The following is a 46,729-nucleotide window of genomic DNA, read 5'->3' as shown; positions in this document are numbered from 1 at the left end:
ATAAAGCAGGTCATATCAAGCCGCAACACAGCTCCATTCTAAACAGTCTTGGTCTTAATGCAGAGCAGTGGTTAACCCTAACGACCGAGTTTGAACAACACTTTTACACCGCCGTAGGTAGTGAACAGATGCTTCAACAATTCAAACAACACACAAAGCATCAACGCATACGAGGGATGGCAAAGGCCAGAGCCTTATTGCAACACGCCTAGAAACAATCCACTCCAAAATAAACACCCATCAACTCAATGTTGCTAAATCCGGCTGCTTGCTATTTGAGAAATAAGCCGATTTACAGCATACACCTCAACCAAAATACAAAAGCAGCCAATTTAATCGCGTTTTGAGACTAAAAAAAGTCACGAATTTTTATGAACCGGGCTAAGAGCTAAAATTTTTTAATAATGAGTGTCTCTATTTGTTATCTCTATTTGTTCGTTTTTTAACATGGGTGTCTTTATTGTGTTTTTTCTGTAACTATGGCATTGATATCCATACTAAAAAAACAATAAGAAGAGAAGTCATGAGCAAAAACATTGATGATATTGCGTTAGAAAGAAGACACCTGATGAAATCTGGTGGTGTCGCCCTTGGTTTAATTGGGATGGCAACGGCAGCTACTGTTAATGCAAGTACTGCATCACCGTCTACATCTACCCAAAGTACACTATTTAACGTTTTGGATTTTGGTGCTGAGCCAGTCGAAGATCCGTCAAATATGTCAGCAGGATTCGATTCAACCGACGCATTTAAAGCGGCTATTGCTGCTGCATCTAATGCCATTACAAGCCCTTTATGGAACTCTCATAATGGCGGTGTTGTTTACATCCCAAGAGGTACATATAAAATTTCCGAAACCTTGTTAATCCAAACCAGCAATATACAAATCGTTGGTGAAGGGAAAGCCGTTTCTACCTTATATGGTTATGGAGTTGATGGCGCTATTGTCGCTTTCAATTCATCGTATGAAGATCCGCAGCTTCAAAACTGCAGTATCCAAGGCGTGGCCTTTTACGGCTCTTCCGTTCCGGTTGCTGCCGACTACTGCGTAGTGATGAAAAATGTCACCAAATCAACAGTAAGAGATGTCACTTTTGCATCTAAAGTTAACGTCGCAGCTTTATTAGTTGAAAATTCTTGGGTGAATAACTTCTTTGACCTTCATTTTATAGGTCATAGCCCTACCGCGCATTTATACATAAACCGTCCGCTTGGTTGCGCGTCCTCAAATGCGCTGAACTTTTATGGCTGTAATTTCACGGCTGGCCAAACCGAAGTCGGTGTGCTTATCGAATCGAATTCACCAGGGTCTACCGTAGGAGAGGGGCTTAATTTTAATGGCGCTACTTTCCAAGGCTTTAATAAAGCGTTCTTTGCCCGTCATGGTGAGTGCATCAACATAACCAGTTACTACGGCGAAGATAATGAAACGGATATTCAGTTGGGCGACAATACCAGCGGTGCAGCGTTCGTAAGAAATATTTCTATTACAAGTTGGCGTTGTTTAAGAGGCAAAAACGGCTTGGTGTTAGAGCAATGTCGCGAAGTCAACGTAGGCAGTGGTTATGCCAAGTATGTCGATAATCCAATCGTTATTGGCGAAGGAACTGGCGTTAGCATTATGTCCGGCAGAAACATGACTGACTATGTTAAATATGCGCCAAACGCCAGAAAGAGAACGGGTGTGATGGTGTTTGATGGAGACCGTCATGATTCACCAGACTGGCCTGCGGTTCCTACACCAATGGGAATTGTGATGAAGACCGATTCAAGCACTAAAGGTAAACACTTCAAAATTACCGTGGATGACCAAGGAAATTTAAAAACGACTGAAGTCAGTTTCGAGAATCAATCGTAACTCAAATAAGCAAACATGCTTATGTAGGTAATGTAGTTCAGTTAAGCTCGTACCTTTCGCTGGTCACTCTTGCTATGCAGGAGTGACCGTCTTAGAAGCTAATCGATACTGTCTAGCTTTACTATTTACCAAACGAAAAAACGCCTTCCGTTAAAACTTCATCGCTAAAAACATCATCCCCAAAAAACGATTACGCTAACGCAGTCGTTTAATTAACGTTATTCAACAGATACGACTTTCTCAAATCTAGTTTGTTTATTTTTTTTTAAAAATCGGGAATAAAATCATTTCTGCTTCGTTATCCAAGTGTCATTTAACTAAAACATGAGGAAATGAAGATGACTAAGCTAAATAAAATTGTAAACCTAATGGTAATCGCTGGTATTACTTCTATTAGTTCGGCCGCGTTGGCAGTCGATGCAAAAGTAAGTCAAAACATTCAGTTCTCCAATCAAACATCTGCGTCACAACAGGTGGATAGCGAACAGGGTTCTGCGGATGCATCGGTTGAGTCAAATTCTTCGGCGCAAAGCAATACCAATGTAAAGGCCGACAGCGAAGCTGCAGAAACAACTGAAACAACTGAAACAACTGAAACAGCAGAGACAACGGAACAGGCCGAAACCGGAGCTGAAGAAAGTGCTGAATTCGCTGCCACCAACTTAACTGAGGTTGGTAGTACTGTAGTGACAGATGTTTCAGGCGGACTAAGCAACACCTTGCAAAACTCAACCTCTGTAGTGGCGACTAACACCTTGGCAGCGCTGACAACCATTGGTTCTACTGACGCTCCTGCGGCAGAAACGAGTGAGCCAACAGATGAAGTGCCAACTATGCCTGAGTCTTTGCCAGTAGAGCTGACATCGGCGGGTGAATTAGACAATGCGCTGGCGCTTACAAACGCCACTGAGTTAACGAATAATGTGTCTGCTGATTTGATCGACACCGCGGCACTAAATATGACATCAGAAGCCAGCCAGCTTGTTCAGCAATCAGTGACGGCTTCAGTTACAGACACTGTATCGAGCACGGTCAGCAATAATGCTCAAACCGCGGTATCACAATCAGTTAATAATCAGATCAATTCGATTGTCGCTGATCAAATCAACTCTGAAGTTGCCAGTGCCACCGCCCTTGAAGTGGCTAACACCATCTCAAATGATTTAGACCTAGGTCTTTAATCCAGTTCGAGAACGTCAATCACGCCGGCAATTTGCCGGCGTTCTTAATGCTTTTGGAGGTCGTCATGAAATCATTACTTCACAAAATTTCTTATTTACTACTTTGCTCAACAACAAGCGTTGCAGCCGAAACTTCATCACCACTCACCTTCAGCGGGGAAGTGGCCGCTAAGTTTATTCACAATAGTGCGCTAAGTGTTGAAGAGCTCGACAATGTCTCATCGCAAAGTGACAGTGGCCATCAGCTAAATGCCTCTTTGGGTGGAAAGTGGCAAGTCAGCGAGGCCGCAAAATTAGCCGCAAACTATTCGTATCAACAACAAACTTATAATGAAGCTTCACAATATGATTTGGCTTTGCACCAATTCAATGTAGACGGCAGCTATCAATTCAATGATTACCAACTTGGCGCTCGAATCGATGCGGCCAATGCTCGACTAGCAGGCGATACTTTTTTGGATTTTCAGCAAGTCAGCGTCTATCTAGGGCATTTTATATTGCCACAAACCTTTGTGCGCCCTAGCGTCAAGGTGAAAAACAAATCGTTTGCACAACTGACGGATCGCGATGCGACTGGATTTGGAGCCTCAGTTGATATTTTTCACTTTATGAATGATGCTCGCACCATGCTAATGCTGGGCTTAAATGCCGATAAAGAAGATGCACAAGACCCACAATATGATCATAGGGCAATTGGGTTTACTACTAAGGTCACGCATAAGTTCGACCTGTTTGGCCTGGATTCAAATCTAGGGCTGGTTTGGCGCTATCAAAAAGAAGATTATCAAACAGTCACATCGGCATCGTTAACAGAATCCACTGAGCTTGAAAGAGATGAAACTAAACGCGTTGTTCAAGCCAATTTAGGGGTGTTAATTATGGATAATTTGACCCTGGAAACTAAATTTGAACACGGTGATTATCGCTCTGCGCTTGAAGGTCAAACTTACCAACAAAACATTGCCAGTGTAGGCTTGAGCTATGCATTCTAGGGTAACAGGATGCGTTCTATCGCGCCTACGCCATATATTGGATCTTTCCCTTTTGGACCCAAATCAATAGCTTGGTCTGAAAGGGAAGACAAAACAGTCTCAATCTCCTTTTTATTAGCTTCTGTTAAATTCGCCATTAAACAAGCAACCGCAGCAGTCACCACAGGCGCAGCCATAGACGTGCCTGATTCTTTGCCTAATCGGTGTTGCGATTGAGCCGTCACCACGTTCACGCCAAGCGCAGAAAAGTCTATATAATCCCCTCGATTTGACCAGCGATAGGGTTGTTGTTGATAGTCAATGGCGCTAACCGCCACCACCTGCTCATAGCCTGCAGGAAACACCGCAGGCGCCGCCGGACCTTCATTACCCGCAGCGGCTACAATAATAACGCCCTTGGTGTGCGCCGCATGGATAACTTGCTCTAAGATTTGATTGGCCGGTCCTGCCAAGCTCATATTTACCACTTTAATGTGCTGTTCAGTTAACCAATTCAACGCACTGATGATGGCACTCAATGTCGCGCCTTGGGAATAGTCGGATTGCCGATAAAATACCTCTGCTGAATACAGATGCGCATTTGGCGTGAGCGGCGACAATCCAGAAGTATTTCCGACTAAAATACTGGCCACGGCAGTACCGTGCAAATTAGGAGACGTCAGATCACCGATTAAGAAAGACTTAGCATGGATATTTGTCGAGCTAAAAGCCCGGTGCTGCTGATCGATGGCGCTGTCTATGATGCCTATCTTTACCTTATCGGAGCACATATGCGCAGCCTGATCTTGGCTTTTTCGCATCTCATTATTTGCGGTTGTCGACTGAGCTGAGGCTTGTGCTTGGTAGATATGGTTTCGCCCCAGCGTTTGCATCGCACTTTGGGGGAGGTGTTTAGCTAACGCATTTTTTGAATCTAATGATGCAGGAACAGTAAATTGCAGCAGAGATAATCCCAACCCTGAATACGTGGTTTGGGATTGAATATTTGCGCCAAGTTTCAGCAAGGTTTGACGACTGTTAGCATCGGCTAATATTAACCATTGATATTGAACGGCGCGCCAACCATCTTCTACTTCCACATCGATAATTACGGGATTGTTAATGTCTGCGCCAATCGACAGTGATTGGGGCAAAGACGTCAATGGCTCAGTGACGACGTTTTCAATCGGTGGCAACGAACTAAGCGAAAAAGGTTTATCGACAGTCGGTTGCTTAATACGCGCCTCTGCGTGTTCAGAAATACGTTTCAAATCCTGAACTTGCTTAGTGACATTGTTTGGATTGATTATCTGGGCTGAAAGGCTTTGGCTAACAAGCAATAAACCGCATAAAGAGAGTATACTAGTCGTCATGTTTTCCTCGAACGAATAAAGTGAACCTTGAAAACTAAACGTTTCAGCTAAATATAAATTTCAATTATTTTGGAATAAAGTTGTAACTCATTCGTCTTCTATGTAATTGAGTCCAAAACCAGAGAAAAAGTTATGAGTGATTCCTTTGAAGATATCATACCCATGTTAAGGCGTTTTGCCTATTCACTGACCGGCAGCCAAGCTGACGCCGATGATTTAGTGCAAACCACCTTCGAAAAAATTTTAAGCAAAGGCGTACCTGATGGTGTGGAAACGGTGAAGTGGGCATTCAAAGTATGCCGAAATGTTTGGATAGATGAATATCGTTCTCGCAAAGTACGCCAAAATGCAACTCAATCGCCTGAGTTGCAGGAGCAAGTTGAACCGGATCAGCATCATCAACACGAATCTCAGGAGTTACTTGGACAGGTGAATGCGGCAATGGACACACTACCCAATGAGCAGCGTTCAATTTTGTCACTGGTCGCCTTGCAAGGAATGTCCTACAAAGATGTGGCGGCAACGATGGATATTCCGGTTGGGACTGTGATGAGTAAACTTTCACGTGCCAGAAGTGCCTTGCTCAACATGGTCAAACCAAGATTAATAGAGGAAAGCCGATGAAAATCACCGATGAACAATTGAGCGGGTTTTTAGATGCTGAACTCTCTGCACAAGATATGGAGTTAGTGCGCACTGCGTTGGAAACCGATGATGAACTGGTGATGCGCATGGCGGAGCTATCGCAAGTCGATCAGTGGGTGGTGAAACATGCACAGCAAATTGACCAAACTCCGGTGCCGCAGAGTCTACTCGCGCTGGCGAGAAAGATTGATAACGCACAACAGCCGTCTGAACGAGCCGATAATAATGTGGTTCAACTTTCGGCTCGAAGAAAAGCGAATCAGACTTTCACAAAACCCTTATCTATCGCAGCAGGTATTGCATTGGTCGTAATGGTGGGTGTCCTCACAACAACGCAACAAAGGCAAGCGGGTATAGGGGCAGATATTGCCGCGGTGCTCAATACTTCGGTGAGTGGCGAAACCCGCAATACTCCCTCTGGGGTAGCGGTAAAAGCGCAATTGAGTTTTGCTAATCAAGCGGGGCAATTGTGTCGTCAATATCAAGTGAGTACTGGCAATGATCGTGCGACCAATATCGCATGTAAGGGAGTCAGTGGTTGGCAACTAGAAGCCAGCTCAAATGATCAAAGTGTGGGTGAGCAGGGTGGCTACCAAACAGCGTCAAAACACAGTGAGTTGGATAACATCATCGACACTATGATCAGCGGTGCACCGCTTGATAAAGAGCAAGAGCTACGCGCGATAGATCAAAATTGGCAAGTTAAAATTCAATAAAATGAGGTGAATTATGAAGTATATAATGGTGTTTTTATCGATTGTTCTGTTGATTTCAGGTTGTGCATCTGCCCCGGACTATCGTCCAGCCAAAAATGGATCTGAAGGTTATAGTGAGCAAAAAGTATCCAGCGATCGTTACAGAGTGCAGTTTAAGCTTTATTCAAAAAGTGTTGCTGATGCGTTTGATTATGCGCTTCTCAGATCTGCTGAGCTCACGCAGCAACAGGGATATGATTGGTTTGTGGTAACTAGCAAAGAAACCTTTGTGGAATCTCAAAAAGTGCAGCCAGCATCTTCAATCGGTGTTTCGCAACAACGGCAGGTAGAGCGTCACTGTGGACTTCTTACTTGTGATACCCGCACTCGTCCTTCTACCGAAGTCGGCGTGAGCATTAACTCAAGCGCAGGCAATGAACGTAAAGAAGTTCACACTATTTTAGAAATTCGCATGGGCAAGGGTACTAAAACGAATGATGATGCTTACGGTGCTCAGGACGTTTTAGATAGCTTGAGCAGCAAGCTAGACAAGCAATAAAGCGAGTAAATGTAGATTGAGAAGAAATCGCATATTGGCTGCGAACACCAAGTCGCGGCCAATATGCCAGATAAAGTAAATAGATCTTGCCTTAGATGTCCGCTTTATATACAATTCGCGCCCTTAAATCAGCCATCACCCTTTAGTTCCTTGTCTCTACACAGTGCTCGGCTGAGCTGTAAGAGGCTACAACCGTAAGGAGCAACAATGCGTCATTACGAAATCGTGTTTATGGTCCACCCTGACCAAAGTGAACAAGTTCCTGGTATGATCGAACGTTATACTGGAATCATCACAAACGACGGCGGAACAATCCACCGTTTAGAAGACTGGGGCCGTCGTCAATTGGCTTACCCAATCGAAAAATTGCATAAAGCACACTATGTACTAATCAATGCTGAAGCATCTGCAGAAGCAATTGAAGAGCTAGAAACTGCTTTCCGTTTCAATGATATCGTACTTCGTAATCTTGTCATGCGTACTAAAGGTGCAGAGACTGAACAGTCTCCAATGGCTAAAGAAGAGCGTCGCGACGAGCGCCCTCAGCGTTCTGAAAGACGTGAAGAAGCAACAGAAGCACCAGCAGCTGCTGAAGAAACAACCGCTTCTGAATCTGAAGATAAAGAATAAGGAGACAGACAATGGCTCGTTTTTTTAGACGTCGTAAATTCTGCCGTTTCTCAGCCGAAGGTGTTGTACAGATAGACTATAAAGATATCGCTTTGCTGAAAAACTATATCACTGAAAGTGGTAAAATCGTACCAAGCCGTATCACTGGAACTAGCGCTAAATATCAGCGTCAGTTGTCAACTGCTATTAAGCGTGCGCGCTTCCTAGCGTTGCTTCCATATACTGATTCTCACAAGTAATCGTTGGCGTAAAATAAGAGGTAGCAAAGATGGAAATCATTCTACTAGACAAGATCGCCAACCTGGGCGGCTTGGGTGACACTGTCACTGTAAAATCAGGGTATGCACGTAACTTCCTTTTTCCACAGAAAAAAGCAGTTCCTGCAACTAAAGCAAACGTAGAAAAATTTGAAGCACAACGTGCTGAGCTAGAAGCTAATATTGCTAAGCAATTGGCTGCTGCTGAAGAACGTGCTGCTAAAGTTCAAGCGTTGGGCGAAGTAACTATCGCGGCACCTGCTGGTGACGAAGGTAAGTTGTTCGGTTCTGTTGGTACACGTGATATCGCTGATGCAATTACTGCAGCTGGCGTTGAAGTGGCTAAATCAGAAGTGAAATTGCCTACAGGTACATTGCGTGAAACTGGTCAGTTCGATATCGACCTACAGTTGCATTCTGACGTAACAACCGTTGTTAAATTGGTTATTATTCAAGAAGCGTAAGCGTTACTTTTGTAAGATCTTAAAAACCCTGCTTATGCAGGGTTTTTTGTTTTGTGGGATACCCGAGGTCTCCACAGTTGTCATCCCCGATATCTCCACAGTTGTCATCCCCGCGGTCTCCACAGTTGTCATCCCCGATATCTCCACAAATGTCATCCCCGAAATGCTCTTGATCGGGGATCTCCGTAAAAGTCTTATTTGGTTACACTGCAATCAGGCGTCGAGAAGGTCCCGGTCCAAGAGCCCCACCGGGATGACGGAAATGTTAGAGCCCCACCGGGATGACGCTCTTGTGTCATCCCCGATATCTCCACAAATGTCATCCCCGAAATGCTCTTGATCGGGGATCTCCGTAAAAGTCTTATTTGGTTACACTGCAAACAGGCGTCGAGAAGGTCCCGGTTCAAGAGCCCCACCGGGATGACGGAAATGTTAGAGCCCCACCGGGATGACGGAAATGTTAGAGCCCCACTGGGATGACAGGAATTGTCACTGCGCTTGCTGGTACGCCGTTTTTATCCAAGCTAATACCTGCTCGTCAACATCTGCGATTTCGTTAAGCTGTACGCGGTGAGTACACATAGTGCCAAAGGGCCCAGAGGTTTCGAGTTTGCCTTCGTGTGGGACATCATTTAACTTTAACCCCAAATCGATGCGCGTTTTGGTTGAAGGCTGAACCAGTGCAAATTGACGTTTCACTTTATAGCTCACAGCTGCTTTTTTAGGCGCTACGTCGACATCATCACCTAAACTACGTAAGTACTTGTCTAAGTAATCATATATGGGCTTGAGCGATTCCTTGCCTTGATATTGCTCAGTGACCAACTGTTGCGGATCGGCTGAGCCAGCATCGGCTTCGCGAAATTTTAATGTGATAAAGTTAGCAAAACCGTGGGTGAGTCCACATTCCCCCTTGAGGTATGCCATGTATTCCCCATGCTTTTTAAATGGCTGTTTAGCGAGTATTGCTTTCCATTGCGATAAGGTTTTCCCGGTTTTATCGACTAGATTCTGTTCCATTACGTTCTCACACTATGACGCTTTTATTGATCTAGTTTAGTTAGGGATATCTGGCTTAACAATCAGTAAATCACAAGGCATGGCTTTAACGAGTTCAACGGCGGTATCGCCAAATATCCTATCGATATAATTCGTATCTTCATTGTTGCCAATAACCGCCACTTCAGCACTTAGGTCGGCGGCTTTATCAGGTAATGCATGATCAGGCATGCCTTCGACAAAATGCAATACATCATCAGAGAGTGAATATTCGTTAATAAAAAGCTTCAGCCTCTCGACATGGGTTTCTTTGATCGTTGCTTCACGCTTGAAGCCCCGTTTACTATTAAAATCGATGCGCATAGTACCTATTTCACCATAAAAGCAATCAACCACGTGCATTTCTGCATCTAAGGCGCCGGCTAGCTTATCGCTTACAGCAAGGATTTTTCGGTTAAGTAAATGATTGTCATGGGCATCGTCGCCCATATCGACACAAGATAACACTTCAAAATTATCATCCCATAAGCGCTTTTTCACCAGCCATAAGGGTAGTGGACAGTCACTGACAAAATATTTATCCAGCCCACTGCGGAACAGATGTTTAAATTCGCTTTGCTGATAGGGGGCTTTTAGCACCAAATCAAAATCACTGTTTTTAATGAATTTGGCGATAGCGACAGAGGGTTTGCTTTGCCACGACATACTCACACCTGCCAGATAGTCAGATGCTTGCCATTTTTGTAATTGCTCGTCGATATCGTTTTTTTTGTGTTCAACGATGGTGACTAAGTCATCAGCTAGATTTTGCGGTGACTTAGCCGTGAAAGCTTGATAATAGGATATAAATAGGGTCATTTTTGCGCCTAAGGCACGACATAGGCGAGTGGCTCTGGCTAATGGTACCGTGTGATCCTCGCTTGACTCTAGCACCACAAGAATATGTTGAAAGTTCGCGATTTCCGTCTTCATTAGGTTACCTTATTTTTCCTTTTTCCTTTGCAGACTAAAATTGTAGTTGACTATTATGCGAATGGTTAAAATATATTCGACGTTGATTTTTTGAGCGAACTGAGTCACCATAAAATGTATAAAAAACAAACACTCACTTTCCTGTTCAGCAACTTTTCAGAAAGTTAATATTGGGGTGGGATAACAGGGTTTACTACTCTTGTTAAATCCAGCTAATTAATTGGGAACCCTATGTTAAAGACCTTCGTGTCTGAATTACGTCGCCGCAATGTATTGCCCACTATTGTGCCGTACATAGGGTTAATTTGGCTGCTGTTACAGGTCGTCTCTGTGATCCAGCCGATGCTCAATTGGTCACCTTTGGTCAGCACCTTTACCGCCATTACCTTGTTCGCAGGCTTTCCTGTTGTGCTGTACCTGTCTTGGTATTTCAATTTTACCCTGCAAGGCTTAGAGCCCATTGGCGATGCAGATAGTGGCGCCATCAGCGAGTTTGGCGCGTTCAAGTGGTTAATTTTACTGGTTATTACCTTTGGGTCAGGCAGCTTAGGTTATCTTTATTTTGGTGAAGTAAAACAACAAATCGTGAAACGGGAGGAGGGCATTTCCCAAGTGATCTCTGCCAATTCCATAGCAGTTTTGCCGTTTAGAGATCAAAGTCCCGACCAAGACCAAGCGTATATTACCGAAGGATTGACCGAGGAGCTAACTGCATTATTGGGAAAAAGCAGTAGCATGAAAGTCGCTGCGGCTAGCTCGACCTTTGCTTTGGTTGAACAAAACCTGACACCTATGGATATAGGCCGAAGGCTAAATGTAGATACATTAGTAACGGGCAGCTTAAGAGTTACCGGCAATAAATTAAAAATTCGTACTGAGTTGATTGAGAGTGCGAGCGGCATGACCCTGTGGACGCAGACGTTTTCTCGTGAATTTGAAGACATCTTTGCGGTAGAAGAGGAGATTAGTCGCTCGATCGTTAACTTACTGGAAGACAGATACATCGAAGTTGGACAGGTAACTAATGACGCCAAAACAGCTAGTACAGATGCCTATGTGATGTACTTGAAAGGGCGCGAACAATACCGTAAGCAAACCACTGAATCGATCAAACAGGCGCGCAAATATTTTGAGCAGGCTATTGCCCTTGATCCGGAATATGTGACTGCTTTTGTAGCGCTTGCAGATACTATTTTGTTGTTAGAGAAAGGCCAAAGTCGGTTTGGCATCTTAGATACTGATATCGCTATTTCACTTGCTGATCAGCAATTAAGTAAAGCGTTAATAAGAGAGCAAAATGATGCGCGAGCCTATGCTATTCAGGGAAAGTTATTTGAGTTGAGACAGGATTTTGATGCCGCAATATCTAGCTTAGATAAAGCGATTTCCATTAACCCTAGCTTAGCCGTAGCCTACATGTGGAAGTTTCTTATTCAAAAGAAAGTAAATCAACATAGTGCGGCACTCGCTAGCATCAGTAAAGCCTACGAACTCGATCCGGCCTCTATCAGTACGATTTACAATTATGGCATGGAACTCACTTTTAGAGGTCGCTTCGACGAAGCAAAGCAGGTTTTTGATAACCTGTTGACTAGCTACCCTCAATCTCCCTATGGCCATGCTGGGCTTGCTACCTACTCGTTTATGCGTGGCGAGCTGGCGGACACTTTAATACATTGGCAGCATGCTATGCATTTATCCCCACAAAACTCAGCCTACGAGTCTCACTATTTAAATACCTTAGTTACCTTGAGAATGGCTGAGCAACTTGACCAAGATACTGATGACCCCTTCTATGATGCCTCTATCTTAATTATCGAAAATAACATTGAACAACTCTTCGCTGATCTGGAATTTCAAATCAAAGCCTACCCAGACGATCCTTGGATTAAATTTGAATTGGCGTGGTATAAATTGTTGTTTGCGCAACCTCAACGTGGAATAGAGCTGTTGTTGCAAGCTAGTAATGGATTTTCTGAACAAGATAGGTTTCAAATGCCGATGTGTAGCCCTGCCATAGAAATTGCGTGGGCACTTAAGCAAACGGATAAAGAGGAAGAGTCCAACGCCATAATTGCTAAGTGCAAAGAGTTATCACGCCTTGCTAGTGAAAATGGTTTGATAGACAGCTTTAATGATCATTTAGCAGCGAGAATCGCGGCCCTAGAGGGCGACATTGATGCAGTAGCTTTACATTTAAATCGGGCCATCGAACATGGCTGGCGGGAATGGTGGACGCAACGCGACCCAATACTGCAAGGGTTGCCTCAAACGCCTGAGATTCAAGCGTTATTTGAGACTATTGAAAGTGACATAACCAAACAACGGGCTAAGGCCAAGGCGTTACTTAGTCGTGCTGCGACGCAAAAGCAACAAACCAAGGCCCAATAATCCCCACATGGCTGGCTCATTTATAGGGGCTGAGCCCGGTAGCACCACTAATCGTTCACTAAAGGCACTGTCAAATCGCAGGGTGTCAGAGGGGGAAAATTCCCTCATATAACACTGCACATCGCCTGGTGCTACTTCATCACAACCAACATCATCTGTACTATCACCGGATGCCCTGAAAAATTCCATGTTCGGGCCAGAAAAGAATTCTACGGTGAGATCAACCAAGTATTCACCGGCGAACAACTCGGTTGGCATTGGGCCGATATAACTAACATTTTCACCGGATATATCAGATGCAGCGCCTGCCAATACGATTGGAGTCTCTCCAGCGCGACTCAGTGTCCAGGTTATTTCAACATTGCTTGCAAGTTGAAACAGGCCTCGACCAAAACCAAGAAAGTCAATAGTGGGATCATTCTCATAGACTTGGTAATAACAGGGCTCTTCGACAAATCCACCAAAGTTAATTGCATCCTGCAAGTCTTGAAAATCAAAAAATTCAATATCGCAAAAAGAAGGTGTGGCTAACAGCGCATCTAAACCTGAATTAAAGCCATTTACTTCAACCGCGGTATAGCCTTCCCTTAATCCCAGATCGTTTATTTGATCATTAGCAACTAATACAAAATCCGTATTGCTAGAATCGGAATAGGTCCCTCGGCCGCCCCCTCGGACTAAACCAGCCTCTGCTAAAGCATGAAAAAGAAACAGCACAAGCGCGAAAGAATATATAAAAAAGCTGCGAGTCGTGAGTGTAAACATAGTGGTTTCTTAGTATAAAAATGTGTTTAAAAAATAGACGCATAAATCGTGCCCCAGTTACAAATAGCTTAAAAAACAAACAGTAAGCAATTGCAGGATTTTGCTTAAATTGAAAAGTGTAAAAATATCAGACAGTTGTATTTATCAAATGATAATAATTAAATATATTTTTGGTGCTTTAAACCTTTCTGTTCTACCCTGCGACTAATCATTCAAGACAAAAACAATAACGAAGAACACTTTGAATACAAACGGAAATGTTGTTGCTGCCCAAGATGCCTTCGCTGAGAAATCGGAGCGGGACTTGATAAATGCAGTGCAACAGGGCGACAGAAAAGCGTATCAAACGCTCTATCAAACCTACATTGGACAGGTGTATGCGCTGTGCTATCGACTGACCAGTGATAGATCGCTGGCAGAAGATGCCGCGCAAGAAGTGTTTATTCAGTTGTGGCGAAAAATAGGTAATTTTAAAGGTGACAGTAAGTTTTCCACTTGGTTACATACGGTTACCTCAAATATCACCATTTCGTATATTCGCAAGCAGCGTGGCTGGTGGCAACGAATGTTCAATATTGAAGATTCAGAGGCAATGCATCACAGCGCTGAGCAAAGTACCGATTTGAGTGAACTGGAGGGCTATATTGCTCGCTTACCAGAACGCGCTCGTATTGTTTTTGTGTTACATGCGATAGAAGGCTATCGCCATGAAGATATTGCCAACATGATGGACATGGCAGTGGGCTCCAGTAAGGCACAGTTTCACCGTGCCAAGCAGTTATTAAAGGAGTGGATGGGTTATGAATAAAGCAAATTTTGAAGCGGATTTACGCGCCAAGCTAGCGCAGCTTGAAAAAGACAAGCAGCCTGAACGAGATCTATGGGCGGGCATTGAGATTGCCTTGGCCGACGAAGATACTCCTAATCAAATACGGGCACAGAGACAACCTAAACAGCGTCCTAAAATGGTCGCTATTGCAGCATCAGTGGCCTTGGTTGGAGTATTAACTTGGTACGGTATGCAATCACCGGTGAATGAAGTAAGCGGGCAAGATTTAGTCGCAGCGCTAAGTAGTCAGCATGAACAACAGAAAAACGCGTTGCTGGTGAAATTTGAAGGACAACCGGCGTTGACCCAAAACTGGGAAACTCAGTTGGCTGAGCTTGATGAAGCAACTATCGCTATCAAGGCCGCGTTAAAGCACGATCCGAATAATATGGCGCTATTAAAAATGTTGCAAAGTGTGCATCAGCAGCAAATAAATTTGATTGAGCGAGTGCATTCACCCAAGTGGAGGCAATTATGAACACCGCGTTTGTGATCTCTAAAAACGGTAGAGATTGGTTTACAAATCCAACCTGCACCGCAGCAAGTAATTTAAAAAAAGGTAATCTAATGAAACACCTATGGCTCAGTATCGCTTTATGTTTGTTTTCTGCAATTGCGATGGCAGGCGAAAAAGTTGATCAAACCATTAAGGCGGATAAAAACGGCTATGTGCAAATTGAGCACATGAATGGCCATGCCAGCATAAAAGGCTGGGCTAATAATGAAGTTCGTGTGGTGGGTAAACTAGGCGATAGAACGGATAAGTTTATTTTTGAGCGCGACGGCAATGAAGTGCTGATCAAAGTTAAAGTGAAAGGTAATCGCGGTAGCTGGTCATGGGATTCAGATGATGGCGATGAACTGGAAATATTTGTGCCCTACGACAGTAAAATAAACTACAGCTCTACCAATGCTAATGTTGAGGTAACGGATATTCGCGGTAGCTCAGATATCGACACTGTCAACGGTAACATTGAGGTGGTTGATTTATCGGGGCGACTACGGATTGAAGCCGTCAACGGTGACATCAGTGCACGGGGATTGGTTGGTGATATTAAAATTGAAACCGTCAATGGCGATATTCGTGATCGAGACTCTAAAGCCACAGAAGCGGTGTATGAGTCAGTTAATGGTGATATTAATGTCAACGTGGGTAGCGTTGAAGTTAAAGCCGAAACAGTGAACGGCGATATTGAACTCGATCTTGGTAAAATAGAGCAATTATCGCTAAGTACCGTAAATGGTTCGATTGAAGCCAAACTAGAGCTTGCCAAGCAAGGCGAAGTGCGAGCCAGTAGCGTAGGCGGTGATGTTACCTTGTCATTTCAATCCGACGTATCGGCACGCTTTGATCTGCAAGGTCATGCTGGTGGCAGGATCGTCAACAAGCTCACCAAGGATAAAGAGCAAAAGGCCAAATATGGTCCCAGCCGTTGGTTAGAGTTTTCTCACAATGGTGGTAATGGTCGGGTTAAGGTCTCTACGGTTAGCGGTAGGATCAAAATCGACAAAAAATAAATTACGCCTAGTTGAATTCCAAAGACGAGCTTAGCTCGTCTTTTTTGTTTTGGGGTTAACTCAAGTTCGTCCGGTTTGTTGTTATCAAATCCAAACTGATAATTGAAAACCTGCAATTAAACCGATAGTAATTCAAAAAACGGTGTTAACACCATGCGACTTTGTTAAGTGGTAAGTGTTTGGGTACTAGTAATCACACCAGCTCAAAGTTGGCTAAAAATTAATCGCCAGACTACACTAATGGCATATCGCCTAGGGATAGCGAAATGCCTAAAAAACACGCACTTATTATCGGGATTAATTATTACCGGCACCAAGACCAAAAGTATCAATTAAAAGGGTGCGTTAATGATGCTTATTTGCTCGAAAATTTATTAATCAACAAGTTCAACTTCGTTCCAGAAGACATTACCTTTCTATGTGATGAAGCGGCCACGCGCGATGCCATTATCAGCAACATGGATGCCCTAGCTGATAGAGTTGAGCAAGACGATATTGTGGTTTTTCACTTTAGTGGACACGGCCACAGTTGCAAAGTGAAAACGGAATTTACTGACGAAGGCAGCGGTAAAATTAATAGCATTATTCCTCATGATGATTGTGAGCCTGCGCCTGTTGATCCTGTTATCGCACCAGAAGGAAAAATTTGGCGAGAGATCCGCGAGCACACCATCAATGAATGGTTGCAGCGGCTGGCTAAAAAGACCCCGTATACCACCCTTATTTTTGATGCTTGTCATTCTGGCACTATGACGCGAAGTGCAGAGCCAGTCAGTGTTCGCAGTCTTCCACAAGAAGTGCGAGGACAAGTGATTATTGCTGATACGCAGCGCTCAAATACTAACGTTGTACGTAATAACAATGCTTCGACACAACCTAAAAAGGGCAGTTGGCTCACCCTTAGCAATAATTTTGTAGTGATATCAGGCTGTCGAGACACTCAGTTATCTAAAGAGCGATATTTTGCTGAGGGCACACAAAAGTATAAACATGGCGTGCTTACCTACAGTTTGTGCAAAGCACTGCAAAATGTGACACCTGACACCACCTACAGAGATCTGTTCGAGAAAGTCACCACCAACGTGGTGTCGTTGGTGGAAGAGCAGAACCCACAAATAGAAGGCAAGATCGATAGAGTGGTATTTGGTGTCAAAGACATTGAGCCTTTAGCTTTTATCCCGGTTAAAGCCGTTGAACAAGACAAAATAGTACTGGCTGGTGGTGCTGCGCAAGGTGTGCGGGTTGGATCAAAATGGGCAGTTTATGCGCCCTTTACTAAACAGCCGAGTGCGCAAAATCGGATGGCTACTTTAGTCGTGACTGAGGTTGGCGCTGTGTCTTCTATTGCTGAGCTAATCGACAGTCACCAAGGGCTCATCGCCGGTGCTAGGTGTGTGGTTGAAAATTACGCTTACCGAGCAGATAAATTGCGCATTGATTTGTCTCAGATCGACCCGTCATTTAGTACTGCACTGATACGAGCGATACAAGCCTCATCGCTATTGAGCTTGGTCGATGAACAAGACATTCAAACTGCCGACGTGTATGCACGGATCATCAACAAGGTTAATGAGTTACCAGAAAGTCTGCCGTTATCGCAGCGACAAATGACATTGCTGCCAGCGTGGGCATTTTATTCAGAGCATGAATCATTATGTATGCCGGTGCATTCCATACAAGAAACAGGCGTAACTCAGGTGCTGGTTGACAATTTAAATCAGATCGCGCGTTTTCGAAATATCATGCAATTGGATAATCCCAACACGGGCTTAAATGTTGAATTTAATCTGTACAAGCGTTTAGCCGACGATAAGCTTGAGCTGGCAAATGGCGGCACTTCAGAGTTTATCGATGGTAAAACCGCCATGGTGTTTGAAATTAAAAATAACGAGGTCCAGCGGACTGTGTTTTTTAGTCTGCTATGGATAAGTGCGATGCACGAGGTTACTTCCCTTTACCCCTTTAATAAATCTAGCGAGGAACTCAGTCCGGGTAAAACCGTTAGGCTGGGATTGGGCAACAGACAGTTAACCGCTTCTTTGCACCAACGCTTCTTTGCCGATATTGGCACTGAATGCTGTAAAGCGATTTTTTCTACGACCGAATCTGACTTTAGTTGGCTTAATCAAGATGGTTTGCGCTCAAATGATGCAAATAGCGCCAACCTAGCGGCATTTGATAGCGCATTTTCGGGGCAAGATGATATCCAACAAAATCCACAAGCCATCGTGCAATCAACATCAGAATGGGATGCTATTAACCGCAGTTTTACCCTTGTCAGGAGGCCTAGATGAATATGGTCGCCGAACTGCCAGTCGTTTTTCTGGCATTTGCCAATGATCAGGACCGTCATCTAGCAACACTTAAAGAGGAGAGCCGAGCCATTTTTCAGGCCCTGCAACCCCTTGAGCAAATCAACGCATTGGCCATTCATCGTGAAGAAAGCGCGGAATTTGATGAGCTTTACGCAGACTTACTCAGTTACCGTGATCGGATCGTAATCTTTCATTATGCCGGCCATGCTGATGGTAGCACCTTACAACTCGAAGGGGGGACTGGCGGAGCCGGTGGTATAGCGGGCCTGCTTGGTCAGCAAAGTAGTTTGAAATTAGTTTTTCTTAACGGTTGCGCGACCAAAAACCAAGTTAAATTGTTGCACGATGCGGGTGTGCCAGCGGTAATCGCTACCGCGGTAAAAATCAGTGATAGTAAAGCCACCAAGTTATCAACGGCTTTCTACGCAGCGTTAGCTGAAGGGCACAGTATTTATGAGGCGTTTGAGTCTGCTCGTAATTACATTGAAGGCAAATTCGCCACCGACAACGAAGTTTCCATTTCGGTTAATCGCCATCCCAATTTTGATTTTAGTGACCAAGATGAACCTGCCAGTGTTGAATTTGCTTGGACACTTTATACCCGTGCTGATGCCATCGACGATCTTGAACAGTGGCGCTTGCCTAGCGCCCGTGAAGCGTGGCAGATCCAATTGCACGATAGCCAAGGGCCAATAAAGGATCCCGACGGTGAGCCTATCCACACGCAATATCGACAGCGCTTACGCAGTATCAAAGCCATTAGCTGTCAACAGTGCAGTCTGGTTAGTTCCTACAACGAGACTGCGCCTGAGTTTTGTCCACTGTGTGGTGGCACCGATTTACAACGGTTAGATGTCAACACTGCGATCCCTGATTGCCAAATTCCTTTCAGTATATCTGAGCAAGAGGCGCGCACAAAAGCCGCTGGCGCGCTCGGATTGACCGATGAGCAAAGCATTCAACTGATCAAAATTCAGGTACCGTTTTGGCAATTTGATATTGACACTCAAACCGGTGTTACTGGGCAACAGGGTCAGATTAAAGATGTGCACGCACAGGATCTAGAACTGGAATGGCAAGATATCAATGAGCAGATTAATCTTACCGTTAGCGATTATTTAGTACCTGCATTTAGGCAATCACAACCAACAACCATTCAGACTGATGATTGGTATTGGGAGTTAGATAAAGCACAAGCAATGTCACAACTTGAGCTGTCCACTACATTAGTGCCGCTGGAGGTGTCTGTTCAAGAGGCATTTGTAACCCTGGGTAATGGGCTTCGTCAAGAAATCGAAGCTGAAGCTGTCGCCACTATCGGTGGTCAGCAACAAAAAAATATTAGCACTGAAATCCGCTACACACAGATTAGGTTGCGCAGCATATTGTTGCCGCATTGGTGTGCTTGTGTTGCTCAGGCAGAGCAAAAAACGTCTCTCCTTATCAACGGGCAAAGCGGTGCGCTGAAAATCCCGCAGACATCGGGCATTCCTTCATTGAACCAGCAAGGTAACTTATCCATGAATAATAGCAATGGGCCAAGCGCCAGCTCTGAAAAATCTTCTATGTGGGTGTCTATTTACAGTGGTGCAGGCATAGGAGTGATGGTGGGGTTATTGATGGGACTCGCTGCACCTCAAGGTGCTGATGCCAAATCTATCGTGGCCGTTTTTATTGGTGCGGTAGGGGTTGGGTTAGCCGCGCTGCTTGGCCTTAATGATCAGCACTTTAGCATGGCTAAGGGGCTGCGCATTGGCTCCTTTGGTCTGGCGGTGGCTATCTCCGGTTTAGCTGGAATTTACGTGCGTGATAATAGCTTACTCTCACCCAATATTACCCAGCGTGCCACTGAGCTCAAAGCCATCTTTCCGCAAATGAGCGAAGATAAATTGCTGAGTTTGCTGAGCAGCTCAGGAACAACCACAACCGATGCGGATGGCAAAGTAACCAAAACAAGTGGACAACTGAGAGATGTGCGCAGTGCAATGTTTTCGGTCGACCGCTCACCGTCAACGTGCAGTTTATTATCAAGAATTAACGAAGACAGACTGTCAGCTGATGGTGCACTGAAAATATTTCGGTATCGGGATGAACAAGGCACCTTGGGCTGGAAAAACCTTGCCGATCAAGTAGAAAAGAAGCTGTCGGTTGAGTCAGATCAAAAAGCCTTTTTATTTATTGCCAGAGACGCCGTTTGTGGTCGTGTGCCAAATGCCCAACAGGTTAAACCTGAATCTGCTCAGTGCCAAAACTTGCTGGCACAAGCTGGAGCCAGCAGCAATCTCAAGTCTGCATTTGGCAAAGATACCCACTTAAATCAAATTCTTACTTTAGTGGATGAACGTATATCCAAACAAAATCAGGATCTCGCGTTAGAGATGTTAGTGCCGGTTCTGTGTTCCGCAAAGATTACTCAGGAATAGTGAACAATGAAAAAATATCAAATTATTAAAGGTGCTTTAACCAGGGCTCTTTTTGCCTCGTTGCTCGTACTTATTGTCATACCGGCACAGGCTAAATTAGATAGTAAAGAGATGCATTATTCGGTGGTTAGAATTGAAGTAGAAGACGGGCCGGTGGTTAGCATGGCAAGCGGATTTGTCTGGCAAAAAAATAATTGGGTCATCACCTCACTGCACGCGATAAAACGTAAACCGGCACGAATTTCAGTCTTTTGCCGTGACGTGCCTGTTACTGCGACGGTTGAAAAAGTACTCAGAAAAGCCGACCTTGTATTGTTAAAAACCGTCGAGCCGTTGGAAAACTGCAACCCAATAAATAACCTTAACCCTAACGCACCGGACGATTTCTCCCGTTTAATTGTGTTCGGGTTTAAACCTGATGTGACATCCAGTAAAGCGAACTCTTTGGAAAAACTTTCCTCTGAAAGCGACAAGTTAAGACACAACATTACCAGTGAAATGTTGCCAATCATGACCAAGGTTAATATGCCATCACTTGATCTCAGTATATACCTTGTCTCAAGTGGTATTTTTAAAGGGTTCTCTGGAGGTCCGGTATTTGATCAACAAGGTGCTTTGCGGGGCGTCGTAGAAGGTGGGCTCGATAAAGGATTGTCAAACCACAATTGGCTTATCCCAGCAAAATATATCAATGAGTTGATTGAATCCCCCTCGGTAGATGACATTCCAGACGATTTAAATGATGAAGATTATTATTTCTCTGCGGTGGTGGTGAAAAGATCAGCGCCACAAAACTATATTGAATATGAGGATGAAGACAATCAATATCGATGGATAAAAACCAAAACCCGCACGTTTGAACAACTACGCCAGACCTCAGATCCGGCAGACGGGCTAGAGGAACTATGGGCAACAATATTGCCTGATATCGAAACATCAGCTGAAAAAAACTTAGCCTTTGATATTTATGAAGAGGAAGAGTTAGGTATTGTGATTGCCATCCCCGCTGGAAATAAATTGCAGTATATCGAAGAAGACGGTGACTGGACGTTGGCAGCAACAGACTCAACCAAAGATCAGGCCTTCATCACTATAAGACATGGCGCATATTTTTATGAAGATGCTAACGGAAATCGAATATCCGCAAGCCATGACGAATTTTTCGACTATGCGATAGGAGATGATCTTAACTGTGAAGCGCCAGTAACTTGTGAGTTAGAAGAGGAACACTTTCGCGTGGTGGATTATGGTAGCGGAAATATCGTGTTTAGGGTCGGGTATGTATTTGAAGATTCGTCAGATGACACTTCGATGTACGTGTACAAAAATCGCATTGTCAAAGGAGATGATGTGCTGATAGTGGAAACCGTTATCAACCTAGACAAAGATAGTACTGTGGTTAAGTGCTTTGAAGCACCCTCCCCCGAGAATTGCGGAAAAACATTTTGGGAGCCCGCTTCCTTTATGTTGGCTGCGGCTATGACGCGCTTTGCTAATTTGTCAGTAGAAGGCATTGTTCCTGTGGTTTACACACCGGATGATGAAGATAGCCCTGACGAATATGAAGATAGCGAATATGACGATAGTGAATATGACGATAGTGAATATGACGATAGCGCCCCGCCCCAGACAATAGAAGAGGAGGGAGCACAAGACGCTGTCTCTTCGACTTCTTATCTAAGTGAAAATGGTGAGACGTTTTTCGTTCAATATGGGGGAGAGCGTTGGTTTGTTAACATCGAGGGTGTATTACAAGAAGCTTCGATACAGAGTTATGAAACCTTTGACAATGGTGTTGATTACGTGATTCTTGGTTACCAAGGTAGTTTTTATGCGGTGCCTATCTATGGTGGCGGATTCCTGATTGCGTCTCCGGAGGGCCAGTGGACAGAAGGACAGATGATAACACCTTACGCTCAGGATTAATTAAGCTGAACTCTGGATAGGATGTGTCGAGCAATTAATATCCAGAGTTTCGGTTATTTATGCTCGGGTAGAGCATGAACCATTGCTTTTTAGTCACCATTGATTTTTCGTTGTAGCAGAATTGCTTCATCGAGCGTTAACCGAATCAATATGTGATTTTGCATAGGTTAAAACGGGCCTCTCAAAAGCATCTCAATGAGGTTAACGCTCATCGGGTCGGCTGTTTCGATTGTCGGGCCGTCCCGCACGACCGTCTTCTTCGGATGCGCGATTATCAGGTCTACCCGCACGTTCATCTTCTAGTGAAGTACGATTATCTGGCCTGCCGGGTCGGGTGTCAGGTCTGCCCGCGCGTTCGTCTTCTAACGACGTGCGATTATCTGGTCTACCGGGGCGGGTGTCGGGTCTGCCCGCACGTTCGTCTTCTAACGAAGTACGATTATCTGGCCTGCCGGGGCGGGTGTCAGGTCTACCCGCACGTTCGTCTTCTAACGACGTGCGATTATCTGGTCTGCCGGGGCGGGTGTCAGGTCTGCCCGCACGTTCGTCTTCTAACGACGTACGATTATCTGGCCTGCCGGGGCGGGTGTCAGGTCTGCCCGCGCGTTCGTCTTCTAACGACGTGCGATTATCTGGCCTGCCGGGGCGGGTGTCAGGTCTGCCCGCGCGTTCGTCTTCTAACGACGTGCGATTATCTGGCCTGCCGGGGCGGGTGTCAGGTCTGCTCGCATGCTCATCTTGCTCGGAAGTGCGCTCATCGGATTGAGATTGCGGCTGTTCATACTGATTGACTGAAGTGCCATTGCCTGAATTTTCTGGATTTTGCATAACCGGCCACGCTTTCTGGATTCGTTGTAATACTAAGCATATACTGAAAATTCGGAAACGCCATGTCAGTGTGATTTGACTGTATTGGGGTTTTCATTGCTTAGTTGCATTAATATTCATGGAATTGAAAAGGGGATAGCTATTAATCTGTCAGGTTTTTTCAGCCAACTTGTTGCTGAGATCCGTCGTCGAAAAGTGCTTCCTGTTGTAGTGACTTATGCCGTATCTGGTTGGCTTATTCTGCAAGTGGCTGGGCTCACGTTTGAGCCTTTAGGCGTTCCATCTTGGGGAATTCGAGTTCTCATTATCGTCACGCTTGCTGGCTTTCCTGCGGTGTTTTTTCTAGCTTGGTTGATTGATTTTAAAGAAAAAGGCTTGATGTTTGATTTGCCGCTGTGGCGCAAGGACGATGACTCTCCTCGAACGTCAACAAAATCCAGTCAATTTGCCGCCTTAACATTTTGTGGCGTGATCTTAGCGGGTACGGTTGGCTTGGTTTTTCTCCTGCTTAAACAATTTCCTGAGCCTGCGCCAATCGTCGAAATCAAGAAGTCTGGATTTGCGCAAAATTCTATTGCGGTATTGGCATTTGAGAATTTCGATGGCAATGTGGAATCAGATTACTTCGCTTCGGGCTTAGCTGAAGAAATCCTAAATTTTTTGGCTGGCATGCACGAGCTCAATGTTGCCGCACGAACCTCCTCTTTCCGTTTTCGCGGCAAGCAAATCGATATTCGTGAAGTGGCCACCCTGTTGAATGTTAAAATGGTACTCGAGGGCAGTGTCCGCCGCGAGGGTGATCGGATCCGCATGACCGCCCAGTTAATTGACGGTGAAAATGGCTTCCATATTTGGAGCAAAACCTACGATCGTAAATTAGATGACATTTTTGCCATTCAACGAGAGATAGCCGCTGCGGTGGTCAATGAGTTGAAAATCGCACTATCGGTAGATTCTGAAAATCGTCTACAAGAACAACAAACTGAGAATATCGAAGCCTATATTTTCTATTTGCAAGGACGGGAAAAGCTACGTAGTTCCCAAGATGCCGATGTGATGATTGTGGCTAAACAGCTTTTTCAACAAGCTTTGGATGTGGACCCGTCTTTTTCTCGTTCTTATGCTGGTATTTGTGCCGCCAACCTGCGGCTTTACGAAATATCAAATAGTGTTGAAGATTTCTCGAGCGCGGAGCAGGCGTGTGAAAAAGCCCAAGCGCTAAATAAGGATCTTAGCAGCGAGGTGAAAGTGGCCCTAGGACGACTATATCGCTTTCGAGGTTGGTACGAAAAAGCTATCGAGGAACTCAATCTAGCAATCTCCTCCTCACCCGATGAAGTAGATGCCTACATCGAACTTGGTGAAGTGTTGTTATTGCAAAGCAACTATAAACAAGCTGAAGTGGCCTTTTCGCGAGCGGTGGATCTTAAGCGAAATTACTGGAAGGCCCATGAAGCCTTAGCCAACTATTATTATGCCACTGAGCAGTACCGAAAATCCGCTCAGGCTTACGAGGTTGTTACACGCTTGACACCAGACTCCGCTCTTGGTTTTGGTGGTTTGGGCGCGGCTTATTGGATGTTGGGTGATACTACTCGCGCTCTGCAGGCTTATGAAACCTCATTGCAGTTAAAACCCAGCAGACAAGCTTATACTAATATTGGTATCTCTTATTATTATGTTGGTGAATACCAAAAAGCGGTGGAGATGCATCAAAAAGCGTTGGAGTTTGCGCCTGATGACCATCGAATCTGGGGGCGGCTGGCTGAAAATTATCGTTTTCTTGCCGGTAAACAACGCTTGGCAGAAGACGCCTATCAGCGGGCCGCTAAACTTGCGCAAGCGAATTTGCGTATCAACAACGAAGACTGGCTTACGCGCGCCATGCTTGGGTTATATTACGCCCATCTAGAACGTACAAAAGATGCGATGCTACTCATGGAAATCGCTCTAGAACAGTCCCATCGAAACCCCGAAGTCCTTTATCTTTATGCGCTGGTGTTACTACAACAGGGCAACACGGTTGGTGCAATCGAGGCATTGCTTGAAACCATAAAGCAAGACGATTACTACCGAAAAGTCATTGACCAAGATCCAGATTTAAAAGTGCTTAAAGGTCACCCTGATTTCATCTCAGGTTTAGCCAACCAGTAGTTGTGTTGGCGATGGTGGGTACTTACTTTTGTTTAGCACTATTGATCAATTTTCACTTTCAACTTTTCCATTGGGTCAAGTTAGCGCATAATACTCGGCCCATTCGCAATATTTGATGATTCGTGAAAGCAGTTCCCGGTAAAAAAACAGACGACAAAATTGAAAAGTTAAAGATTCCGCCTCATTCGATGGAGGCAGAACAGTCTGTGCTTGGAAGTATGTTGATTGCCCCTGACTCTTGGGACAAAGTTGCAGAGGTGGTAGTCGAAGAAGATTTCTATAATCGCTCGCACAGAACCATCTTTAGAGGCATTTTACGTTTACTTGCGAATAATCTACCGGTCGATATCATCACCGTTTCTGAAGAACTTGAAAACCACGATGAACTCGAAGAAGCCGGCGGTTTCGCTTATTTAGGTGAGTTAGCGCAAAATACGCCGAGTGCCGCAAACGTGGTGGCCTACGCCGAAATTATCAAAGAGCGCGCGATTACGCGTGAGTTAATCGGTGTTGCCCATACGATTGCCGATATTGGCTATAACCCAGAAGGTCGCGATAGCAGCGAAATTCTTGATCTTGCCGAGTCTAAAGTATTTGAAATTGCTGAAAAGCGAACCGGCGAAAACGAAGGTCCAAAGGACGTTGAAGCCGTTTTGGGTAAAACCATCGATCGCCTTGAAGCGCTGATCAAAACCAATAAAGAAGTTACCGGTGTTTCTACCGGCTACACCGACTTAGATAAGAAGACCAGTGGCTTGCAGCCATCGGATTTGATCATTGTGGCAGCACGTCCGTCGATGGGTAAAACCACCTTTGCGATGAACTTGTGTGAAAACGCCATGTTGCTGGAAGAAAAGCCAGTGTTGGTGTTCTCGCTAGAGATGCCTGCAGAGCAGATCATGATGAGGATGTTGGCATCCCTAAGCCGCGTCGATCAAACTAAGATCCGTACTGCCCAGTTAGACGATGAAGATTGGGCACGCATCTCTAACACCATGGCCATGCTCAAAGATAAAGACAATTTATTTGTTGATGATTCATCAGGTTTGACCCCCATGGAAGTGCGTACTCGCGCACGCAAACTCGCACGTGAGCGTGGCGGCATCAGCATGATCATGATCGATTATCTGCAATTAATGCGGGTGCCTTCATTAAGTGACAACCGTACCTTGGAAATTGCTGAGATATCTCGTTCATTAAAAGCCCTTGCTAAAGAGTTGGAGGTGCCGGTGGTGGCACTGTCACAGCTCAACCGTAGTCTTGAGCAACGGGCAGACAAACGCCCAGTTAACTCTGACTTGCGGGAATCAGGCTCAATCGAGCAAGATGCCGATTTGATCATGTTCATTTATCGCGATGAGGTATACAACGAGAATACTGACTTAAAAGGGATCTCTGAGATCATCTTGGGTAAGCAACGTAATGGTCCTATTGGTACTGTGCGGCTGACTTTCCAAGGCCAGTACTCGCGCTTTGATAACTACGCTGGACCGGCTTTCTCAGAAGAGTAAGCTTGCATCTTTTGGCTGTGGTAATTATCACTACTGGTGATGGCGCGACGAGCTACACCTCTGCATACCTAATCAAACGAAACTAAACTCCGGTTAAGCCATGCCAAATTGGTGGCTGGTAGTTAGTGCAAACAACCCATAATTAGACATAAAAAAAGCGGCTCGAGAGCCGCTTTTTGTTGGATGGTTAAACGCGCTTAGTTACGTTTAACTTTCTCTTTTTTGGTTGCAGTAACACGTGCTTCAATACGACGATTGACTTTATGTGCTTCAGCAGTATTGCTTTCATCTAGTAATTGAGTTTCACCGAAACCTTCAGCAGTTAGTCTTGAAGCATCAATACCGTACTTGTCGATCAATAATTGTCTTACTGCCCGAGCACGTTTCAATGACAATGTCATGTTGTAATCTGCTTTGCCTGGCGCTGATGCATGACCTTCAATGGCAGTTTGCGTGTTTGGAAAGCGATTCATGAAATCGGCAAACTCTTGGAATTTAGGATCGTTCGGGTTACGAATAACATCACTATTATTAGCGAACAATACATTCAAGGTTTCGCGTACTTCAACTTCTTCAAACACACTACAGCCAACCGCATCTACTCTGTCAGTCAGCGGCGTATCTGCACACTGATCTTTGACATCGAGTACACCATCTTGGTCACTGTCAATTTCAAGACTACAGCCTTTTGCACCCACTACAGTGCCTTTAGGTGTATCTGGACACATGTCGATGTCATTTGCTACACCGTCCATGTCTTTATCCCAGTTACAACCTGTGGCATCAACACGTGTGCCTTTAGGCGTGTTTGGACATTGATCTACACCGTTTAATACGCCGTCGCCATCAAGGTCAACACTACAACCGTTGCTGTCTACACGAGCACCAATTGCGGTGTTAGGGCAGCGATCAAGACTGTCATTGACGCCGTCTTGGTCTGCGTCGCCAGGAGCCTTAGGCGCTGAACTCGCACCGAAAGCGTAAGCCAATCCTAACTTAGCACTGACATCATTATAAGCTTGACCGAAATCATGATAAGCCGTGACTTCAGTGATTAACTTTAAGTTTTCGCCTACGTTAAAGTGCTTACCTAAACCAAGGTTGACCATGCCGCCAGATTGAGCCATGTTCAAGTGCTTAAGACCACCGAAAATATATAATAAATCTTCTTCTAGGAAGTACATCGCATCAAAACCAAAGCGTTCTGCTTGATCGTCAACTAAGTTGGCGTCATTCTCTAGACTAATCTTAGAAAATTCAAAACGTCCACCCCAGTTTTCGTCGTGTCTGAAACCGTACTCTAGGCCTAGACCCATACCAGCATCATATGATGTGAAGTCAAAAAATTTATCTTCATCAGGTTTGTAGACTTCAATAAAGCCACCAACCCATTGCTTGTAGTCTGGTTCATCAGCCACAACTGCATGACTTGCAAATGCTGCGATCATACTCGCTGCTATAATTGATTTTTTCATGTTTCCATCCCGTGTGTGTTATTCGTTATTAACTTTAGTTTGAATGAGTAACTATTTCAAATCACTGAAAAAATTTCCCACTCAGTATTCTTTGCCGTTCAGTGTCGCGACTAACTTGCGGTCTCCCCCAGCATCTCTATGCTCCCCGAGATAGATCCCTTGCCAAGTACCGAGTGTCAGCTTACCGTCGGTAATGGGAACAGTCGTGCTGTTCCCAAATATGCTTGCCTTGATGTGAGCAGGCATATCGTCTTCACCTTCGTAGTTATGCAAGTAGTATTCCATTCCTTCGGGAACCATCTTGTTAATGTGTGTTTCCATATCTTTTCTTACTGTAGGATCGGCATTTTCGTTGATAGTGAGGCTGGCGCTGGTATGTTTGATAAAGAGATGTAGTATTCCGACCGAGAAATAGCGTATTTCAGGTAATTGTTTGATGATTTCCGTAGTGATTAGGTGGAAACCTCTAGGGTATTCATTTAGTACTAAATTTTTTTGTATCCACATTGCGACACTTTCCTGTCTGCCTCCGCCTTACTTATTAAAACAAATCTCTAAGTAGGCTGTGCCGCACTCATGAGTAAACGGCATTATCATTTTCGGTCCATCTACTAGATGGTTGATGGAATGGTTTTTACCCGACACAACGATAGGTGTTGCCATGCCAAACTCATGCCCATGTTCTGCTAAAGCAAGTTTAGCACCTCCACAGACCATGTTGGCGATTTCGCCGACCATGTCAGATACGTCGTCATCAATTTCAGTCGGTTTTTCGCCTAGCATGCGATGCATTATTTCTAGCGCAAGTGACTCTTCAAAGGTAATTGAAAGTGACCCTTGAATACTTTCTCCGACCAAACCGATCATGCCGGAAACATCGCCATGGGCAATGGTGTCTGACTTCTTCTTGGGCTTGCCTGGTTTGAGTTCAGTCTGAGCCATGGTTTTAAGTACGTTAGTTAATGAAGCTATAAACGGATTGATAAATTCTACGTTCATATTGTTATAGAGTCCTTTACTTACCTTTATGGATAACGGTTAGTTGAGCGGATCGAAAACGATCAACTTTTATTGGCACAGTGCGCACGTGCCGTGGGCCTCGATGGTTTGTTTGGTTACTTTAAATCCAACCGAGTCAGCCTGTTTGTCGAGTGTTGATTTAAGCCCCTGCGATTGAATTTCTTTGACCTGTCCGCATTGGTCGCAAATCAAAAACTGCACAGGGTGGTTACAATCAAAATGATGGCAAGCAACAAAGGCGTTGGTGGATTCCAGTCGGTGTATCAAGCCGAATTCCAACAGAAAATCTAAGGTTCGGTAAACGGTAGCAGGCTTGGCGCTGGTCTCTGTTTGCTTGAGTTCATCCAACAAATCATAAGCGCCAACGGAGCTGCTTTTATCTAGTAGCAGCTCGTAGACCTTTTCCCGTAAGTGGGTAAACCTTGCGCCTTTTTGTTCACAATATTCGCGCGCTTTAATCAATTGAGACGGGTGCTTCATGATGGCTTACAAAATTCCTAAATCGTCACAGTTGTTTGGCATAAGCGCTAATTAGCTGATCTTCTAGCTCGAAACGCTCTTCTAATTTTTGACCAAGCCGAGATAGCTGCACGTCAAACTCGGATAATTCGCTTTCGTTTGAAATTTCGGCATAACAATCGTTGAAGGCTAATGCATCTTCAGTAGAAGCTGAGATTTTTGGATAAAGTTCATCTTCTAATCTGCTTTGCTCGGCTTGACTATTCGATTCTGCCATAAGTCTATCATAAACTTCGAAGTGACCAGTGGACACGTAGTCAACTAAGGTCTCACAGAAATCTGAGATTGCATTACTTTCAGGAAGCCTTTTATCTTGCCGCTCAGCAGCAGCCAATCCGGCTAATTGACAATATTGTACCAGTAGTTTTTGACGTTCTTGCAACCACGTATCTATCGATTTATGCAGACCGATCCACTGCTGTTTGTTTGCTTCCAACTGGTTTAACACCGTTTTACCTCTTGGGCGAAATGGGTGACGGGAAGTCATTGTAGCACTGGCATCCGTTTTACAAAACTGTGTCGTGCATTATTCGTGCAAACGGCCGAAATAGGTTCAGCAACACAGTCTACCGGTGTAAACTCTGATGTGATTACTATTTTAGGTATTTGTTACTTATGTCTCTTAAAAGAAACACTGGACCGCATCATGCTGATAGATATTGAAAAAATTGATGATATGAAACAAGCCCATTGGATTATTTTCACTGGAGACAGGGTAGTAGCAAATAAGCAACAGTCAGAATTAATTGCTGCCAGTTGGCAGGAATTATCTATCGTGCATCACTATCATGATCAAATTATTTCCCTAGGGGAGCACCAAGGGCTGCCTTGCTTCGCAATCGATGTGGGCAAGGAGCAACTTGAACTTGAAGATTACGAAACCATGAGTTTGCGAGGGGTGTTTTTAAGTCAAAATGAGCCGTTGTTTTTAGCGATAGCCCGAGCATGGCAATGGATATTGTTCCGCCGTACCCACCGGTTTTGCGGTCAATGTGGTAGTGCGATGAATCAAGTCGATTGGGAAATGGCAACGCATTGTCATACCTGCAATCATCGTTGTTACCCGCGTATTTCACCTTGTATTATCGTCGCTATCCGCAAGCAAAATAAGATTCTGTTGGCCCAAGGAAAAGCGCAAAAAGAGCGAAAGATGTTCTCTATTTTGGCGGGATTTGTCGAAAGCGGAGAAAGTTTAGAACAGGCCGTACACCGAGAAGTGTTTGAAGAAGTCGGAATAAAGATAAAAAATCTGCAATATTTTAATAGCCAGCCTTGGCCGTTTCCTCATTCATTGATGATGGGTTTTTTAGCCGAACATGACAGCGGTGAAATTGAAGTTGATGGCAATGAAATTCTTGAAGCCCATTGGTATGATATTGATGAAATGCCTTCGATTCCGCCAAACATCTCCATCGCCGGAAAACTCATTGCCGAAACCGTCAAGCGGATCGCCAAGTAACGCATTAATCACCCACATCAAATGCAGGCGAATCCATATTCAATATGGCTGGTAAAAGTACAATCTTCATGCGGAATTGTTGCGGCAATAAAAAAGCCCTACCGAAGTAGGGCTGGAATTTTTTTAGCGTGGAGGGCTCGTGTAATCGAGCTTCTTGATTGTTTTTATTTTGTAACGCAACGCTGTTATAGCAAACTAGTGAAAGGATTTGCAAGCAATAAATAACAAAAAATAAACAAATTCATCTATTTTTGTAATAAAAGTTGGCAGAATTGAGAACGCGAAAAACGCCCGAATAGCTATTTTTTCGGTATTAAATCGTGCTCTGTCGCGTTAATATGCCGCCTTTTGAACGATGTCATTGCGAGTCATAAAGATCGCGATACCTTAATGGAAGCACCAATGCAGTTAAAAAATGATCGATATCTTCGTGCTTTAATGCGCCAACCTGTTGATTGCACACCAGTTTGGATGATGCGTCAGGCTGGACGTTATTTGCCTGAATATAAGGCAACCAGAGCGCAAGCTGGGGACTTTATGTCGCTATGCAAAAACGCAGAACTGGCCTGTGAAGTGACATTGCAACCTTTACGTCGTTTTAAGTTAGATGCCGCTATTTTGTTTTCAGATATTTTGACCATTCCTGACGCTATGGGATTGGGGTTGTATTTTGAAGCTGGCGAAGGTCCTAAATTTGAATCACCACTGAGCAGTTATGCTCAGATTGACGCGCTAGCCATACCTGATCCTGAAGATGAATTGGGTTATGTGATGAATGCGGTGCGCACGATCCGCAAGAATCTTAACGGTGAAGTACCATTAATCGGTTTTTCTGGCAGCCCATGGACCTTAGCTACTTACATGATTGAAGGTGGTTCAAGCAAAGCTTTTACTAAAATCAAAAAAATGGCGTTTGCTGACCCAAGAAGTTTACACCTGTTATTAGACAAGTTGGCCGACTCGGTCATTTTGTATCTTAATGCACAAATTAAAGCCGGTGCCCAATCGGTAATGGTATTTGATACTTGGGGTGGGGTCTTATCGCCTCGAGATTACAAACTCTTTTCGTTGCAATACATGCACAAAATTGTCGACGGTCTGATCCGTGAGCACGATGGGCAGCGTGTGCCGGTGACCTTGTTTACTAAGAATGGTGGCATGTGGCTGGAGTCTATTGCCGAGACAGGCTGCGATGCAATTGGGTTGGATTGGACCATTGATATTGCCGATGCTAGACGTCGAGTTGGGGATAAAGTTGCCCTGCAAGGAAACATGGACCCATCCATGCTTTATGCGCAACCAGAACGTATTGAGCAAGAAGTTGAGTTGATCCTAGATGGATATGGAAAAGGTAGCGGTCATGTGTTTAATCTTGGCCATGGTATTCATCTTGATGTGCCGCCTGAAAACGCAGGTGTGTTTGTCGACGCGGTCCACAAGTTAAGTGTTAAATACCATCAAGACTGAGTCTGTATTTCTTTCCAGCCTATAGTAGATAGCAGGTGAGCACAGGCTCATTTGCTTTCTAGTGCAATCTTATGATGTTCAAGCATCTCGGGGTAAACCCTTGTCGATACTTCTCACTAATCTTTGACGCAATCTTATTGGAATACTCGTGTCGGTAGCTTGCTGCGCGCGCTGGGTTTGTTGCTCTATTGCCCACTGGATATGCTCCGCCACTAAAGGCGATGCATGTGGTAAAGAATTATTCAGTAATTCTACAATACGCTGGTCGTAATCTGCATTACCTAGTGCTACCGCAATATTGCGCTGCCATTTTTGAAAACCAATACGCCGAATCGGCGAACCTTCGGTATTGTGTAAAAAGGCGGTTTCATCCCAACTGAAAAGGGTGATTAATTTTTCACTTTTCATTCCCTCTCTGGAGAAAAAGTCGGATTCTTCGGTCAGGTTTGCATAGCGATTCCACGGACAGATTAATTGACAATCGTCACAACCGTATATTCTGTTGCCCATTAACGGCCTGAGTTGTTCAGGGATCGCACTGTCATGTTCGATGGTCAAATACGAGATGCATTTACGTGCATCTACTTGATAAGGCGCGACTATGGCGCCAGTTGGACAAATGGTTAAACAGGCGGTACAGGTGCCGCACTTTTCCTCTACGGGCTGATCGATGGGAAGTGGTATGTTGACAAAAAGCTCACCAAGGAAAAACCAAGAGCCTGCCGATTCGTTAATTGTTAAGGTGTGCTTTCCTGTCCAACCTAATCCGGCTTTTTCAGCCAGAGCGTGCTCTAATACTGGGGCCGAATCGACAAAAGGACGAAATGCCAAACCTTCGAACTGCTGTGCTATTTTTTGGCCCAGTTGCTTTAATCGATTTCTGACTAATTTATGGTAATCCCTGCCATGAGCATAGCGACTGATATAGGCAATCTCGCTACGTTTTAAATCGGTGGCGAAGCTAGCATCAGGAGGTAAGTAGTCCATGCGCACGCTGATAACCCGGCAAGTACCAGGAAGCAACTCTGCGGGATCGATACGTTTTTCTTGATTGCGTTCAAAAAACGCCATATCGCCGTGATAACCCTTTTCAATCCAATTTTGCAGGTGAGCTTGGTGAGCGGAAACGTCGGTATCACAGATCCCCACTTGCTGAAATCCTAGCGCTTTGCCCCACTCCTTGATATTTTGGCTAAGTTGGTCGAGAAATTGTGGAGTAAAATGTGTCACAGCGATCCTTAAGCGCTCAATTATCTGCGCAAAGATTACCACAAAACCTGTATTCATCGCAGTCAGTAAAAGACGGTGAAGTGCTTTGTGCTAAACAACATGCCATCAGTATGTATCAATTGATGGAAGAGGCTGGCAATGCTGCTAGTAAGTGGCTATGTCAGCAGATTACACCGCACAGCAAAGTCGTTGTGGTGGTCGGTACTGGCAATAATGGCGGCGATGGGTATGTGGCAGCCAAGCAACTATTGAAGCAAGGCTATGCCGTTAAATTGTGCTCAGTTGCGCCAACGAAAACCTTAATGGGTGAAGCGCAGACGGCACGACTAGCGTGGCTGGAGGCAGGCGAAAAGATTGCTGATGCATTGCAACAAGATTTTACTGAGTTTGATGTGATCTTAGATGCCTTGCTCGGCACCGGGTTACAAGGAAAAGTACGCGATGACTATCAAGATGTTATTGAAGCTATCAATGCCAGTGGTGTTGAGGTGTTTAGCATCGATGTCCCATCTGGCATAGATGCGGATACGGGCGCGAGCCTAGGTGCCAGCGTTGTGGCTAAATCGACTATCACTTTTATTGGCATTAAATCGGGGTTAGTCACCGGTAATGGCAAACAACACACTGGAACGCTTAGCGTTTCCCCCTTGTCTATTGGCGATACGTTTTGTTCTACAGTCACCGCAAGCGGCAGGTTAATTAGCTATGCCTGTTTTGCCCCCTTGCCGCAAAGAGCGCTTAACAGTCACAAGGGCGATCACGGCAAACTTGTGTGCATTGGTGGTAACAAAGGTACCGCCGGAGCCATTAGATTAAGTGCCGAGGCGGCTTTGCGCTGCGGGGCAGGTCTGGTCAAAGTGTATTGCCATGCCAATAGCGTGTCGAGCGTGTTACAAGGCCGTCCTGAAATTATGGCCAGCGATCAGCACCTATCACAAATGCTGGACTGGGCAGATTGCATAGTCATGGGGCCCGGGCTTGGACAAGACGCGTGGAGTCGCGAATGCTTCAATCAGGTGTTGAGCTACTTGGTGCATCATGACAAATCCGTGGTGCTGGATGCGGATGGGCTGAATTTACTGACGCAGCATAAAGAGAAATTGCAACTAACCAATTTTATTATTACCCCACACGCTGGTGAAGCCGCACGATTGATTGACTCAACCGCAGTGCAGGTAGAAGCAGACCGATATAAATCGGCAACTTTACTGCAACAACAATACGCGGCCACTTGTATACTCAAAGGGCCAGGCAGCGTTATTCGGCATGGCCGAGGGACCTTTGTGTGTAGTGATGGCAATCCGGGTATGTCCACTGCCGGCATGGGCGACCTGCTATCTGGTGTGTTAGGCGCAATGATGGCGCAAGGCATGCACAGTGAAGATGCGGGTGTGTATGGTACCTGTTTGCACTCGGCGGCGGCCGATAGGGCTGCCGAAGACCTAGGTCAACGTGGTATGATAGCTGGCGATCTGCTGCCGTATTTAAGAAAATTGGTGAACTAGGAAAATAACCTCAATCTATGAACCTGTCTTACTTTTTAGAGAATGAACACGCCACTGAAGCCTTTGCAGCCTCAGTGGCTAAATTATGTACTGAGCACACCGTCATTTACCTCAGTGGTGATCTTGGCGCTGGAAAAACCTCTTTTAGTCGTGGTTTTTTGCATGGTAGGGGCTTTGAAGGTAATGTTAAAAGCCCTACCTATACGCTAGTAGAGCCCTATCAGGTGGGCGATTGGCGTATATTCCATTTCGATTTATACCGGCTTTCTGATCCTGAAGAGTTGGAATTTATGGGGATCCGTGATTATTTTGCCGCCGATACCTTGTGCCTTATCGAATGGCCCGATAAAGGCGCGGGTCTATTGGCATCTGCCGATTTAGCGATTAGTATAGGTTATGAGGCCGAAGGTCGACGCATTACCGTCGAGGCGACTAGCACCTTGGGCACAAAAATTGTCGAACAATTATAATAAGAAGAATGAATAGACTCATGTTAAGCGCTTTAAGGTATGCAAGTTACACTTTCATAGTGTGGCTTTTTGCCGCTGCCTGTTATGCGCAAAATAGCATTGAAGCCTTGCGCCTGTGGCCCTCGCCTACTAATACCCGAGTGGTGTTAGACTTAACCGAACAACCTGAATACTCCTATTTCACGTTGTCTAATCCTGAGCGCTTAGTGATCGATTTGGCCGATACCAAAGGCACTATCGATTTAGCGTCGCAAGCCAACTCTAGCCCCTTGGTGAAAAAAGTGCGTTACAGCACCGCCAAAAATAAAACCTCGGTCAGAGTGGTGCTGGAACTGAGTAAAAAGCTCAACACCGAAATATTTGCATTACCGCCCACGGCCCCTTACAAAAACCGATTGGTTATCGATTTAAGTGATACCTCAGAAGCAACGGCACAACAGGCCGTGATGACCTCTGATAATTCGACTCGAGACCGAGATATTATTATTGCCATCGATGCAGGGCACGGTGGTGAGGATCCTGGCTCTATAGGTAGAAAAGGCTCCTATGAAAAAAATGTCACTTTAAGTATCAGCAAAAAACTCGCCAATTTAATTGACCAAGAGCCCGGACTTAGAGCCGTAATGACCCGTACTGGTGACTATTACATTTCGCCCAATCAACGACCTGAAATTGCTCGAAAGAATAAAGCCGATTTATTTATCTCGATTCACGCCGATGCCTTTACTACACCACAACCTAGAGGCGCTTCAGTATGGGTGTTGTCGATGGGCCGAGCCAACTCTGAGTTGGGACGGTGGATGGAAAGAACAGAAAGGCATTCAGAATTACTCGGTGGCGCGGCAGAAGTCATCCAAGATACGGTCAGTGAACGTTATTTGGCTCAGGCGCTGCTGGATATGTCGATGGATCATTCATTGACCACCAGTTATGACATAAGCCGAAATGTGATTGCCCAACTTAAAAAAGTCACTAAGCTGCACAAGAAGCAACCTCAGGCAGCGAGTCTGGCGGTACTGACGTCACCGGATATTCCATCGTTGTTGGTAGAGGTCGGGTTCATTTCAAATCCCACGGAAGAAAAGAACCTTAACTGGGCAAAACATCGGCAAAAATTAGCGGAATCGGTTTTTAAAGCCGTTAAACAATACTTTAAAAAATTGCCTCCAGATGGCACCTTGTGGGCGAATAACGCGCGCTCTGAAAAACGTACGCATCGGGTATCCAGTGGCGAGTCGTTATCATTGCTTGCCAAACGTTACAACGTTAGGATAAACGACATCAAAGAAGCAAACAATTTACGCAGTGATACAGTGCGTATTGGTCAAGTATTGACCATTCCTAGTACTTAAAACTCTCTTTACTTCAAAGGTTTACTTTGCCAATACATATACTTTCCAATCAGTTGGCTAACCAGATTGCCGCTGGTGAAGTGGTTGAACGCCCCTCATCAGTGGTCAAGGAGCTGGTGGAGAATAGTCTTGATGCTGGCGCAACTCAGATCGAAATTGAAATCGAAAGAGGTGGACACAAGCGTATTGCGATCCGTGACAATGGCTGTGGTATTGTCAAAGAAGAGCTTGAACTTGCGCTCAGTCGACATGCAACTAGCAAGATAAGCGAGTTAGCTGATCTGGAATCCATTGCCAGCTTGGGATTTAGAGGCGAGGCTTTAGCCAGTATCAGTTCAGTGTCTAGATTAACGCTCACCTCAAAACCCGCAGATCAAGAACAAGCTTGGCAGGCCTGTGCTGAAGGGCGCGATATGCAGGTCGTGGTACAGCCAGCCGCACATCCCAATGGCACCAGTATTGATGTGGTTGATTTGTTTTTTAATACCCCAGCAAGACGCAAATTTCTGCGTACCGAAAAAACCGAATTTGCGCATATTGATGAGGTGATTAAGCGCATCGCCTTGAGCCGATTTGATGTCAGCATCGTGCTAAAACATAACGGCAAGGTGTTACGCAAATACGCAGCGTCGCCTAAAGAAAGTCAAAAACAGACGCGGGTGAATGCCATCTACGGTAATCAATTCGCGCAACAGGCACTGCAGGTCAACAGTCAATATGATGGTATGCAACTTCATGGTTGGTTGTCAGCGCCCGGCGTGGGACGCGCGCAAAACGATCTTCAATACGTGTACGTTAATGGCAGAATGATGCGTGATAAGCTTATTAACCATGCCATAAGACAGGCCTATGAGGGGGGGATTGCGCCCGGAACGCATGCTGCTTTCGTTCTTTATTTAACCTTGGATCCAGAACAGGTAGATGTAAACGTTCATCCTGCAAAACATGAAGTGCGCTTTCATCAATCACGGCTGGTCCACGATTTTATCTATCGCGTGATATCTCAAGCGCTCAATCAATCATTCGCTGAGCCTTCAATCGACCCGATTGATACGGCAGTTGAACAGCCTGATAGCAATAATGCCCAACAACTAGAACACGCTCAGCCAAGTCATCAGTACATCCGTCCTTTGCGTCCAATTGAAACTCAGTCTTCGTCTGGGGTAGGGCAGACACAAAACCACAGTGTTGATGCTGCACTCCCCCATGTTGACCGACAAACATCGGCGCATTTTCAAAGCCGGCCTGCAAAACCCTCGGCCCAAGCCTCTAAAAATTATGCGCAACTGATGGGGCAAGTAAACGAACGAGCCGATATTCAAGAGCCGCCATTAGGCTTATGGGTAAACCAACAATATTGCATCATTCAGTACCATGAGCGTTTTCTATCGGTGGATGGTTACCACTTGAATAAGTGCAAGCTGATTGCGCACTTTGCGCAGCAAGCGCCCGTTAAACAGCCGTTACTGATGCCGGTTTCAGTCACTGTCCCTGCCAAGTTCAAAACACATTTTGATAAGGTTGCCGCACCTTTATTGGACGTTGGAGTAGACTTATCTGTTGTGAATCAGCGCTTGTTGCTTAAGCAAGTACCGTCAGGCATGCGCTCGTTTGATTGGTCGTCGGCACTGAGTGCCTTGGTCGAGAAGATTCAACAGCCAGAGATAACGGCCGAAGGTATTCAGGATGCGTTGTGGAGCATATTAGCAAAATATCAGTTTCAAACTATGTCTATAGAACATCAAAATGGGCTTATTCAGTGGTTGCTGACGCAAGCAAATGTGGAATATCTCTTAACCCAATGCGCCAAACCTATCCCCTTGTCAGACTGGCTGGAGACCCTGTATGAGTGATGACAAAAGCAACTCACAGCCGTTGGCTATTTTTTTAATGGGCCCAACGGCTTCGGGTAAAACCGATTTGGCCATGCGCCTTTGCGAGACCTTACCTTGTGATGTGATCAGTGTTGATTCGGCGCTAATTTACCGCCAAATGGACATTGGCACCGCCAAACCCTCAAAACAAGAACTCGCCAAAGTCCCGCACCGCCTGATTGATATTCTCGATCCAAGTGAGGTGTATTCGGTGGCAAGTTTCCGACGTGATGCGATCCAAGCTATGCAAGAAATCGCAAGCCAAGGTCGGATACCACTGCTGGTGGGGGGCACCATGATGTATTTCAAAAGTCTAGTGGATGGCTTGTCACCTTTACCTCAATCCGATGAAAAAGTTCGACAGCAAATATTGCAACAAGTCGAACTCATGGGCTGGGAGAAACTTCACCAACAATTAGGCGAGATCGATCCGGTTTCTGCGCAGCGTATTCATCCCAATGATCCGCAGCGACTCTTAAGAGCGCTGGAAGTCTATCAAATCAGTGGTAAAACCATGACTGAATTGACCCAGCAAAAATCAGAACCGCTACCATTTAGGGTAAAAGAATTTGCCATCATACCCCCTGATCGCGCTATACTCCATCAGCGCATTGAAACACGATTTCTAACGATGTTAGAACAGGGCTTCGAACGCGAAGTTAGCCACCTCATGGCGCGCGGTGATTTGCATCTTGATATGCCATCAATGCGCTGTGTTGGATACCGCCAAATGTGGCAGTATTTACAAGGCGACATAGTTAAAACAGAAATGATCAATCGTGGTATTGCGGCTACCAGACAGCTTGCAAAGCGACAATTAACGTGGCTAAGAGGTTGGCAAAACCTGAATTTATTGGATGGGGTTGAAAAAGACAGTTTGACTACCATTACTAAACTCAGCAATACTGTGCTCTAGTCGCAACTATACAGCCCCGAGAATTACTGTATACTTTGTGTCGCAGGTGAAAACCATAATAAAAATAAAAGGATAAGGAAAAGTGATGGCTAAGGGGCAATCTTTACAAGACCCGTTTTTAAACGCGCTAAGAAAAGAACGTATTCCAGTCTCAATTTATCTCGTCAACGGGATCAAGTTACAAGGTCAAGTTGAGTCATTTGACCAATTTGTGATCCTGTTAAAAAATACTGTGAGTCAGATGGTGTATAAGCACGCCATTTCGACTGTAGTGCCTTCAAGAGCAATCAATATGTCCACAGGCCTACAGCCCGATTCTGACGGCAGTGAGTAGACCTTTTTAGGAGAAAAGCTTGTTTGACCGTTATGAAGCAGGCGAGCAGGCTGTTTTAGTTCATATCGATTTCTCTGATGATTCGAGTAAAGAAGATCTGCACGAGTTGCAAATGCTTGTTTCGTCAGCTGGTGTCAATGCTGTTGATATCATTACAGGTGCACGCCAAGCCCCACATCCGAAGTACTTTACCGGAAGTGGCAAAGCTGAAGAGATAGCCAACTCGGTGCGCGCTAATGGTGCCGACGTGGTTATTTTTAACCATCCACTATCCCCATCTCAAGAACGTAACCTAGAAGCGCTATGCAAATGCCGAGTGCTTGATAGAACCGGTCTTATCTTGGATATTTTTGCGCAACGAGCGAGAACCCATGAAGGTAAGTTGCAGGTTGAGCTGGCGCAGTTGCGTCACATATCAACGCGACTGATCCGAGGCTGGACCCACTTGGAGCGGCAAAAAGGTGGAATAGGTTTGCGGGGGCCAGGTGAGACGCAGTTGGAAACCGATAGACGATTACTCCGAGCTCGTATCAAAAGTATCTTACGTCGACTTGCCAAGGTGCAAAAGCAGCGAGAACAAGGCCGCCGTGCGCGAAAACGTGCTGAAATGCCAACACTTTCATTAGTGGGGTACACCAATGCGGGTAAGTCCACCTTGTTTAATACCATTACCGGCGCAGACGTCTATGCCGCAGACCAACTCTTTGCTACTTTGGATCCCACGCTGAGGAAAATCCAATTACAAGATGTTGGGCCAGTGATACTGGCCGACACTGTGGGTTTCATTCGCCATCTACCCCATGATCTGGTTGCTGCGTTTAAAGCAACGCTGCAAGAGACCCAGGAAGCAGACTTGCTACTGCACGTGGTGGATTATTCAGATGAGCAATATTTAGAAAATGTCGATCAGGTCAATGATGTGCTTGAAGAGATCGAAGCTTCTGAGATCCCACAATTAACGATTTGTAACAAAATAGACCGGTTAGATGGCGTTGAGCCACACATTGACCGTAACGATGACGGTGTTCCTATTCGTGTCTGGTTATCGGCGCAACAGCAAAAGGGCATTGATTTATTATTTATCGCCCTCACTGAATGTTTATCTAAGAGTATGGTTCAATTTACATTACGTATTCCCCCCAAAGAAGGTAAACTTCGAGGTGCCTTGTTTGGCATGAACTGTATAGCGTCTGAATCATATGCTGAAGACGGTGATTGGCTAGTGGATATCAGGATGCCGACCAGTGACTGGAATCGTCTAGAAAAAAGAACAGAGATCGATTTGTCTAGTTTGGTCGTTAAACACTAAGAATTTTAGATTTGTTAGTTTTGTATAAGCCAGAATTTGGTGATAAACATCAAATAGGTGCAGTTTTAGATTTAATTATTTTGGAGAGTAATGATGGCTTGGAATGAGCCCGGTGGTAATAATAACGATCCGTGGAAAAATAAAGGCGGCCGTGATCAAGGTCCACCTGATTTGGATGACATTTTTAAAAACTTATTTGCAAAGATAAGTAAAGGCGGTGGCGGATCATCAGGCGGTAATAGCGTTGGTGGTATCGGCATAACCGTGGTTGTAGTGGCATTACTGGTTATCTGGTTCATCAGTGGTTTCTATACCATTCGTGAAGCTGAACGTGGTGTGGTTTTACGTTTTGGCGAATTCAGTCAATTCGTTGAGCCGGGCTTACGCTGGAAACCGACCTTCATTGATACTGTTTATCCAGTTAACGTACAGTCGATTAACTCTATGCCATCGGAAGGCAGCATGCTGACCGAAGACGAAAATGTCGTTGGTGTAGAAATGGAAGTTCAATACCGCATTGTAGAGCCGTTTAAATACCGCTTTGCTGTGACTGAACCTGAGCAGAGTTTGAATCAAGCGCTCAATAGTGCCATTCGCTATGTAGTCGGTCACTCGACCATGAATGACATCTTGACCAGTGGACGTGAGTTAGTACGTCAACAAGTTTGGCAAGAATTAGAAGCCATCATTGAGCCTTACGATATGGGCATATCGATTGTGGATATCAACTTTAAAGACGCTCGCCCGCCCAATCAAGTGCGTGAAGCCTTTGATGATGCGATTGCGGCGCAAGAAGATGAACAACGTTTTATTCGTGAAGCCGAAGCTTATGCCAGAGAAATTGAGCCCAGAGCGCGTGGTCAGGTTAATCGTATGGCTGAAGAAGCTCAAGCGTATAAAGAGCGAGTGACGTTGGAAGCGCGCGGTGAAGTTGCCCGATTCCAAGAACTATTACCTCAATATGTAGCGGCACCCGTGGTGACCCGTCAGCGTATTTACCTGGAAACCATGGAGCAGGTATATTCAAATACCAGCAAGATCATGGTCGACAACAAAGGCAGTGGCAACATGATGTATTTGCCTTTGGATAAAATTCTTGAGAATCAAAACAACAAAGTTCAACGAAACAGTTCTCGAAGCACCCTAGAAGGTTTACAACAAAATGGCGCTGCTGCAACGCAAAGCTCTAATTCTTCACCCAGTAGCACCCTTCGTGGTGATCGCACGCGGACAGGGAGAGACTAAAATATGAAAAATATTGGTTTAATTATAATTGTATTGTTAATTGTCACTGGTTTCGGCGCGTTGTTTGTTGTTGAAGAAGGTGAAAAAGCCATTGTTATCCAGTTTGGTAAAGTGCAACGTGATGCCCAAGGCGATACGGTTGTGTTTGATCCTGGCTTGCATTTTAAGATCCCTTTAATTGATCGCGTAGTGCATTTAGACGCTCGTATTCAAACCTTAGATGATCAAGCAGATCGATTTGTAACTGCAGAGAAAAAAGATCTGATCGTTGACTCTTACGTGAAGTGGAAGATAAAAGATTTTGCTACTTACTACTTATCAACCGGTGCCAATAAATTGCAAGCGGAAGCCTTACTTAAGCAAAAAGTAAACAACGGTTTGCGTTCTGAATTTGGTACACGGACTATTTCGCAAATAGTATCAGGTGAGCGTTCTGAGTTAATGGACGAAGCAATGACGCAAGCATCAAGTAGCTCTGATGAGTTAGGCATTGAGATTGTTGATGTCCGCGTTAAGCAAATTAACTTGCCGCAGGAAGTCAGTAATTCGATTTTCCAACGTATGCGCGCCGAACGTGAAGCGGTTGCCAGAGAACACCGTTCAGAAGGCCGTGAGCAAGCTGAAGTGATTAGAGCGAATGTTGATGCCAAAGTAACAGTTATGTTGGCAGATGCGGAAAGAAGTCTTCGTGCAGTCAAAGGTGAAGGGGATGCGCAAGCTGCTAAAATATATGCAGATACCTATTCTCAAAGCCCTGAGTTCTTCGCTTTCTTAAGAAGTATGGATGCGTACAAGGCGAGCTTTAATGACAAGCAAGATGTACTTATTGTCGAGCCGGATAGTGACTTCTTCCGATATATGAAAGATAGTTCTGGCAAACGCAACTAAGCATGCGTTATGTTTAAAAGGCGCCGACTAGGCGCCTTTTTGCTTTGTAAACAGCACTAAAATTATTTCACTCATAGAGCAAGGCATCGGTATTATCATGACGGAATTTGTAATTAGAAAGGCAACTTTGAACGACTTTGGACAGATTAAGAAGTTGAATGATGATTTTGTTAATTTTACCAGTCCGATGGATTTGCCAAAGTTGGAACAATTGCACAATATCAGCGCTTACCATCGCGTGATTGAGTCGCACTCTGCAGAGGCAACAGCTGGTGACAACAAGGTCGTTGGATTCATGCTTGTTATGGCGCCAAAATGTCAGTATCAAAGTGAAAACTATCAGTGGTTTGATCGACGATATCAAAACTTTTTATACGTAGATCGTGTGGTCATAGATAAATCGGTACAAGGTATCGGCTTAGGACGACGTTTATATGATGATCTGTTTCACCATGCCAGAACATATAAAATTGGCCACATATGTGCAGAATTTAATCTTATTCCAGCCAATCCAATTTCAGCCGCGTATCATAAATCTTTTGGCTTCCACCAAGTAGGCCGACTAAGTAATGACGATCAATCTAAAGTGGTTTCCATGCAAATCGCCAATGCCATGTAGGTGTTAGGTGTAAAAGTGGTGCAACTAATAAAAAAGGGAGTTTAACGTGCGTAAGGTAGTCGTTTTTAACAAATCCAAAAAATGGTGGCACGAGAGCCCTGATATCCAGTTGCTAAATAATCAAATTGCTGACATTGAAAGTGATGGCTGGTCTGTGGTATCCGTATCAGCCAACACCAACCTTTTTGGCATTATATCCTCGTATACCATTTTGATTGAGTTAATAGAGTGAGTACAGCTAACAATCCAATCAACTGAGCTGCTTCGTCGCTGGACACATACTCGCTGGCTGTGGTTCGTGCCTTACATAGTTAGGCCATGTGTTTGAGCAATCTACTAGGGAAGTTATATTGCTTTTAACATGGCCTGTCGACCTACTGTCGTGTGAATTTCGTAACCGACAATTAACATAAGCACAGATAGTTTTCTCGCGCACAGGTAAGGAGACGAAATGATAGTTAAACGTCTAAGAGAAAAACAAAACTGGTCACAAAAGCAACTCGCGACGTTGAGCGGTTTAAGTACTAGAACCATTCAACGAATAGAGAGCGGAAACAAAGCCAGCTTAGAATCTCTTAAATCCCTTGCCTCTGTGTTTGAAATTGACATTTCTAAACTTCAAGAGGAAATTATCGTGATAGACAAAACATCAAATGATGGGAACAAAGAACCCGTAATTGAAAAGTTAGCATTCCTAAGGTGCTTATGAAAAACTTAGCTTCGATCACGTTTTTAGTGTTTTTAGTACCTTTTCTAGGTAAGCAATATCTACCTGAGTTTTTTTCACTTTGGTACATGCAATGGTTTGTTCTAGCAGCATTTATATCTCTAAGTGTTTTACTTCCTTTCGGGTTTGCAAAGAGCCTCCTTATTCCTAAATACAAGCAACAGTCGTATTTGTTCCTATTACTATTTTTACTTGTTTCTGCTTTAAATACTGTGAGTTACAATGGCTTTGATACAATCAATACTATATTTACAATTTCAAATAGTACTCAGTCTATTCCAAAGCAGGCTTCAATCGCGGCTGTTGAGCATGAAAAAGCTAATGTTAGAGAAGCTATGGCGCAGGCAATTTATTTAGAGCATGGGCTTTCGATAGTTTACAAAGATTCTTCTAATGAGCTTAATTTATACAAGCCGACAACATTAGATGAGCAAAAATACAATGAAGCTCATATTACTGCCGAAAAAGCTAAAACGCTCATAGCACAAGTTACAGCGCAAAAAAAAGAGGTTATGTATGCTCTATTATGGCTTCACTTGAGTTTCTTTGTAATTTTCTTAACTACATTTGCTTGGGGACGTCGAAAAGCTAGCAGGGTAGCCGGAGGTCTCTAACCTCCAGCCCCACAATACCCTGCATGGAGCTCCGCACAGGGCGCTTCACTTAGAGTAGTGAAGAGCAATCCAGCTGAACATAATTAAGACACCCATTTTAAAAATAACAAAACTCTAGTCCAGTTTTACCCAGACACCCACTTCAAAAATGGTTAAACCGCTATTTTGTTCTATGCTTTAGGGTAACCAAACAACCAAGGATGGTCTGTTATGCCCCAACCACGTAAAAACCAAATCAGTTTAATTGATACTCCTTACTACCACTGTGTTTCACGCTGTGTTCGTCGCTCTTTTTTGTGCGGTGAAGATAGCTTTACGGGACAAAGCTTTGAGCATCGCCGGGCGTGGGTGGAAAAACGTTTGTTATTTTTAGCGTCAGTGTTCGCCATTGATATTTGTGCGTATGCGGTGATGAGTAATCATACCCATGTGGTGCTGTGTG

At 44.7% G+C, this 46,729-nt stretch carries 45 protein-coding genes and 1 pseudogene; 35 read left to right on the top strand and 11 right to left on the bottom strand.

Annotation, left to right across the window (positions count from 1 at the left end; all coding sequences use genetic code 11):
- The 4 genes and pseudogenes from ABD036_RS17815 to ABD036_RS17800 form a co-directional block, all read left to right on the top strand.
- Nucleotides 1-212, top strand: a pseudogene (locus tag ABD036_RS17815) (hypothetical protein); the annotation flags it as partial.
- Nucleotides 213-523: 311 nt separating this feature from the next.
- Nucleotides 524-1,858, top strand: a complete 1,335-nt coding sequence (locus tag ABD036_RS17810) for a glycosyl hydrolase family 28-related protein (RefSeq protein WP_343862370.1) — start codon at nt 524-526, stop codon at nt 1,856-1,858.
- Between the two features lie 338 nt (nt 1,859-2,196).
- Complete coding sequence (locus ABD036_RS17805; RefSeq protein ID WP_343862369.1) at nt 2,197-3,039, top strand: hypothetical protein; 843 nt, start codon at nt 2,197-2,199, stop codon at nt 3,037-3,039.
- 65 nt (nt 3,040-3,104) lie between these two features.
- Nucleotides 3,105-4,031 (top strand): hypothetical protein, encoded by a 927-nt coding sequence (locus tag ABD036_RS17800; protein ID WP_343862367.1) that lies wholly within the window; start codon nt 3,105-3,107, stop codon nt 4,029-4,031.
- Here the strand turns inward: ABD036_RS17800 and ABD036_RS17795 are convergent.
- Nucleotides 4,028-5,383 (bottom strand): S8 family serine peptidase, encoded by a 1,356-nt coding sequence (locus ABD036_RS17795; protein WP_343862365.1) that lies wholly within the window; start codon nt 5,381-5,383, stop codon nt 4,028-4,030. The genes ABD036_RS17800 and ABD036_RS17795 overlap by 4 nt on opposite strands.
- Nucleotides 5,384-5,515: 132 nt before the next feature.
- On the opposite strand from ABD036_RS17795, the gene ABD036_RS17790 reads away from it, so the two are divergent.
- The 6 genes from ABD036_RS17790 to rplI all read left to right on the top strand — a co-directional run bounded on the left by ABD036_RS17790 (nt 5,516) and on the right by rplI (nt 8,633).
- The gene (locus ABD036_RS17790; RefSeq protein WP_343862364.1) at nt 5,516-6,007 is read left to right on the top strand and encodes an RNA polymerase sigma factor; all 492 of its coding nucleotides are present in this window, start codon (nt 5,516-5,518) and stop codon (nt 6,005-6,007) included.
- Entirely contained in the window at nt 6,004-6,744 is a 741-nt protein-coding gene (locus ABD036_RS17785; protein ID WP_343862363.1) for an anti-sigma factor family protein, read from the top strand. Before ABD036_RS17790 ends, ABD036_RS17785 begins: the two co-directional genes overlap by 4 nt.
- Before the next feature lie 13 nt (nt 6,745-6,757).
- Complete coding sequence (locus ABD036_RS17780) at nt 6,758-7,282, top strand: CC0125/CC1285 family lipoprotein (protein ID WP_343862361.1); 525 nt, start codon at nt 6,758-6,760, stop codon at nt 7,280-7,282.
- A gap of 207 nt (nt 7,283-7,489) precedes the next feature.
- On the top strand, nt 7,490-7,912 hold the full coding sequence (gene rpsF, locus ABD036_RS17775; protein WP_343862359.1) for a 30S ribosomal protein S6: 423 nt from the start codon (nt 7,490-7,492) through the stop codon (nt 7,910-7,912).
- An 11-nt stretch (nt 7,913-7,923) separates the two neighbouring features.
- Nucleotides 7,924-8,151, top strand: coding sequence for a 30S ribosomal protein S18 (rpsR, locus tag ABD036_RS17770; protein ID WP_008843478.1), 228 nt, complete (start codon nt 7,924-7,926; stop codon nt 8,149-8,151).
- Between the two features lie 29 nt (nt 8,152-8,180).
- The gene (gene rplI / locus ABD036_RS17765) at nt 8,181-8,633 is read left to right on the top strand and encodes a 50S ribosomal protein L9 (protein ID WP_343862356.1); all 453 of its coding nucleotides are present in this window, start codon (nt 8,181-8,183) and stop codon (nt 8,631-8,633) included.
- A 489-nt stretch (nt 8,634-9,122) separates the two neighbouring features.
- On the opposite strand, the gene ABD036_RS17760 is transcribed toward rplI, so the two are convergent.
- Nucleotides 9,123-9,653 carry a DUF5655 domain-containing protein gene (locus ABD036_RS17760; RefSeq protein ID WP_343862354.1) on the bottom strand — a complete coding sequence of 177 codons (531 nt, stop codon included), beginning with the start codon at nt 9,651-9,653 and terminating at the stop codon, nt 9,123-9,125.
- Between the two features lie 36 nt (nt 9,654-9,689).
- Nucleotides 9,690-10,604 carry a universal stress protein gene (locus ABD036_RS17755; RefSeq protein ID WP_343862352.1) on the bottom strand — a complete coding sequence of 305 codons (915 nt, stop codon included), beginning with the start codon at nt 10,602-10,604 and terminating at the stop codon, nt 9,690-9,692.
- Nucleotides 10,605-10,835: 231 nt separating this feature from the next.
- On the opposite strand from ABD036_RS17755, the gene ABD036_RS17750 reads away from it, so the two are divergent.
- Nucleotides 10,836-12,995: a tetratricopeptide repeat protein gene (locus ABD036_RS17750; RefSeq protein ID WP_343862350.1), complete on the top strand. Its 2,160-nt coding sequence runs from the start codon at nt 10,836-10,838 to the stop codon at nt 12,993-12,995.
- Here ABD036_RS17750 and ABD036_RS17745 read toward each other — a convergent pair.
- Nucleotides 12,948-13,760, bottom strand: a complete 813-nt coding sequence (locus tag ABD036_RS17745; protein ID WP_343862348.1) for a hypothetical protein — start codon at nt 13,758-13,760, stop codon at nt 12,948-12,950. The two genes, ABD036_RS17750 and ABD036_RS17745, sit on opposite strands and share 48 nt — an antisense overlap.
- Before the next feature lie 241 nt (nt 13,761-14,001).
- On the opposite strand from ABD036_RS17745, the gene ABD036_RS17740 reads away from it, so the two are divergent.
- The 6 genes from ABD036_RS17740 (at nt 14,002) to ABD036_RS17715 (ending at nt 22,771) form a co-directional block, all read left to right on the top strand.
- The gene (locus tag ABD036_RS17740) at nt 14,002-14,568 is read left to right on the top strand and encodes an RNA polymerase sigma factor (protein ID WP_343862346.1); all 567 of its coding nucleotides are present in this window, start codon (nt 14,002-14,004) and stop codon (nt 14,566-14,568) included.
- A complete protein-coding gene (locus tag ABD036_RS17735) occupies nt 14,561-15,067 on the top strand; it encodes a hypothetical protein (protein WP_343862344.1) in 507 nt (168 codons plus the stop codon). The genes ABD036_RS17740 and ABD036_RS17735 overlap by 8 nt, the downstream gene beginning before the upstream one ends.
- A complete protein-coding gene (locus tag ABD036_RS17730; RefSeq protein ID WP_343862342.1) occupies nt 15,064-16,107 on the top strand; it encodes a DUF4097 family beta strand repeat-containing protein in 1,044 nt (347 codons plus the stop codon). Before ABD036_RS17735 ends, ABD036_RS17730 begins: the two co-directional genes overlap by 4 nt.
- A gap of 266 nt (nt 16,108-16,373) precedes the next feature.
- The gene (locus ABD036_RS17725) at nt 16,374-18,401 is read left to right on the top strand and encodes a caspase family protein (protein ID WP_343862340.1); all 2,028 of its coding nucleotides are present in this window, start codon (nt 16,374-16,376) and stop codon (nt 18,399-18,401) included.
- The gene (locus ABD036_RS17720; protein ID WP_343862338.1) at nt 18,398-20,845 is read left to right on the top strand and encodes a CHAT domain-containing protein; all 2,448 of its coding nucleotides are present in this window, start codon (nt 18,398-18,400) and stop codon (nt 20,843-20,845) included. The genes ABD036_RS17725 and ABD036_RS17720 overlap by 4 nt, the downstream gene beginning before the upstream one ends.
- A 6-nt stretch (nt 20,846-20,851) precedes the next feature.
- Nucleotides 20,852-22,771, top strand: coding sequence for a S1 family peptidase (locus ABD036_RS17715; RefSeq protein ID WP_343862336.1), 1,920 nt, complete (start codon nt 20,852-20,854; stop codon nt 22,769-22,771).
- A 201-nt stretch (nt 22,772-22,972) separates the two neighbouring features.
- Here the strand turns inward: ABD036_RS17715 and ABD036_RS17710 are convergent, their stop codons facing one another.
- Nucleotides 22,973-23,599: a hypothetical protein gene (locus ABD036_RS17710; protein ID WP_343862334.1), complete on the bottom strand. Its 627-nt coding sequence runs from the start codon at nt 23,597-23,599 to the stop codon at nt 22,973-22,975.
- 96 nt (nt 23,600-23,695) lie between these two features.
- Between ABD036_RS17710 and ABD036_RS17705 the strand changes: the two genes are divergently transcribed.
- Nucleotides 23,696-25,753 (top strand): tetratricopeptide repeat protein, encoded by a 2,058-nt coding sequence (locus ABD036_RS17705; protein ID WP_343862332.1) that lies wholly within the window; start codon nt 23,696-23,698, stop codon nt 25,751-25,753.
- A gap of 122 nt (nt 25,754-25,875) precedes the next feature.
- Nucleotides 25,876-27,264 (top strand): replicative DNA helicase, encoded by a 1,389-nt coding sequence (gene dnaB / locus ABD036_RS17700; RefSeq protein WP_343862330.1) that lies wholly within the window; start codon nt 25,876-25,878, stop codon nt 27,262-27,264.
- Between the two features lie 197 nt (nt 27,265-27,461).
- On the opposite strand, the gene ABD036_RS17695 is transcribed toward dnaB, so the two are convergent.
- From ABD036_RS17695 to rsd, 5 genes are all read right to left on the bottom strand, one after another.
- Nucleotides 27,462-28,739 carry an OmpA family protein gene (locus tag ABD036_RS17695; protein WP_343862328.1) on the bottom strand — a complete coding sequence of 426 codons (1,278 nt, stop codon included), beginning with the start codon at nt 28,737-28,739 and terminating at the stop codon, nt 27,462-27,464.
- A gap of 81 nt (nt 28,740-28,820) precedes the next feature.
- Nucleotides 28,821-29,246, bottom strand: coding sequence for a secondary thiamine-phosphate synthase enzyme YjbQ (locus tag ABD036_RS17690; protein WP_343862326.1), 426 nt, complete (start codon nt 29,244-29,246; stop codon nt 28,821-28,823).
- Nucleotides 29,247-29,273: 27 nt separating this feature from the next.
- Nucleotides 29,274-29,738 carry a chemotaxis protein CheX gene (locus ABD036_RS17685; protein ID WP_343862324.1) on the bottom strand — a complete coding sequence of 155 codons (465 nt, stop codon included), beginning with the start codon at nt 29,736-29,738 and terminating at the stop codon, nt 29,274-29,276.
- A 69-nt stretch (nt 29,739-29,807) separates the two neighbouring features.
- Nucleotides 29,808-30,239 (bottom strand): transcriptional repressor, encoded by a 432-nt coding sequence (locus ABD036_RS17680; protein WP_343862322.1) that lies wholly within the window; start codon nt 30,237-30,239, stop codon nt 29,808-29,810.
- Nucleotides 30,240-30,264: 25 nt separating this feature from the next.
- Nucleotides 30,265-30,765 carry a sigma D regulator gene (gene rsd, locus ABD036_RS17675; RefSeq protein WP_343862320.1) on the bottom strand — a complete coding sequence of 167 codons (501 nt, stop codon included), beginning with the start codon at nt 30,763-30,765 and terminating at the stop codon, nt 30,265-30,267.
- A 159-nt stretch (nt 30,766-30,924) separates the two neighbouring features.
- Here rsd and nudC point away from each other — a divergent pair, with 159 nt between their 5' ends.
- A complete protein-coding gene (gene nudC, locus ABD036_RS17670) occupies nt 30,925-31,737 on the top strand; it encodes an NAD(+) diphosphatase (RefSeq protein ID WP_343862318.1) in 813 nt (270 codons plus the stop codon).
- A 402-nt stretch (nt 31,738-32,139) separates the two neighbouring features.
- Nucleotides 32,140-33,204, top strand: coding sequence for a uroporphyrinogen decarboxylase (gene hemE, locus ABD036_RS17665; protein ID WP_343862317.1), 1,065 nt, complete (start codon nt 32,140-32,142; stop codon nt 33,202-33,204).
- 78 nt (nt 33,205-33,282) lie between these two features.
- On the opposite strand, the gene queG is transcribed toward hemE, so the two are convergent.
- Nucleotides 33,283-34,434, bottom strand: a complete 1,152-nt coding sequence (gene queG, locus ABD036_RS17660) for a tRNA epoxyqueuosine(34) reductase QueG (RefSeq protein WP_343862316.1) — start codon at nt 34,432-34,434, stop codon at nt 33,283-33,285.
- On the opposite strand from queG, the gene ABD036_RS17655 reads away from it, so the two are divergent.
- The 14 genes from ABD036_RS17655 to ABD036_RS17590 all read left to right on the top strand — a co-directional run.
- The gene (locus ABD036_RS17655; RefSeq protein WP_343862315.1) at nt 34,428-35,939 is read left to right on the top strand and encodes an NAD(P)H-hydrate dehydratase; all 1,512 of its coding nucleotides are present in this window, start codon (nt 34,428-34,430) and stop codon (nt 35,937-35,939) included. The genes queG and ABD036_RS17655 overlap by 7 nt on opposite strands.
- A 17-nt stretch (nt 35,940-35,956) precedes the next feature.
- Entirely contained in the window at nt 35,957-36,409 is a 453-nt protein-coding gene (gene tsaE, locus ABD036_RS17650; RefSeq protein WP_343862314.1) for a tRNA (adenosine(37)-N6)-threonylcarbamoyltransferase complex ATPase subunit type 1 TsaE, read from the top strand.
- Between the two features lie 8 nt (nt 36,410-36,417).
- A complete protein-coding gene (locus ABD036_RS17645; RefSeq protein WP_425542586.1) occupies nt 36,418-37,761 on the top strand; it encodes an N-acetylmuramoyl-L-alanine amidase in 1,344 nt (447 codons plus the stop codon).
- A 26-nt stretch (nt 37,762-37,787) separates the two neighbouring features.
- Complete coding sequence (gene mutL / locus ABD036_RS17640) at nt 37,788-39,614, top strand: DNA mismatch repair endonuclease MutL (RefSeq protein ID WP_343862312.1); 1,827 nt, start codon at nt 37,788-37,790, stop codon at nt 39,612-39,614.
- The gene (gene miaA, locus ABD036_RS17635; RefSeq protein WP_343862311.1) at nt 39,607-40,551 is read left to right on the top strand and encodes a tRNA (adenosine(37)-N6)-dimethylallyltransferase MiaA; all 945 of its coding nucleotides are present in this window, start codon (nt 39,607-39,609) and stop codon (nt 40,549-40,551) included. Before mutL ends, miaA begins: the two co-directional genes overlap by 8 nt.
- A gap of 85 nt (nt 40,552-40,636) precedes the next feature.
- On the top strand, nt 40,637-40,885 hold the full coding sequence (gene hfq, locus ABD036_RS17630; RefSeq protein ID WP_343862309.1) for an RNA chaperone Hfq: 249 nt from the start codon (nt 40,637-40,639) through the stop codon (nt 40,883-40,885).
- A gap of 19 nt (nt 40,886-40,904) precedes the next feature.
- Nucleotides 40,905-42,194: a ribosome rescue GTPase HflX gene (gene hflX / locus ABD036_RS17625; RefSeq protein ID WP_343862307.1), complete on the top strand. Its 1,290-nt coding sequence runs from the start codon at nt 40,905-40,907 to the stop codon at nt 42,192-42,194.
- 93 nt (nt 42,195-42,287) lie between these two features.
- Entirely contained in the window at nt 42,288-43,439 is a 1,152-nt protein-coding gene (gene hflK / locus ABD036_RS17620) for an FtsH protease activity modulator HflK (protein ID WP_343862371.1), read from the top strand.
- Between the two features lie 3 nt (nt 43,440-43,442).
- Nucleotides 43,443-44,327, top strand: coding sequence for a protease modulator HflC (gene hflC / locus ABD036_RS17615; protein WP_343862305.1), 885 nt, complete (start codon nt 43,443-43,445; stop codon nt 44,325-44,327).
- Between the two features lie 97 nt (nt 44,328-44,424).
- Entirely contained in the window at nt 44,425-44,946 is a 522-nt protein-coding gene (locus tag ABD036_RS17610) for a GNAT family N-acetyltransferase (protein ID WP_343862303.1), read from the top strand.
- Nucleotides 44,947-44,992: 46 nt separating this feature from the next.
- Nucleotides 44,993-45,178: a hypothetical protein gene (locus ABD036_RS17605; protein WP_343862301.1), complete on the top strand. Its 186-nt coding sequence runs from the start codon at nt 44,993-44,995 to the stop codon at nt 45,176-45,178.
- Between the two features lie 219 nt (nt 45,179-45,397).
- Nucleotides 45,398-45,655 (top strand): helix-turn-helix domain-containing protein, encoded by a 258-nt coding sequence (locus ABD036_RS17600; protein WP_343862299.1) that lies wholly within the window; start codon nt 45,398-45,400, stop codon nt 45,653-45,655.
- Nucleotides 45,652-46,287: a hypothetical protein gene (locus ABD036_RS17595; protein ID WP_343862297.1), complete on the top strand. Its 636-nt coding sequence runs from the start codon at nt 45,652-45,654 to the stop codon at nt 46,285-46,287. Before ABD036_RS17600 ends, ABD036_RS17595 begins: the two co-directional genes overlap by 4 nt.
- A 210-nt stretch (nt 46,288-46,497) precedes the next feature.
- Nucleotides 46,498-46,729: transposase (locus ABD036_RS17590; protein WP_486274193.1), on the top strand; the 232-nt coding region annotated here is incomplete at its 3' end.

It is taken from the genome of Aliiglaciecola litoralis, assembly GCF_039523355.1.
In the GTDB taxonomy this organism is placed as follows: Bacteria; Pseudomonadota; Gammaproteobacteria; order Enterobacterales; family Alteromonadaceae; genus Aliiglaciecola; species Aliiglaciecola litoralis.
Note: the sequence above shows the minus strand (reverse complement) of the source record. Positions and strands in the feature narration are given on the sequence as shown.

What these genes read in the sequence shown, in the direction of transcription:
- ABD036_RS17710 (WP_343862334.1), bottom strand. Translation starts at nt 23,599, where the DNA reads ATGCAAAATCCAGAAAATTCAGGCAATGGCACTTCAGTCAATCAGTAT.
- ABD036_RS17600 (WP_343862299.1), top strand. Translation starts at nt 45,398, where the DNA reads ATGATAGTTAAACGTCTAAGAGAAAAACAAAACTGGTCACAAAAGCAA.
- ABD036_RS17780 (WP_343862361.1), top strand. Translation starts at nt 6,758, where the DNA reads ATGAAGTATATAATGGTGTTTTTATCGATTGTTCTGTTGATTTCAGGT.
- nudC (WP_343862318.1), top strand. Translation starts at nt 30,925, where the DNA reads ATGCTGATAGATATTGAAAAAATTGATGATATGAAACAAGCCCATTGG.
- ABD036_RS17785 (WP_343862363.1), top strand. Translation starts at nt 6,004, where the DNA reads ATGAAAATCACCGATGAACAATTGAGCGGGTTTTTAGATGCTGAACTC.
- ABD036_RS17730 (WP_343862342.1), top strand. Translation starts at nt 15,064, where the DNA reads ATGAACACCGCGTTTGTGATCTCTAAAAACGGTAGAGATTGGTTTACA.
- rpsF (WP_343862359.1), top strand. Translation starts at nt 7,490, where the DNA reads ATGCGTCATTACGAAATCGTGTTTATGGTCCACCCTGACCAAAGTGAA.
- hflC (WP_343862305.1), top strand. Translation starts at nt 43,443, where the DNA reads ATGAAAAATATTGGTTTAATTATAATTGTATTGTTAATTGTCACTGGT.
- ABD036_RS17720 (WP_343862338.1), top strand. Translation starts at nt 18,398, where the DNA reads ATGAATATGGTCGCCGAACTGCCAGTCGTTTTTCTGGCATTTGCCAAT.
- ABD036_RS17750 (WP_343862350.1), top strand. Translation starts at nt 10,836, where the DNA reads ATGTTAAAGACCTTCGTGTCTGAATTACGTCGCCGCAATGTATTGCCC.
- ABD036_RS17695 (WP_343862328.1), bottom strand. Translation starts at nt 28,739, where the DNA reads ATGAAAAAATCAATTATAGCAGCGAGTATGATCGCAGCATTTGCAAGT.
- ABD036_RS17690 (WP_343862326.1), bottom strand. Translation starts at nt 29,246, where the DNA reads ATGTGGATACAAAAAAATTTAGTACTAAATGAATACCCTAGAGGTTTC.
- rplI (WP_343862356.1), top strand. Translation starts at nt 8,181, where the DNA reads ATGGAAATCATTCTACTAGACAAGATCGCCAACCTGGGCGGCTTGGGT.
- miaA (WP_343862311.1), top strand. Translation starts at nt 39,607, where the DNA reads ATGAGTGATGACAAAAGCAACTCACAGCCGTTGGCTATTTTTTTAATG.
- ABD036_RS17725 (WP_343862340.1), top strand. Translation starts at nt 16,374, where the DNA reads ATGCCTAAAAAACACGCACTTATTATCGGGATTAATTATTACCGGCAC.
- ABD036_RS17595 (WP_343862297.1), top strand. Translation starts at nt 45,652, where the DNA reads ATGAAAAACTTAGCTTCGATCACGTTTTTAGTGTTTTTAGTACCTTTT.
- ABD036_RS17735 (WP_343862344.1), top strand. Translation starts at nt 14,561, where the DNA reads ATGAATAAAGCAAATTTTGAAGCGGATTTACGCGCCAAGCTAGCGCAG.
- ABD036_RS17805 (WP_343862369.1), top strand. Translation starts at nt 2,197, where the DNA reads ATGACTAAGCTAAATAAAATTGTAAACCTAATGGTAATCGCTGGTATT.
- hfq (WP_343862309.1), top strand. Translation starts at nt 40,637, where the DNA reads ATGGCTAAGGGGCAATCTTTACAAGACCCGTTTTTAAACGCGCTAAGA.
- ABD036_RS17685 (WP_343862324.1), bottom strand. Translation starts at nt 29,738, where the DNA reads ATGAACGTAGAATTTATCAATCCGTTTATAGCTTCATTAACTAACGTA.
- ABD036_RS17795 (WP_343862365.1), bottom strand. Translation starts at nt 5,383, where the DNA reads ATGACGACTAGTATACTCTCTTTATGCGGTTTATTGCTTGTTAGCCAA.
- rsd (WP_343862320.1), bottom strand. Translation starts at nt 30,765, where the DNA reads ATGACTTCCCGTCACCCATTTCGCCCAAGAGGTAAAACGGTGTTAAAC.
- rpsR (WP_008843478.1), top strand. Translation starts at nt 7,924, where the DNA reads ATGGCTCGTTTTTTTAGACGTCGTAAATTCTGCCGTTTCTCAGCCGAA.
- ABD036_RS17645 (WP_425542586.1), top strand. Translation starts at nt 36,418, where the DNA reads ATGAATAGACTCATGTTAAGCGCTTTAAGGTATGCAAGTTACACTTTC.
- ABD036_RS17790 (WP_343862364.1), top strand. Translation starts at nt 5,516, where the DNA reads ATGAGTGATTCCTTTGAAGATATCATACCCATGTTAAGGCGTTTTGCC.
- ABD036_RS17610 (WP_343862303.1), top strand. Translation starts at nt 44,425, where the DNA reads ATGACGGAATTTGTAATTAGAAAGGCAACTTTGAACGACTTTGGACAG.
- ABD036_RS17810 (WP_343862370.1), top strand. Translation starts at nt 524, where the DNA reads ATGAGCAAAAACATTGATGATATTGCGTTAGAAAGAAGACACCTGATG.
- ABD036_RS17760 (WP_343862354.1), bottom strand. Translation starts at nt 9,653, where the DNA reads ATGGAACAGAATCTAGTCGATAAAACCGGGAAAACCTTATCGCAATGG.
- ABD036_RS17800 (WP_343862367.1), top strand. Translation starts at nt 3,105, where the DNA reads ATGAAATCATTACTTCACAAAATTTCTTATTTACTACTTTGCTCAACA.
- hemE (WP_343862317.1), top strand. Translation starts at nt 32,140, where the DNA reads ATGCAGTTAAAAAATGATCGATATCTTCGTGCTTTAATGCGCCAACCT.
- ABD036_RS17745 (WP_343862348.1), bottom strand. Translation starts at nt 13,760, where the DNA reads ATGTTTACACTCACGACTCGCAGCTTTTTTATATATTCTTTCGCGCTT.
- ABD036_RS17680 (WP_343862322.1), bottom strand. Translation starts at nt 30,239, where the DNA reads ATGAAGCACCCGTCTCAATTGATTAAAGCGCGCGAATATTGTGAACAA.
- ABD036_RS17755 (WP_343862352.1), bottom strand. Translation starts at nt 10,604, where the DNA reads ATGAAGACGGAAATCGCGAACTTTCAACATATTCTTGTGGTGCTAGAG.
- ABD036_RS17715 (WP_343862336.1), top strand. Translation starts at nt 20,852, where the DNA reads ATGAAAAAATATCAAATTATTAAAGGTGCTTTAACCAGGGCTCTTTTT.
- tsaE (WP_343862314.1), top strand. Translation starts at nt 35,957, where the DNA reads ATGAACCTGTCTTACTTTTTAGAGAATGAACACGCCACTGAAGCCTTT.
- hflK (WP_343862371.1), top strand. Translation starts at nt 42,288, where the DNA reads ATGGCTTGGAATGAGCCCGGTGGTAATAATAACGATCCGTGGAAAAAT.